This window comes from Thermodesulfobium sp., from assembly GCF_053498235.1.
In genome coordinates this window covers 1-55,431 of the sequence record NZ_JBRCUV010000034.1, presented here as the reverse complement: position 1 = coordinate 55,431, position 55,431 = coordinate 1, and the positions used below count along the sequence as shown (strand labels likewise).

53 protein-coding genes are annotated in these 55,431 nt (G+C 36.6%); 47 read left to right on the top strand and 6 right to left on the bottom strand.

Features of this window, described 5'->3' with window-relative positions; translation table 11 throughout:
• Window positions 1-680 precede the first annotated feature (680 nt).
• Window positions 681-1,220, top strand: a complete 540-nt coding sequence (locus tag ACWIUX_RS04600) for an HNH endonuclease (RefSeq protein ID WP_448589549.1) — start codon at window positions 681-683, stop codon at window positions 1,218-1,220.
• A 2-nt stretch (window positions 1,221-1,222) separates the two neighbouring features.
• Here ACWIUX_RS04600 and ACWIUX_RS04595 read toward each other — a convergent pair whose 3' ends face one another.
• The gene (locus ACWIUX_RS04595) at window positions 1,223-1,678 is read right to left on the bottom strand and encodes a tRNA (cytidine(34)-2'-O)-methyltransferase (protein WP_448589551.1); all 456 of its coding nucleotides are present in this window, start codon (window positions 1,676-1,678) and stop codon (window positions 1,223-1,225) included.
• 106 nt (window positions 1,679-1,784) lie between these two features.
• On the opposite strand from ACWIUX_RS04595, the gene ACWIUX_RS04590 reads away from it, so the two are divergent.
• From ACWIUX_RS04590 to cysC, 18 genes are all read left to right on the top strand, one after another.
• Window positions 1,785-2,123 (top strand): P-II family nitrogen regulator, encoded by a 339-nt coding sequence (locus tag ACWIUX_RS04590; RefSeq protein WP_013755527.1) that lies wholly within the window; start codon window positions 1,785-1,787, stop codon window positions 2,121-2,123.
• Window positions 2,120-3,403: a diaminopimelate decarboxylase gene (lysA, locus tag ACWIUX_RS04585; RefSeq protein WP_448589548.1), complete on the top strand. Its 1,284-nt coding sequence runs from the start codon at window positions 2,120-2,122 to the stop codon at window positions 3,401-3,403. Before ACWIUX_RS04590 ends, lysA begins: the two co-directional genes overlap by 4 nt.
• Before the next feature lie 47 nt (window positions 3,404-3,450).
• A complete protein-coding gene (locus tag ACWIUX_RS04580) occupies window positions 3,451-4,521 on the top strand; it encodes a polysaccharide deacetylase family protein (protein ID WP_448589547.1) in 1,071 nt (356 codons plus the stop codon).
• A gap of 21 nt (window positions 4,522-4,542) precedes the next feature.
• Window positions 4,543-5,856 (top strand): phosphoglucosamine mutase, encoded by a 1,314-nt coding sequence (locus tag ACWIUX_RS04575; RefSeq protein ID WP_448589546.1) that lies wholly within the window; start codon window positions 4,543-4,545, stop codon window positions 5,854-5,856.
• A 60-nt stretch (window positions 5,857-5,916) separates the two neighbouring features.
• Window positions 5,917-6,948 carry a recombinase RecA gene (recA, locus tag ACWIUX_RS04570; RefSeq protein ID WP_448589545.1) on the top strand — a complete coding sequence of 344 codons (1,032 nt, stop codon included), beginning with the start codon at window positions 5,917-5,919 and terminating at the stop codon, window positions 6,946-6,948.
• Between the two features lie 61 nt (window positions 6,949-7,009).
• On the top strand, window positions 7,010-8,557 hold the full coding sequence (gene rny / locus ACWIUX_RS04565; RefSeq protein WP_448589544.1) for a ribonuclease Y: 1,548 nt from the start codon (window positions 7,010-7,012) through the stop codon (window positions 8,555-8,557).
• Entirely contained in the window at window positions 8,554-9,351 is a 798-nt protein-coding gene (locus tag ACWIUX_RS04560) for a TIGR00282 family metallophosphoesterase (RefSeq protein ID WP_448589543.1), read from the top strand. The genes rny and ACWIUX_RS04560 overlap by 4 nt, the downstream gene beginning before the upstream one ends.
• A 5-nt stretch (window positions 9,352-9,356) precedes the next feature.
• Window positions 9,357-10,409 (top strand): tRNA guanosine(34) transglycosylase Tgt, encoded by a 1,053-nt coding sequence (tgt, locus tag ACWIUX_RS04555; protein WP_448589542.1) that lies wholly within the window; start codon window positions 9,357-9,359, stop codon window positions 10,407-10,409.
• 49 nt (window positions 10,410-10,458) lie between these two features.
• Window positions 10,459-11,910 carry a protein translocase subunit SecD gene (gene secD / locus ACWIUX_RS04550; RefSeq protein ID WP_448589541.1) on the top strand — a complete coding sequence of 484 codons (1,452 nt, stop codon included), beginning with the start codon at window positions 10,459-10,461 and terminating at the stop codon, window positions 11,908-11,910.
• Window positions 11,910-12,785, top strand: coding sequence for a protein translocase subunit SecF (secF, locus tag ACWIUX_RS04545; RefSeq protein WP_448589540.1), 876 nt, complete (start codon window positions 11,910-11,912; stop codon window positions 12,783-12,785). Before secD ends, secF begins: the two co-directional genes overlap by 1 nt.
• 30 nt (window positions 12,786-12,815) lie before the next feature.
• Complete coding sequence (locus tag ACWIUX_RS04540) at window positions 12,816-13,769, top strand: cation diffusion facilitator family transporter (protein WP_448589539.1); 954 nt, start codon at window positions 12,816-12,818, stop codon at window positions 13,767-13,769.
• Window positions 13,770-13,913: 144 nt separating this feature from the next.
• On the top strand, window positions 13,914-14,570 hold the full coding sequence (locus ACWIUX_RS04535; protein WP_448589538.1) for an MtnX-like HAD-IB family phosphatase: 657 nt from the start codon (window positions 13,914-13,916) through the stop codon (window positions 14,568-14,570).
• 86 nt (window positions 14,571-14,656) lie between these two features.
• Complete coding sequence (locus tag ACWIUX_RS04530) at window positions 14,657-16,021, top strand: aspartate aminotransferase family protein (RefSeq protein ID WP_448589537.1); 1,365 nt, start codon at window positions 14,657-14,659, stop codon at window positions 16,019-16,021.
• 4 nt (window positions 16,022-16,025) lie between these two features.
• Window positions 16,026-16,844, top strand: a complete 819-nt coding sequence (locus tag ACWIUX_RS04525; protein ID WP_448589536.1) for an alpha/beta hydrolase — start codon at window positions 16,026-16,028, stop codon at window positions 16,842-16,844.
• A complete protein-coding gene (locus tag ACWIUX_RS04520) occupies window positions 16,828-18,855 on the top strand; it encodes a DNA translocase FtsK (protein WP_448589535.1) in 2,028 nt (675 codons plus the stop codon). The genes ACWIUX_RS04525 and ACWIUX_RS04520 overlap by 17 nt, the downstream gene beginning before the upstream one ends.
• Window position 18,856: 1 nt before the next feature.
• Entirely contained in the window at window positions 18,857-19,906 is a 1,050-nt protein-coding gene (locus tag ACWIUX_RS04515) for a GNAT family N-acetyltransferase (RefSeq protein ID WP_448589534.1), read from the top strand.
• A 26-nt stretch (window positions 19,907-19,932) separates the two neighbouring features.
• Complete coding sequence (locus tag ACWIUX_RS04510; RefSeq protein WP_448589533.1) at window positions 19,933-20,136, top strand: hypothetical protein; 204 nt, start codon at window positions 19,933-19,935, stop codon at window positions 20,134-20,136.
• Window positions 20,137-20,173: 37 nt separating this feature from the next.
• Window positions 20,174-20,728, top strand: a complete 555-nt coding sequence (cysC, locus tag ACWIUX_RS04505) for an adenylyl-sulfate kinase (protein ID WP_448589532.1) — start codon at window positions 20,174-20,176, stop codon at window positions 20,726-20,728.
• On the opposite strand, the gene ACWIUX_RS04500 is transcribed toward cysC, so the two are convergent.
• A complete protein-coding gene (locus tag ACWIUX_RS04500; protein ID WP_448589531.1) occupies window positions 20,718-21,263 on the bottom strand; it encodes a D-glycero-alpha-D-manno-heptose-1,7-bisphosphate 7-phosphatase in 546 nt (181 codons plus the stop codon). The genes cysC and ACWIUX_RS04500 overlap by 11 nt on opposite strands.
• Window positions 21,264-21,439: 176 nt before the next feature.
• Between ACWIUX_RS04500 and ACWIUX_RS04495 the strand changes: the two genes are divergently transcribed.
• From ACWIUX_RS04495 to ACWIUX_RS04425, 15 genes are all read left to right on the top strand, one after another.
• Window positions 21,440-22,357: a glycosyltransferase family 2 protein gene (locus ACWIUX_RS04495; RefSeq protein WP_448589530.1), complete on the top strand. Its 918-nt coding sequence runs from the start codon at window positions 21,440-21,442 to the stop codon at window positions 22,355-22,357.
• A complete protein-coding gene (locus ACWIUX_RS04490) occupies window positions 22,354-25,680 on the top strand; it encodes a hypothetical protein (protein WP_448589529.1) in 3,327 nt (1,108 codons plus the stop codon). Before ACWIUX_RS04495 ends, ACWIUX_RS04490 begins: the two co-directional genes overlap by 4 nt.
• A 138-nt stretch (window positions 25,681-25,818) precedes the next feature.
• Window positions 25,819-27,489 (top strand): flagellin N-terminal helical domain-containing protein, encoded by a 1,671-nt coding sequence (locus tag ACWIUX_RS04485; RefSeq protein WP_448589528.1) that lies wholly within the window; start codon window positions 25,819-25,821, stop codon window positions 27,487-27,489.
• Window positions 27,490-27,602: 113 nt separating this feature from the next.
• The gene (locus tag ACWIUX_RS04480) at window positions 27,603-28,010 is read left to right on the top strand and encodes a flagellar protein FlaG (RefSeq protein WP_448589527.1); all 408 of its coding nucleotides are present in this window, start codon (window positions 27,603-27,605) and stop codon (window positions 28,008-28,010) included.
• Window positions 28,011-28,013: 3 nt separating this feature from the next.
• Entirely contained in the window at window positions 28,014-29,819 is a 1,806-nt protein-coding gene (gene fliD, locus ACWIUX_RS04475) for a flagellar filament capping protein FliD (RefSeq protein ID WP_448589526.1), read from the top strand.
• A gap of 34 nt (window positions 29,820-29,853) precedes the next feature.
• Entirely contained in the window at window positions 29,854-30,237 is a 384-nt protein-coding gene (gene fliS / locus ACWIUX_RS04470) for a flagellar export chaperone FliS (RefSeq protein ID WP_448589525.1), read from the top strand.
• A complete protein-coding gene (locus ACWIUX_RS04465; RefSeq protein WP_448589524.1) occupies window positions 30,234-30,587 on the top strand; it encodes a hypothetical protein in 354 nt (117 codons plus the stop codon). Before fliS ends, ACWIUX_RS04465 begins: the two co-directional genes overlap by 4 nt.
• Before the next feature lie 214 nt (window positions 30,588-30,801).
• Window positions 30,802-31,920, top strand: coding sequence for an HD-GYP domain-containing protein (locus tag ACWIUX_RS04460; RefSeq protein WP_448589523.1), 1,119 nt, complete (start codon window positions 30,802-30,804; stop codon window positions 31,918-31,920).
• Entirely contained in the window at window positions 31,907-32,146 is a 240-nt protein-coding gene (locus ACWIUX_RS04455; protein WP_448589522.1) for a carbon storage regulator, read from the top strand. Before ACWIUX_RS04460 ends, ACWIUX_RS04455 begins: the two co-directional genes overlap by 14 nt.
• Window positions 32,127-32,795 carry a FliH/SctL family protein gene (locus ACWIUX_RS04450; RefSeq protein ID WP_448589521.1) on the top strand — a complete coding sequence of 223 codons (669 nt, stop codon included), beginning with the start codon at window positions 32,127-32,129 and terminating at the stop codon, window positions 32,793-32,795. Before ACWIUX_RS04455 ends, ACWIUX_RS04450 begins: the two co-directional genes overlap by 20 nt.
• Before the next feature lie 2 nt (window positions 32,796-32,797).
• Window positions 32,798-34,105 (top strand): FliI/YscN family ATPase, encoded by a 1,308-nt coding sequence (locus tag ACWIUX_RS04445; RefSeq protein ID WP_448589520.1) that lies wholly within the window; start codon window positions 32,798-32,800, stop codon window positions 34,103-34,105.
• Window positions 34,102-35,160: an AAA family ATPase gene (locus tag ACWIUX_RS04440; RefSeq protein ID WP_448589519.1), complete on the top strand. Its 1,059-nt coding sequence runs from the start codon at window positions 34,102-34,104 to the stop codon at window positions 35,158-35,160. The genes ACWIUX_RS04445 and ACWIUX_RS04440 overlap by 4 nt, the downstream gene beginning before the upstream one ends.
• A complete protein-coding gene (locus ACWIUX_RS04435) occupies window positions 35,157-36,140 on the top strand; it encodes a MinD/ParA family ATP-binding protein (protein WP_448589518.1) in 984 nt (327 codons plus the stop codon). The genes ACWIUX_RS04440 and ACWIUX_RS04435 overlap by 4 nt, the downstream gene beginning before the upstream one ends.
• Before the next feature lie 84 nt (window positions 36,141-36,224).
• The gene (locus ACWIUX_RS04430; protein WP_448589517.1) at window positions 36,225-36,623 is read left to right on the top strand and encodes a surface-adhesin E family protein; all 399 of its coding nucleotides are present in this window, start codon (window positions 36,225-36,227) and stop codon (window positions 36,621-36,623) included.
• Between the two features lie 14 nt (window positions 36,624-36,637).
• Window positions 36,638-38,959, top strand: coding sequence for a glycosyltransferase (locus ACWIUX_RS04425; RefSeq protein WP_448589516.1), 2,322 nt, complete (start codon window positions 36,638-36,640; stop codon window positions 38,957-38,959).
• A 9-nt stretch (window positions 38,960-38,968) separates the two neighbouring features.
• On the opposite strand, the gene ACWIUX_RS04420 is transcribed toward ACWIUX_RS04425, so the two are convergent.
• A complete protein-coding gene (locus tag ACWIUX_RS04420) occupies window positions 38,969-39,658 on the bottom strand; it encodes a DUF2225 domain-containing protein (RefSeq protein ID WP_448589515.1) in 690 nt (229 codons plus the stop codon).
• A gap of 86 nt (window positions 39,659-39,744) precedes the next feature.
• Between ACWIUX_RS04420 and secG the strand changes: the two genes are divergently transcribed.
• Window positions 39,745-39,975 (top strand): preprotein translocase subunit SecG, encoded by a 231-nt coding sequence (gene secG / locus ACWIUX_RS04415; RefSeq protein ID WP_448589514.1) that lies wholly within the window; start codon window positions 39,745-39,747, stop codon window positions 39,973-39,975.
• A gap of 8 nt (window positions 39,976-39,983) precedes the next feature.
• A complete protein-coding gene (locus ACWIUX_RS04410; protein WP_448589513.1) occupies window positions 39,984-41,330 on the top strand; it encodes a glycosyltransferase in 1,347 nt (448 codons plus the stop codon).
• A 30-nt stretch (window positions 41,331-41,360) separates the two neighbouring features.
• On the opposite strand, the gene ACWIUX_RS04405 is transcribed toward ACWIUX_RS04410, so the two are convergent.
• The gene (locus ACWIUX_RS04405) at window positions 41,361-42,257 is read right to left on the bottom strand and encodes a hypothetical protein (protein WP_448589512.1); all 897 of its coding nucleotides are present in this window, start codon (window positions 42,255-42,257) and stop codon (window positions 41,361-41,363) included.
• A gap of 33 nt (window positions 42,258-42,290) precedes the next feature.
• Here ACWIUX_RS04405 and ACWIUX_RS04400 point away from each other — a divergent pair, with 33 nt between their 5' ends.
• Both ACWIUX_RS04400 and pstS read left to right on the top strand, forming a co-directional pair.
• Window positions 42,291-42,965 (top strand): response regulator transcription factor, encoded by a 675-nt coding sequence (locus ACWIUX_RS04400; RefSeq protein WP_448589511.1) that lies wholly within the window; start codon window positions 42,291-42,293, stop codon window positions 42,963-42,965.
• A gap of 89 nt (window positions 42,966-43,054) precedes the next feature.
• On the top strand, window positions 43,055-44,134 hold the full coding sequence (gene pstS, locus ACWIUX_RS04395; RefSeq protein WP_448589510.1) for a phosphate ABC transporter substrate-binding protein PstS: 1,080 nt from the start codon (window positions 43,055-43,057) through the stop codon (window positions 44,132-44,134).
• 80 nt (window positions 44,135-44,214) lie between these two features.
• Here pstS and ACWIUX_RS04390 read toward each other — a convergent pair whose 3' ends face one another.
• Together ACWIUX_RS04390 and ACWIUX_RS04385 are read right to left on the bottom strand one after the other, a co-directional pair.
• Entirely contained in the window at window positions 44,215-44,937 is a 723-nt protein-coding gene (locus ACWIUX_RS04390) for an SIR2 family NAD-dependent protein deacylase (RefSeq protein ID WP_448589509.1), read from the bottom strand.
• A gap of 3 nt (window positions 44,938-44,940) precedes the next feature.
• Window positions 44,941-45,798, bottom strand: coding sequence for an MBL fold metallo-hydrolase (locus ACWIUX_RS04385; protein WP_448589508.1), 858 nt, complete (start codon window positions 45,796-45,798; stop codon window positions 44,941-44,943).
• A gap of 407 nt (window positions 45,799-46,205) precedes the next feature.
• Between ACWIUX_RS04385 and ACWIUX_RS04380 the strand changes: the two genes are divergently transcribed.
• The 9 genes from ACWIUX_RS04380 to lepA all read left to right on the top strand — a co-directional run.
• Entirely contained in the window at window positions 46,206-47,435 is a 1,230-nt protein-coding gene (locus ACWIUX_RS04380; RefSeq protein WP_448589507.1) for an NAD(P)-dependent malic enzyme, read from the top strand.
• A gap of 8 nt (window positions 47,436-47,443) precedes the next feature.
• The gene (locus tag ACWIUX_RS04375) at window positions 47,444-47,830 is read left to right on the top strand and encodes a hypothetical protein (protein WP_448589506.1); all 387 of its coding nucleotides are present in this window, start codon (window positions 47,444-47,446) and stop codon (window positions 47,828-47,830) included.
• Between the two features lie 9 nt (window positions 47,831-47,839).
• Window positions 47,840-48,139 carry a hypothetical protein gene (locus tag ACWIUX_RS04370; protein WP_448589505.1) on the top strand — a complete coding sequence of 100 codons (300 nt, stop codon included), beginning with the start codon at window positions 47,840-47,842 and terminating at the stop codon, window positions 48,137-48,139.
• Between the two features lie 34 nt (window positions 48,140-48,173).
• Window positions 48,174-49,958, top strand: a complete 1,785-nt coding sequence (gene sdhA / locus ACWIUX_RS04365) for a succinate dehydrogenase flavoprotein subunit (RefSeq protein ID WP_448589504.1) — start codon at window positions 48,174-48,176, stop codon at window positions 49,956-49,958.
• 10 nt (window positions 49,959-49,968) lie between these two features.
• The gene (locus tag ACWIUX_RS04360) at window positions 49,969-50,676 is read left to right on the top strand and encodes a succinate dehydrogenase iron-sulfur subunit (RefSeq protein ID WP_448589503.1); all 708 of its coding nucleotides are present in this window, start codon (window positions 49,969-49,971) and stop codon (window positions 50,674-50,676) included.
• 143 nt (window positions 50,677-50,819) lie between these two features.
• The gene (locus ACWIUX_RS04355) at window positions 50,820-52,169 is read left to right on the top strand and encodes an FAD-dependent oxidoreductase (protein WP_448589502.1); all 1,350 of its coding nucleotides are present in this window, start codon (window positions 50,820-50,822) and stop codon (window positions 52,167-52,169) included.
• Between the two features lie 58 nt (window positions 52,170-52,227).
• Window positions 52,228-53,067 (top strand): fumarate hydratase, encoded by an 840-nt coding sequence (locus tag ACWIUX_RS04350; protein WP_448589550.1) that lies wholly within the window; start codon window positions 52,228-52,230, stop codon window positions 53,065-53,067.
• 41 nt (window positions 53,068-53,108) lie between these two features.
• Window positions 53,109-53,579: an ImmA/IrrE family metallo-endopeptidase gene (locus ACWIUX_RS04345; RefSeq protein ID WP_448589501.1), complete on the top strand. Its 471-nt coding sequence runs from the start codon at window positions 53,109-53,111 to the stop codon at window positions 53,577-53,579.
• Window positions 53,580-53,712: 133 nt separating this feature from the next.
• Window positions 53,713-55,431 (top strand): translation elongation factor 4 (gene lepA, locus ACWIUX_RS04340; RefSeq protein WP_448589500.1); only part of this gene is annotated, 1,719 nt, incomplete at its 3' end.

Here is a 55,431-nt window from a genome sequence, read left to right as displayed (position 1 = left end):
ACATCAGAAAATGGTCCTGCCATGGCTGGAACTGCAAGGGCGACGAGAAGTGATGCAACTACAAAAAGCATAGATAATTTTTTCACCTTTGCATTTCCCCCTTTTTAGGAATTTAGATTTCTTTTCGTTTCTTTTGATTTTTTATACAAGCCTTTTGCAGATACCCTTGCGTGCACTCGGGGGAATACACCTCCTTTTTTTGCTGATTGCAAGTTTCTGCATTTGGCTCTTTGAAGGCTTGCGCCCTTCAAAGCTTTGGGAGAAGCAAAATCATATTTAGTTGTCAAGGTATCCAAATACTATCTTACTGATTTATATTATACACCTTTTGTAAGTGCCAATCACTTCACCATTTCTATATTATATATATTATTATATCATATAAACATATAATTACACATGTATAGCAAAAAATCTATACCCTTTTACTCCATATAATGCATTTTTAATCTTAGTTTGCTAAAAGCTGATATAATTTAATCTATGTTAAACAACTATAAGAAAAGGATATTGAATATTATATCTACTACCTCAAACATGTTTCGAATATCGATAGCGCTTCTTTTTCTATATATTATTTTCTCTCAAGGTTCAAAAAGACGATCTAAAGATTAACCTAATGTTAACATTATACTGTGCTATAATCATTAGAGTTGTATTAGAAATACATAAATTTAGGGGTGATAGTTTTCCTTACAAAAAAGGGGCTTTCTGATGAGAAAGTTTTAGTTTTGAACGCCTCATTTTATCCTTTGGGCGTAAGTTCCTGGAAAAAGGGCGTATTGCTTGTATGGAAGAAAAAGGCAGAGATAATAGAGTACAACGGGCATTTCTTAAGAGAAGATATTAGGCTTCCCTGCGTAATAAGGTTAAATAGAAATATTTTTTTGCCTTACAAGGAAGTTGCGTTAACAAGAAAAAACGTAATAGCAAGGGATCAAAATACCTGCCAATATTGTGGCAAAAAATCCTCAAATCTAACCGTAGATCACGTGATTCCAAAATCTAGAGGTGGAGAGCTTGTCTGGGAAAATGTAGTGGCTGCCTGTCAATCGTGTAACCTAAAGAAGGGCAATAGAACACCAGATGAGGCAAATATGAAGTTATTAAGGCCTCCAAGAAAACCAAAGGTTCCCTCTAACTTCCTTGAAGTTATTAGGTGTGCAAAAAATCAATACCAGGAATGGTTGAAATACATACCTAAGAAGTACTTTTCATAAAACTACCACTTTTCTGTTTGTCTTAATGCTTCATATAGAACTATTGCTACGCTGTTTGCCAGATTTAGCGATCGAGCCTCTTTCCTCATTGGAATGAAGTAGGTTTTGTTTTCAAATTCTTTGAGCAACATTTTATCTAAACCTGTACTCTCCTTTCCAAATACAAGAAGGCTTTCTTTAGAGTAGTTGCCCTGAGTATAAATTGTTTTGCCGGATGGGGAAAAGAGAAATAGGTTTTCTTTGTCAAAATTAGGCCATGCTTCTTCAAAAGTTGGATAAAAAGTAAAATCAAGGTATTTCCAATAATCCATTCCGGATCTCTTAAGTCTTTTGTCGTTTATTATAAATCCTGTAGGGCCTACTATCACAAGAGAGGCTCCTGCTGCCACACAAAGTCTGCCTATGTTACCAGTGTTTTGTGGGATTTCTGGCTCAACTAAAACTACCTTCAATCTAATGTCACACCTCTTATTTTTCATTTTTGATTCTTTATATTATTCTATATAATATAGTAAAATATTAAGATCTTTAATATAAGGAGGTGAGCCCGAGCCGGGCCATAAAATGAAAAAGATAGAAGCAATTATTAGACCCTATAAACTTGATGAAGTAAAGGCTGCTCTTACTGAAATGGGAGTAATGGGCATGACAATTACAGAAGTAAAGGGTTATGGGCGTCAAAGAGGACATACTGAAAGATATAGAGGTTCTGAATATGTGGTTGACCTTTTATCAAAAATAAAGATTGAGGTAGTAATTCCAGAAGACGAAGTAGAAGGCGTAGTTCAAACTATTATAGATTCTGCAAGAACAGGTGAAGTCGGAGATGGAAAGATATTTATAAGCTCGGTAGATGAAGTTATAAGAATTAGAACAGAGGAGAGAGGGGAGGCCGCTGTTTGAAGTTATATCCCCAAACGTTTGAGAGAAGAGATAAGTCCTGCTATATTGGCGGTATCCGTATAAAGGATTTGGTGCAAAGGTATTCTACACCTTTATATATAATTTGTGCGCAGACTGTAAAGTCTAGAATTAACCTCTTTAAAGAAAGCTTTAAGAAATATCTTCCATTTGAGTCTAGGATAGCTTTTGCTGGAAAATCTCTTTGTGTGACTGGCTTTTTAAGAAAGTTAAATGAGATGGATATGTGGCTTGACGTGGTTTCTGGAGGAGAATTATATACAGCAATTAAGGCGGGTTTTGATACAAAAAGGATATACTTTCACGGTAACAACAAATCCCTTGAAGAATTGGAGTTTGCTATTAGAACAGGGGTTGGCAATATAGTTGTTGACGGCTTTTCTGAGATAGATAAGATTAAAGAGTTATCGATTAAATATAGTTATATACCTTGTATGATAAGGGTTTCTCCTGGTATAGAGGCCCACACACATGAGTTTATCAAAACAGGCAAAATAGACTCGAAGTTTGGCTTTCCAGTTGGAGAAAATGCCCTATCTGCTGTAAGAGAGCTCATTAGCATCAATGGTGTTGAGTTCAAGGGTATTCACGCTCACATCGGTTCACAGATCTTTGATCCCAAGCCATATAAAGAGTTGGTAGACATAATGTTTGACTTTACAAAGAAGTTAAGAGATGAGGGTATTCTTGTAAAAAATATAAATCTTGGTGGAGGTTTTGGAATAATGTATACAGAAGATGACACCCCTGCCTCCATTGAAGAGTTTGTAAGAGAGATTTCTTCTGAGATAAATAAGAATATGGATAAATATAATTTTAAAGATATAGCCTTTACTGTTGAACCAGGAAGATCTATTGTAGGTCCGTCTGGAATAACGTTATATAAGGTTGGTTCCATTAAAAAGATCGAGGATTTCTTGCCTTATGTGGCCGTTGATGGTGGTATGGCGGATAATCCTAGATATGCCCTATATAAAGCAAAATATCATGCTGAGCTTGATGAAAAAACCGATTTATTTCAAGAAGTGAGAATAGTAGGTAGATTTTGCGAATCTGGGGATATGCTTATTGAAAAGATATCCTTGCCAGAGGTAAAGGTAGGAGACATACTAATAGTTTTTGCAACCGGTGCATACAATTACTCTATGGCAAGCAACTATAATAGATTTGGACGTCCAGCTATGATTATGGTAGAGGACGGCAAAGATACTCTTCTTGTAAGAAGGGAAACCTACGAGGATATCGTTGCCCTCGATATGTAAGGTTTGGTTTGTATATTTGATAATTATGTTCTTAGAAGGGAGTTTGCATGAAACTTTTAAATATAAAGGTTGTCGTACCTGCTATTTTGATACTTATTGTTGCAGGTGTTTTGATATGGCACTTTTCACATAGGGTTGAGCACTTATCCTTTGCTCAAGTCGATAAGTTAAATACAGATAATATTACAAACCAGATAAGATCAAAGTTAACTGGCGACGTCCTTGACGTAAAGTCAGCGTCCAATGGCTACATTACTGGCGCATGGGTTGCCTTGAAGGTAAACCCAGAAAGTAATGCGTGGTTCGAAGCTGAATCAAAAAAGATCTTTTCTTCCTTGTTTGATATACCAGGTCTTGATTTTGTCGAAATAAGCTTTATAGAGAGGCCTGCTCCATATAAATATGGTTATGGAGAGCTATTTACTGCGCTTTCTACCAAAGATTCCTTCAACAATAGTAAACCTCTCGAAGACTGTGGTTATTTTTGGTCATGGAACAATGGTAAGCCTTATTACAAGGGAAAAGATCCCTTTAAAAAGGTTGAACAACCTCCTTTGAATCAGAATGAGAAAAAGGTATATTTGACCTTTGACGACGGGCCATTTCCCTTATATTCGCTTCTGCTTGCTGATCTAATAAGGCATTACGGTCATGCTACATTTTTTTTAGTTGGAAAGATGCTTGAGGTTAGGCCATATATCGGAAAAATCTTGCAGGACTGGGGAATTGAAATAGGATATCATTCAGAGGATCACTATAACTTTAACAAGTTGGATACTGCTATGGCCAAGGATGAAATTACTTTAGAAACTGCTACATTTAAGGCCGCAGGTCTTAACCTGTCGGATATTAAATGGTTTAGACCCCCTGGCGGTGATCTTAACAGCGAGAAGGAAAAGCTTGTTGAGGACTTGGGTTTAAAGGTAGCTTGGTGGAATGTTAATACTGCAGATTATAGAAAAGAAACTACAAGAGAGCAGATTGCAAATTCATATCTTTCAGGTTTGAAGAATGGGAATGTTTTTCTCGGCCATCAGGGTCTTTTGAAAACTATTCAGGCTCTTGAAGTAGTTTTACCTATTATGAAATCAAAAGGATATGCTTTTGAAAGTTTATGAAAATTTTTAGGAGGATTTAATTTGGCACTTTTTGGCACGGATGGTATAAGAGGAAAAATTGGTTCGGAGTTAAGCGCCAAGCTTTGTTTTGATGTTGGCAGGGCATTTGGCTTATATCTTAGAAAAAACCTACCCGGTTTGCCAGTTCTGTTAGGGAAGGACACAAGGTTTTCGTCGGATATGATTGAATCAGCTGTTTCTGCTGGACTCAGTTCTCAGGGGGTTGAGGTTATAAAATTGGGCGTTATAACCACTCCAGGACTTCAGTACCTGTGCGCTTATAGAGAATATGCTGGCATAATGATAACTGCCTCTCATAATTTAGCTTATGACAACGGTATAAAGCTTTTCTCAAAGGGTGGTCTAAAGTTAAATCCTGATGAAGAGCTTTGTGTAGAGAATTTTATGAATTCTGATTTAACAGAAGAACCGCCTGCGAAGATTTATGAGGATGAAAAGCTAACTGAAGTTTACTTGAATTACCTAAAAGAGCGATCAAAAGGAATAATTGTTAAGGGAATTGTGTTGGATTGTGCAAATGGGTCTACTACTAGGTATGCGCCTAAACTCTTTAACTTTTTACACCCGGATTTCTTATACACCGCAGGTTGCTATCCTGATGGTTATAACATTAACCTAAATTGTGGCAGTACTCACCCCAAGGTTATTTGTGATCTGAGTAGAGGTTTGAACAAACCTTCGACAACTGGTTTTTCCTTTGACGGAGATGGCGATAGAGTGATAGCCTGTGATGACAAAGGGAATGTTGTAGATGGAGATGATTTTCTTGCCGTTCTTTCATTGTGGTTAAAGGTGGTAATGGGCAAAAGGAATTTTTCTGTGGTGGGAACAGTCATGACGAATATGGGGCTCGAAGAATTTCTTAAAAGGGAAAATATTATTTTTTATAGGTCAAACGTTGGCGACAAGAACGTATATAGCATGATGAAGGAGAAAAATGCTCTTCTTGGCGCAGAGACTAGCGGACACGTAATTATAAACGGTGAATTATGTGGTGATGGTATGTTGGCAGCTTTGTACATGTTAAGGAGTATTCACGAACTTGGCCTTAAAAAGTTAAATCTGTTTAAGAAATATCATCAAGTTATGAATAGCATAAAGCTACAAACAAGGATCTCATCTTTGAGTCAAGATTTGGTAGAAAAGATCGAAAAATTTAGAGAAGGTTTTGACGGTAGGATAGTAGTTAGACCATCTGGAACAGAACCAATCGTAAGGGTTATGGTGGAATCGAAAAATTTAGAGAAGGCAAAATTGGCTTGTATGGATATTTGTAATATGATAGAAAAAAAAGAATTTAAAACTGTTAGCTAGAACAAAGGTTGTTTTTTGTATGTTGATCTTTAGGAATATTATTCAGGAGGAAAGTTAAAAATGTCAGATAAGACAGAACAAGAAAGAAGTATTGATTCTGCTATATCTCAAATAGAGCGTCGATTTGGCAAGGGTTCAATAATGAGATTGGGTGAGGCCGAACCTCCAAAAGTTGATGTTATTAGCTCTGGTTCTATGGCTATTGATATTATTTCAGGAATTGGAGGGCTTCCCAGAGGGAGAATTATTGAAATATACGGTCCTGAAGGCTCAGGAAAAACAACTGTTGCACTGCATGCTATAGCGGAAGCACAAAAAGCTGGTGGAATTGCGGCCTTTATTGATGCCGAACATGCTTTAGACGTTTACTATGCTGAGAGAATTGGAGTAAATCTTAAGAATCTTCTCATATCGCAGCCTACAACCGGCGAAGAGGCTCTTGAGATAGCGGATACACTTGTGAGAAGCAATGCTGTTGCTATTGTTGTTATTGATTCAGTTGCTGCCCTTATACCTAAGTCTGAGCTAGAAGGAGAGATGGGAGACGTTACAATTGCCTTGCAAGCAAGGTTGATGTCGCAGGCCTTAAGAAAATTGACTGGAACAGTTAACAAATCAAAAACTGCATGTATTTTTATAAATCAATTAAGGGAAAAGGTAAGTACTGGTTATACCTCTGGGCCAGTAGAGGTTACCCCTGGCGGTAGAGCTTTGAAGTTTTACTCTTCTATGAGAATTGAGGTAAGAAGGGGAGAAGCCATAAAAAGTTCTGTTGGAGAAATCATTGGTGCAAAGATGAGAGTAAAGATTGTGAAGAACAAACTAGCTCCACCTTTTAAAGAGACTGAACTGATTTTGATTTATGGGCAGGGGATAGATAAAACAACTGATCTGTTCGAAACAGCGATTAATCTTGGATTTATAACAAGAAGCGGCAGTTTTTATTACTTTAAAGATCTGAGACTTGGGCAGGGAAAGGATGCTTCAAGGGCATTGCTTGATGAGAACTTAGACCTTAGGAATGAGTTGATGCAAGCAGTAAAAACTTATTTCGAGCCTGAGGCAAAGTCTGTGACAGATGAGAAGCACTAATAACTAAAAATCTACTCATATTCATTAAAGAAAAGACGAAGCGAAAGGGGTGATGCCTTAAGTGGAACGTAATTTTTTAACGCTAATTTTAGTTTTGCTGATAATAATTGGTGTTGCTGTTATATTTTACTTATATAAAAAGATCAAAGAATTAAGATTAGAGGCTGAAAGGCTTAGCAGGGAAGCTAAGGAAGTTCTTCAGAACAATATAAAAGAAGCTGAAAGTAAGAAAAAGGAAATACTACTCGAGGCAAAGGATGAGGCTATAAGGCTTAAATCTGAGGCAGAGAGAGAGATAAAAGAAAGAAGAATTGAAATAAACAGGCTTGAACAAAGGTTGCTGCGCAAGGAGGAAAACCTTGAAAGAAAGCTTGAAAACCTTGAGAAAAAGGAAGAGCAGATAGATCAAAAAAGACTTCAAGTAGAAGAACTAAAGGCAAAACTTGAAAGCCTTGTACAAGAAAAGATGATTGAAATTGAAAGGATATCAGGCCTTACTGCTGAAGAGGCGAGAAATATATTATTGGCAGAGGTAGAGAAAGAACTAGATGTGGAGATAGCGAACAAGGTCAAAGAGGCTCAAATGAAGATTAAAGAGGAGGCGGAAAAGAAATCAAGAGAGATACTCTCGCTTGCAATCCAAAGGTGTGCAGTTGACCATACAATGGAAACGACTGTTTCTGTTATAACGTTGCCAAACGATGATATGAAAGGGAGAATTATCGGACGAGAGGGTAGAAATATTCGTTCTTTTGAGGCTGAGACGGGAGTAGAGCTAATTATTGATGATACCCCTGAAGCAGTCACAATATCAAGTTTTGACCCTATTAGGAGAGAGATTGCCAAAAGATCCTTAGAGAAGCTTATATTGGATGGTAGGATACATCCTGGAAGAATTGAGGAAATGGTTGAAAAAACAAGAAAGGAATTGGAACAGGAAATAAAGGAATATGGCGAAGCAGTTTGTCTAGAGATGGGTATAGCAAACTTTCATCCAGAAATTGTAAAGCTAATAGGAAGATTAAAATTTAGAACTAGTTATGGCCAAAATATATATCAGCACTCTATAGAGGTGGCGCACCTTGCAGGTATAATGGCGTCAGAGCTTGGGCTTGATGCAACTTTAGCTAAAAGAGGCGGGTTATTACACGACATTGGTAAGGCTCTAGATTTTGAAATGGAGGGCTCTCACGCTATAATTGGCGCAGATATTGCAAAAAGATATAAAGAAAATCCTGTTGTAGTTAACATGATTGCGGCTCACCATGGTGAGGTAGAGCCGATAAGTCTTGAGGCGATTCTTGTTCAGGCTGCTGATGCCGTTTCTGCGTCAAGACCTGGTGCTAGAAGGGAGTCTTTGGAGACCTATATAAAAAGACTTGAAAATCTTGAAAAGATTGCACTTTCATTTGATGGAGTTGATAAATGCTTTGCTATACAGGCGGGTAGAGAGGTAAGGGTTATAGTAAAACCCGATCAGGTAGACGACGTTATGACGCAAAAGCTAGCAAGGGATATGGCAAAAAAGATAGAGGAATCTTTAGATTACCCTGGCGAAATTAAGGTTTGTGTGGTGAGAGAAATTAGATCGGTTGAATATGCCAAATGAAGATCTTGTTTATTGGCGATATTGTAGGTAGGGCTGGAAGAGGAATACTTAAAGATGCCTTTAGATATCTTAATTTGAGATCAAAATATGACTTTATAATTGCAAATGCGGAAAATGCTGCAGGTGGCTTTGGTATTACGAATAAGGTACTAGACGAGTTACTCCAATTACAAATTGACTGTTTTACCATGGGCAATCATACCTTTGACAAAAAGGAGGCAGAGCAGGTTTTGTTGAATGACAGAGTCATAAGACCAGCTAATCTGCCTCCAGGCGTAGTTGGTGCAGGTTATGGAATTTTTAATTCAAGATCAGGAAAGGTAGCCGTGGTAAATTTGCTTGGGAGAATATTTATGCAACCTGTTGATTGCCCATTTAGATCTTTTGATTCTTTGTATAATCTAATGAAAAGGGAATCAAATGTTATAATTGTTGATTTTCACGCAGAAGCTACATCTGAAAAAAACGCCCTTGGATATTACTTGGACGGAAGGGCTAGCGCTGTGATCGGAACGCACACTCACGTGCCTACTGATGACTGTAAGATCCTTCCAAATAAAACTGCCTACGTTACGGATGTAGGTATGACAGGGTCAAGCGCGGGGATTATAGGTTTTAAGAAGGATTCTATAATACAAAAATTTTTAACATGTATACCAAAGAAATTTGAGGTTGATTTTGAAGAGCCTCAACTTCAAGCTGTTGCTGTTGAGATAGACGAGGCAACAGGTATGGCAAGATCAATTGAACGGGTTTTTTATCCTGGCAAAAATTGTTGCGAGAAAGAAAGTTAAAGTGAATGGATAAATTTAACCTTCCCTTCCAACTTTTTCTTGATAGTAAAAGCGGCATAAGAAGGGGGAAGTTGTACATTAGAGGTAAGAGCGCTAAAACGCCCCTTTTTATGCCTGTTGCTACAAGAGGAACGGTACGCGCTCTTACGCCATCACAGCTTAAAGAGATAGGTTTTGAAATGATACTTTCAAATACATATCATCTTCATGAAAGACCGGGCGAGGAAATTATAAACAAATTAGGAGGCCTCCACAAGTTCATGAATTGGGATGGCCTAATACTCACAGATTCTGGAGGATATCAGGTTTTTAGCCTTTCTAGCTATAGAAAGGTTACTGATGATGGAGTAGTTTTTAGATCTATTTTAGATGGAAATGAGATCTTATTAACACCCGAAAAGGTTTTAGAAATCCAAAAAAAACTAAATTCTGATATAGCAATATTTTTAGATGAGTGTCCAGAATATCCTTGCACTGCAAAAAGAGAAGAGGAGTCTGTCAAGAGAACCTTGAAATTTGCTGAGCGCTCTATCAAAGTAGAAAGAAATCCTGGTCAGCTTTTTTTTGGTGTAGTTCAGGGCGGTATGAACTTTAAACTCAGACAGGAATGCGCCTTAGCCCTTTTATCGCTTGGTGTGGATGGATTTGCTATTGGTGGGCTATCAGTTGGAGAGGAAGCAACGTTAACGAAGGAAGTTCTTGCTGCTACGCTTGAGGTGATTCCAGATGATAAACCCAGGTATCTAATGGGAGTTGGTTCAGACATATTAACGTATGTAAAGATGGGAATTGATATGTTTGATTCAGTATTTCCGACCAGAATTGCAAGACACGGTACTGCAATTTTGTATAATAAAGGGAGGATAAATATATCTAACAAGAGATTTAAAGATGATGAATCTCCTTTAGATGTAGATTGTGACTGTTATACCTGTAGAAACTTTTCAAGGGCATATCTAAGACATCTGTTTGTTTGTAATGAATTACTTGGCAAGACCTTGCTTAGTATTCATAATTTGTCTGTTTTATATAAGATCGTAAACGCCCTAAATTCATGAAACGCTTTTTATTAAAAGCGAAAATTAGTTTGAAAGGAGTTGGAAGGATTTGAAATTTAGAGGATTAAGATGGGGCGTCATCCTTATAGTTGTTGCCGTTGCAATTGCTATAAACTACTTGATGCCCCTCAAAGAGGGTTTAGATCTGCAGGGTGGGATGGAAGTGGTGCTTGAAGCTCAGAATACTCCAAACATTACTGTTAACAAAGAGGTAATGCAGGGAGTCAAGGCAGTTATTGAGAACAGGGTAAACGGGCTTGGTGTTTCAGAACCCCTTATACAGTTAAAGGGTAGTAATTCTATTCTCGTGCAACTGCCCGGCATTAAGGATTATCAGCATGCCTTAAACGTTATAGGAAAGACTGCTTTTCTCGAATTCAAAGAACCGATTTATGATACTGCAACAGGTCAAATTACTGGTTGGAAAACTGTATTGACAGGCGCTGATTTGCAGGATGCAAAGGTTGGATATGATTCGAACAGCAGACCTGTAGTGGACATAACTTTTACTTCTGAAGGTGCAAAAAAATTTGCTGAGGTTACAGCTAATAACATAGGTAAGCCTCTGGCTATATTTCTCGATAATAAGGAGATATCTGCCCCTGTAGTAAAGGAGGCTATCACGGGCGGAAAGGCTCAGATATCTGGTAATTTTACGCTACAAAGTGCAAAGGAACTTGCAATACAAATAAAGGCAGGTGCCTTACCTGTTCCTGTGAAATTAGTAGAGCAAAGGGTAGTTGGTCCTACTATTGGCAAAGACGCAGTTGATTCTGGCTGGAGAGCTGGTTTTATAGGACTTTTGCTTGTTGCTATATTTATGATTTTGTATTATAGATTACCTGGATTAGTTGCAGATTTGGCGCTTGTTTTATACGGAATTATCGTGCTTGCTATATTTAAGTTTATACCTGTAACCTTAACTTTGCCAGGTATTGCCGGTTTTATACTCTCTATTGGTATGGCAGTGGATGCAAATATATTGATATTTGAAAGATTAAAGGAGGAGCTTAGAAAGGGTATTCCACTAATATCTGCAATGGATATGGGCTTCAAAAGGGCCTTGCCGGCGATTATTGATTCTAATGCCAGCACCCTTATTACAACTGCAGTGCTCTTTACGTGGGGTTCTAGTATAATAAAGGGATTTGCAGTAACTCTTGCTATTGGTGTTATTATAAGTTTTTTTACTGCTGTGATAATTTCGAGGGCATTGATGGACTTTGTTGTTCGTATTGATTTTTTCAAAAAATTAGTTTTCTATGGTGCAAGAGTTGGCATAAACGCATCAATTACGGATGAGGTGCCTAATGAACCCTTACTTTCTGTAGATGAACCAAAGTCTAAAACGAAGGCGCAACCTCTTTTAAATCAAGAATCTGATAAAAATGTAAAAGCAAAGGGCTCTGATGAAGCTTTTCCTTTAGGAGAAAAGGAAAGAAAACAAGATAAGACCTCTTTCTCCCGAAAGGATAGAAGAGCTAAAAGGAGGAAGAAATAATGAATATAATCGGACTTAGAAAGTGGTTTTATGGTTTATCCTTACTAATAATTCTTCCAGGGATAGCTTCTCTTATTATGTTCGGTTTAAGACCATCAATTGATTTTACTGGTGGTACTATGATCCAAATGAGACCAGCGAATCAAATTACTATAAATAAACTAAGGGCTGTATTAGAATCAAACAATTTAAGAGATACAATGATTCAACAATCAGGAAATTCCTTTATTATTAGGACAAAGCCCTTAAGCATTGAGGAACAAAGATCTCTGGTCTCAAGTCTTGAATCCCAATTAGGAAAAATTACCTTTGACAAAATAGATATGGTAGGCCCTACGGTTTCAGCTGAACTTGTTAGACAGGCGATAATATTAGTTGTTGTAGCATCTCTCTTAATAATTCTATACCTTTCTTTAAGATACAAGCCTGTTTTTGCTATTTGTGGAGTAATAGCCCTTTTACACGATGTTTTGGTCATAACGGGACTTTTCTCGATATTTGGTGTGCTTTTTCATGCAGAAGTTGATTCACTTTTTGTTACTGCTGTTTTGAGTACTATAGGTTATTCTATGCATGATTCTATAATTATTTTTGATAGGATAAGGGAAAATATGAAGTTTATAAAAAAGCACAGCTTTGAGGAGATTGCCAATTTCAGTACACTTCAAACAATTTCAAGGTCTATTAACACATCATTTACTGTTGTGTTAGTTCTATTATCTTTGCTTATATTTGGAAGTCCTGTTATAAAATGGTTTATCATAGCCCTGCTAATAGGTATAATTAGTGGAACTTACTCATCTATATTTAATGCTACTGCTCTAGTTGTAGATTGGACAAATTTCAGAAAAAGAATGAAAGAAAAGTCCAAATAAAATAAATACTTAAAATAAAGGCAAAAATTTGTGTTGTTAAAAAATGAAGAATACTTTGCATACGTAGCGGCTTTCCTTGCTCTTGTAGGTGCTTTTATAAGAATATACGCTGGTTTTTTGACATCGTCGCTTGCTATTACCGCAGAAGGATTTCACGCCTTTACTGATGTTGCCCTTAGTTTTGCAGCTGGGATTGCCTGCATAGGTGCAAGAAAGCCTGCTGACAAAACTCATCCTTATGGCCATGGAAGAATAGAGGATCTGTTTGTATTGCTAGAGGCCATTGTTCTTTTAACTCTTGCAGGGTTTATTCTCCTTGAGGCAGTTTCAAGAATAAATAAACCTACTTTTAAGATGGAAACTGTATCTATGATTTTCTACGGTTCTACCCTGATTCTTGTATTGTTTGGATCATTTTTTGAAAGATATGGTGCAAAGCGTTTTAATTCTGCCGTTTTAAGAGCTGACTCTATTCATCTTATGGCCGATGTATTTGTTGGTTTTGCAGTTATGATAGGCCTGTTTTTGCAAGAGGCATTTTCTTTGTACTTTTTAGATGTTCTAATGTCGATCCTGATTGCTCTGTGGATATTAAAAACCTCATTGCTTTTAGGTTACAGATCTATATCTTCAATAATGGAAACAAGAGTTGCAGAAGTGGAGTCATATTTACAGTCTCAGTGCACAAAAATTCCAGGTTTATTATCAGTTCATGCAATAAGAACTAGGAAATCAGGAAATAAAACATACCTTGACTTGCATCTAGTTTTTCCGGCTTGTTTTACGCTTTATGAGGCAAACAAGTATGCAGAAAGTTTGGTGTCTTGCTTAAAGAATAGATTTGAAAATCTTGATATAGTCTTTAGATTAGATGCCTGTATTGAGAAGGGTGCAAAGTGTAATGAGAATTGTAAAAGATATCGCGATCATTGTTCATTGGATACTAAAATAAGCGAAAATGGTAAGTGCCCTATGCTAAAGTAATCTCTTTTCAAAATTTGGCCTGATTGTAACAAAAATCATAAAAGTGAGGTATAAATTATGTTAAAGTGTCTAAAAAATCTTATTATAGAGCTTATATATTGTTTTTTAATTATATTTTAATCAATTTTACATAAGCTAATAACTATGGAAAAGATTATATTTTGTGATTTTGATGGAACTATAACAAAAAATGATACGGTGGACGAATTTTTAGATAAATTCGCTACTCAAGAGTGGGTCAAAATAGAATCTCTTTGGCAAAATGGGGAGATTGGATCCGATGAATGCCTAAAAAGGCAGATCGATTGCGTAAAGGATGTTACTATTGAAGAGATATATGATTTTCTTGACGGTGTAGAAATAGACAATAGTTTTGTTAATTTTTGCGATTTTATAAAACACAAAGGAATAGACTTGATAGTGTTAAGTGATGGATTTGACTTGTTTATAGATTATATATTTAAAAAACTAAAGTTAAATTTAAGATTTTTTTCAAATTCTCTGGTTTATAAGCAAGGCAAGTTGTATTTGGATTTTCCTTATAAAGAAAGTACATGTCTGGTTTCATCGGGCATGTGCAAGTGTAAAATTGTAGAGCAGTATTCGAATAAAAAATTTATATATTACATTGGCAACGGTAGGTCTGATTTTTGCCCTGTGAGGTTAGCGGACTTTATATTTTCAAAGGGCGAATTAAGTAAATTTTCTTTTGAAAAGGGTTATAATTTTTATAATTTTAATAGCTTTTCTGAAATTAGAGATTTTATTTATGAACACTTATTAAATGGATGTTTTGTATAAAAATTTTTACTCGCTTTTGAAATATTTATTAAATTAAAAATATTATTTACCTTATTGTGTATTAAATTGTTTAGGAGGCAAAGTTAATGACAGATCAAGAACTTTATAGATTAGAAAGAGAATTTTGTTCGTTTGGAGATACAGTTCATTACGTAAAAGAACCGAAAATATTTCGCAGTTCAGAAGGTTCTTTCGTGTTTGATTCCTCAAATACCCCATTTTTGGATCTTCAGATGTGGTATAGCGCGTGCAACTTTGGGTATAAAAACAAAAAACTTAACGATGCCTTAATAGATCAGATTAATACCCTTGGGCAGCTTGCTTCTCAATATCTAAGTGAACCTAAGATTCTTTTGTCAAAGGAGATATCCCTTTCTATTCAAAATAGCTTTAACAAGAAGGGTAGGGTTCACTTTAATGTTGGTGGTTCTCAAGCAATTGAAGATGCATTGAAACTTGTGAGAAACTATACAGGTAAAAACTTGATGTTCGCATTTATGGGCGGTTATCACGGTAGGACGCTTGGGGCATCATCTATCACCTCAAGTTATAGATATAGAAGAAGATTCGGACATTTTTCAGATAGGGCTTACTTTCATCCATATCCATATTGTTTTAGATGTTTTTATGGGAAGAAGCTTGATAATTGTGATTTTTATTGTCTTAAAATGTTCGAGAGGCTCTTTGATACAGAGTATAATGGCGTGTGGGATCCAAAGACTTCAGAATGCGAGTATGCAGCATTCTTTATTGAACCGATTCAGGGCACTGGGGGCTATGTTATTCCTCCAAAAGGCTATTTTGAAAAGCTTTGTAAAATTGTGAAGGAGAGGAAGATATTATTAGTAGATGACGAAATTCAAATGGGATTCTTTAGAACAGGAAAAATGTGGGCGGCAGAGCATTTTGGCATCTCTCCAGATATATTAACCTTTGGCAAGTCCTTAACAAATGGTTTGAATCCGCTTTCTGGGGTTTGGGCAAGAGAGGATATCATAAATCCTGATATATTTCCTCCTGGTTCTACCCATTCGACGTTTGCTTCAAATATATTGGGTGCAAGGGTTGGCCTTGAGGTTATGAATCTTGTAAAGGAAGAAAATTTTGAAAAAGAGGTGAATAGGAAGGGTAAGCTTTTCCTTGAAGGTTTGGAATATTTAAAGAAAAAGTACAAAACCATAGGGCATGTTGAGGGACTTGGACTTGCTTTAAGAATTGAGGTATGTGAGGATGATTCGTTTACCCCAAATAAAGCGCTTACTGATGCTATTCTTGAAGAAGGCTTAAGGGGTAACCTTGAATATAAAGGGAAAAAATACGGTCTTGTACTTGATGTTGGAGGCTATTATAAAAATGTATTTACTCTTGCACCATCACTGTATATTACTGATGATGAAATAGATCTTGCCATAAAACTTTTAGATAAGCTTTTCTCAAAATTATCGGTTTAAAAAGTTGATTAGGGACATAGAATTAAAATCGGGCAATAAAAGAGCGGTAATCTTATTTCATGGCCTGACGGGGACTCCTTTTGAGCTTTCAAGGTTTGCAAAGTATCTGTTTTCTTTGAAATTCGACGTATTTGTGCCCTGTTTGCCCGGTCATTGTACTAAACCGTCTGCTCTTGACAAAATTATATGGCAGGATTGGTCTTATTTTGCGCAGGATAAATATAAAACAATATCAAATGGGTATAATGAGGTATTTATAAGTGGAATATGTCTTGGAGCTTTGCTTTGTCTTGAAATTAGTCGTAATTTTCCTGTAAGAGCACAGGCTTTACTTTCTCCAACACTTGCAATAGATGGATGGAATCTTCCCTGGTATAAGTTTTTGCTTCCGCTTGCTTTTATACCACCCTTTATTTGGTTTTATTCTTATAAAGAATCTGACCCGTATGGGATAAAGAATGAATCCGTTAGACGTCAGGTTTTAAGGATTATGCAAAATAAATCTTCTGGTGTCTATGAGAGCTATAGTGCAATTGCAATTAGAGAACTTTTAAGATTTTCTAAGAACGTAAAACTTTATTTAAATCAGATCAAGACTCCAACGCTTGTTATACACTCTAAACAGGATGATCTTTGCAATATAAAAAATGCCAGAGAACTTTATAATAAAATATCATCAAAGGATAAAAAGTTTGTTGAACTTCACGACTCGTATCATATGATAACACTTGACAACGAAAGGGATATGGTGTTTAAAGAATGTAGTGATTTCTTTATAAAATACTCTGGATGTGCTGAGGAGATTGATGAAGAGTCTGGCTAAGTTTGATACCAAATACTTTCGAATTTTTGTACTTTTAGCTTACATCTTCATCGTCATTTTTGGTTTTTTGCCTGACAGCGGTCAATTTGGGAAATATTTAAGGATAATGTCAGAGCAGTTTGGAATTGCACTTTTCCTATGTTTGACGCTTTTAGTGGTCGATCTTAGGTTTAGCTACAGTTTAAAAAACTTTTTTATAGAGTTTTGCTTGTCTTTGTTGGTATCGTTATGCTCAGTTTTTTTGCTTGGCTTATATGAAATACCTTTCACACTGTGGCCTATAAATACAGCTCCAATTCCAAAAATTTCTGTTAAGTTTGTGCCCCTTTTGAAATTCTTCTTTGGTTTACAGGGTGCAACGACCTTTTTAATACTTTTTTTATCCTTTTTTATTTTACTTAAGGCTTACTATTATAATGAAAAATGGCCTACTCTTAAATCTTTTTTGCCAGCATTCTTAAAAAAAAATTTTCAAATAGATAAAAAAAAAGACCTAAATAGAAAATCTTTTGATGCAAAAGCTGGCTCCTTATCTAGATTTGAAGTTGCAAAGCCTTTACCAGATTCGGCAAAAAGAGATGATGAGTTGATCTTAAAAAAAGAGGGCGATAATAAAAATAACTTAAGCCTTAATGATAAATCTTATGTATTACCTGATATATCTCTTCTTAAACCTCCAATTCAGGTTAGATCAAATCTTGACCATTCAAAGGTTAAGGAAAAGTTAGTAAAGATTTTTGCTGATTTTGGTATAGATGTCAAAGTAACAAGCTTTTATGAAGGTCCTACTTTGCTTTTTTACGAGATTTCTCTTCCTCCTGGCACAAAATTACAAAAGGTTATATCCCTTGCTGATGAGGTTGCGCTTGGTTTAGCTACCGGGTCTGTTAGGATTGACGGCCCTATTCCTGGGAGGGGTACTCTTGGTGTAGAAATTCCTAAAAGCAAGCGAATTCCAGTAAGGTTATCAGAGATTTTAACTGATAAAGCTGTGAAAGAAAATCCTTCAAAGTTGTTGGTAGCACTTGGTAAGGATGTTTTGGGAAATAGCGTAATAGCAGATATATTCGATCTATCCCATACGCTTATTGCGGGCGCAACTGGTGCAGGCAAATCGGTTTGTGTGAATTCAATATTACTTAGCCTTCTTGCAAGGAACACGCCAAAGGATCTTGAACTTCTTTTAATAGATCCCAAAAGGGTAGAACTGTCTTTGTATGAGGGGATGCCCCATCTCAGGACGCCCATTATTGTAAACGCAAAAGATGCAGCCAAACTTCTTAAGGTGTATGCCTTGAACGAGATGGAAAAGAGATACGATCTTTTTGCAAGAAGATCAGTAAGGAATCTTCAGACTTTTAATGAAAGGTTTCCTCATGAAAGAATGCCATATATTATAATAGTAATTGATGAATTTGCGGATCTTATGAAACTTGCTTCTCAAGAGGTGGAAGAAGTAGTTTTTCGTCTGGCTCAGATGGCAAGAGCTACTGGAATATACCTGATACTTGCTACCCAAAGACCCTCAGTAGACGTAATAACAGGTACTATTAAGGCGAATATACCATCAAGAATCGCTTTTGCAGTTTCAAGTTCTGTGGATTCAAGAACAATTCTTGATTTTGGTGGGGCTGAAAAATTATTGGGGAGAGGGGATATGTTGTACTACCCTCAAGGCGTTCTTAAGCCAATTAGAGTGCAGGGATGTTTGGTAGACGATGAAGAAATAAACGCTATAGTAAGACATTGGAGACAATACCCCTCTTTACACAAGACTCCTCTCGAGATAAAGAACGGTCAAGAGGTAGATGAACTTGAGCTTGATGAATTATACGATGAAGCAAAAGAGATTGTTATTTCTACTAGAAGGGCGTCTACTACCTATCTTCAGACAAGATTAAAAATTGGGTTTTCAAGAGCAGCTAGGATAATGGATCAACTCGAAAAAAGAGGGGTTGTATCGGCTCCAAAGGGAAGTTCTGGAACAAGGGATGTAATTGTAGACAAGTAATATGTTAAATCAACTTGAACCATCTGAACTTATTGAATTATTTGTGAGATTCCCACCGTATAATTTTAACGTTAGAAAAAATAACGACTTGATACTCTTTGAAACTATTTTTGACATCCTTACGACCGCTGATGAATCTATTGCAAAGAAGTTAGGTTTTTTGGAAAAAATTCCAGGATTAAATCGCTTTTTCAAACCAAACGCTACCTTTGTGGGCACTACTGTGACAGAATATCTTGTATTGCCAGAAATAGACGAAAAGCAATTTGTCGATTCTATATTTGAGAATTGGAATACTGAATACTTAATTGTGAAGGATATACCCAAAGATTCTTTGCTTCTTTCAGATAAAGAAAATGCATACTCCGAAAGTTTGATAAGATTCCTTAAAGAAAGGGGTTTTATTATATTAACTGGACAGGCTTTGGCTTATAGGCTTATCGATTTTGAAAGCATTGATGAGTATCTTATGAAGTTTTCTCAAAAGAGAAGGTATGATTTTAGGAGGAAATTAAAGAAAAAGAGTGATTTGAAGCTTGAGATAGAGAATTCTGGAAATTCTTTTGATGAGGTAAGGGCAGCTGAGTATTATCAGATGTATGAGAATGTCTACAATAAAAGTTACATTCACTTTGATAAACTAACGCCTGATTTTTTCAAAGGTCTTTTGCAGAGTGACACCTTAGGGGCTAAGATCTTCTCATACTATACTAAGACCACAGGCGAATTAATAGGATATAAAATATGTTTTCAAAGCGAAGACATTTTAATAGACAAGTTTGCTGGATTTAAGTATCCTCAAGCGCTTGATTTTAGTGTGTATTTTGTAAGCTGGTTTGACAACCTTCAATATTGCATTGATAATAAGATTAAAAAGTTTGTAATAGGTTGGACAAACCCTGAGGTAAAGGCGTATTTAGGAGCTGATTTCAATTTTACGTTTCATGGGGTATATCCCAGAAATAAACTGATTAGAAAGGCTTTAAGGTACCTTGCCAGATACTTTGAATCTGATAAGAACGAGCTCGAAAGATTTCTAAATAAGAAGTAAGTTTACAAAAACGCTTCGATGAGGAGATGGTAAAAATTAATAAAAAGAGACTAAAATTAAAGAGACTTATTGATAATCTTGAAGAATCTGACATAGAAAAGGCAGAGAGCTATCTAACTTTTTTGTTGTACAAGAGCAGCCTTCTGAGAGATGATTTTGTAAAATCCTTTGATGATTCAAATTACACAAAAGAAGACTCTATTATTGACGATCTGCTCGATCAAAAGTGATTTTTTTGCTTGAAGGCACAATTTTAGGAGAATGAATTTGAAGGAGACATTTTGTTTACTATTAACAGGGCTTCCGTGCTCAGGGAAGACTACTTTGGGAAAGAGGCTATATGAAAGCCTTATTCAAAAGGGCATAAGGGTTGAACTCTTTGATGGGGATAAAGTTAGGAGCTCCTTTTGTGTAGATTTGGATTTTTCAAGGGATTCAAGGATAGAGAATATAGTTAGAGTAGCGAAAAGATCTAGAACTCTTATGGACGAGGGTATAAGCTGTATACTTTCAATGGTAGCGCCCTATTCTGAAGCAAGAGCTAGGGCAAAAGAGATCGTAGGAAGTGGCTTTGTTGTTGCCTTTCTTGATGTAGGGCTTGAGGTTTGCGAGAAAAGGGATACAAAGGGAATGTACAAAAGAGCAAGAAATGGTGAGATAAAAAGTTTTACAGGTATTGATGACGTATATGAGAAGCCTGTTGACCCAGATCTCATAATTAGAACCGACATTTTGACTATAAATGAGTGTGTAGAAAAATTAGAGGGTTTTTTGGTAAAAAATTTTTTGGCAGCAGTACAAGTAGCCGGTATTAGCCTTTAACTAGATACCTAGCAGCGGCGAGTAAATTTTTAAATTCACTGTCTAGCCCTATTTTTAGACCTATAATACCTGCATTTTTTGCTGTTTGCATATCGCTATCGGTGTCTCCGATAAAGTACTTTGGCACGTTTATATTTACCCCGTCCCTCTCTAATTCATTTAGCGCTTTAAATATCAAACCCGCTCTTGGTTTCCTACAATCACAATTATCTAAGATATCGTGTGGGCAGTAAAATATCATGTCAATCTTAGCACCTAATTGCGCAAGTTCATTCTGCATAAAGCTGTGAATCTCCTCAAGGTCATTTTCGGTCATCAAGCCTTTTGCTATGCCTCTTTGGTTGGTAATTAGAACTGTGATAAAACCCTCATCATTGAGCAATTTTATTGCCCTTTTTGCATCTTTTATGAACTTGAAGGCAAGTTTATTTGTGACGTATCCGTCTATAATTCTTTCGTTTATCGTGCCATCCCTATCTAGGAATACTATACCTCTTGGATTTTTTAAAATCTTACTAACCTCCCATAATACCACACGCTATAGTAACACGAGCATCCTGCTCGCGAAATATAGTAACACGAGCATCTTGCTCGTGAAATATAGTAACACGAGCATCTTGCTCGTGAAATGTTTTCAAATTTTCTTTTAGAGTGTCGATATATATAATGATTATACTATTTCATCAAAGATATATTTAAGGGGAGAATTGCATGGAAAAATCTCTTGTAACTGTGGCAATGCCTGCCTACAATCACGAAAAATATGTGCAGCAAGCTATAAAAAGCGTTATAGATCAAGATTATGAGAACATTGAACTTATTATTATAAATGACTGTTCGAAAGACAACACGCATGAAAAGATATGTGAGATGATAGATAAGTGCAAAAGTAGGTTTGTTAGATTTGAATACATCAACTCGGATAAAAATAATGGCATAACAAAGACATTAAACAAGTGCCTAAAGTGGGCTGAAGGGAAATACTTTTCTCTTTTAGCTTCAGATGATATCTTTTTTCCAGAAAAGATAAGATTGCTCGTTAATGAAATTGAGAAATTGCCTGATAACTATGCAATTGTTTTTGGAGATGCGACCTATATAAACGAATACGGACAAACTGTTTTAATGAGAATGGGTTCTGTTGAGTCAAACAGGGTAATAGTTGCACTTGCTTCTGGAAGGGATGACTTTAATTACCTAAATGAAGATGAGTTTGGGACATATAAGACTCTTTTTAGAGGATATTTACCAACAGCATCCTGGCTTGCTAAAACCAGGTGTATCTTGGAGGTTGGTGGATTTAATGAATCCTTTTTTGTAGAAGATATGCCCCTTTGGATAACGCTCTCAAAAAGATATAGGTTTAAGTTTTTTGATCAATCGGTTGCAGGCTATAGGATCCATTCTCACAATACCTCTTCTTCGCATCATACTGCGATGCTTATAAGCTTGCTTATGTTTTTGGAAAACGAAAGAGAATACTGTATAGAGAACAACCTATATGATTTTTGGAAGAAGATGATGCTTATTTGGTCAAAAGAAATTTTAAAAAGAAAGAACATATCCCTTGGGGAGAAAAAGTATGTGATAAGCGTTTTAAAAAAAATTAAAGAGGAGCAAAAAGTATGATAAAAATTTTAGGTGTTGTAAGCGATCATTCGGGTTGTCCTTATTACAGAATGAAGCTTCCATCTAAGTTTGTCGAGAGGTACTTTTCCGACTTGGTAGAGTTTAACGTTACCGATGAGATGAACGAGAGTTTAATGAAAGAACATGACTTTATAATAGTTCAAAAGACACCGTATCCTGAAAGATTAGAAGAGTTTAGATATATAAAGAAACTTAGAAAGAAACTTTTACTTGAGTTCGATGACTTTTATCATGACGTTCCAGCTTTTAACCTTGCAAGAGACTATTGGCTTAACAGATATAAATATTACAAGAAAAGGCCACTTGACTTTTTTGAGGATATGCTTATGACTGTGGACAGGATTATCGTTTCAACCAAGTTTTTAAAGGAATTTTACAAAAACTTTAATGATAATATTGTAGTTAGCCCAAATAACCTTGACCCTGATATATTTTTGAAGATCAAGCCTGCAAGGCAATTGGGCGTTGAAAATATAAACATATGTTGGTTTGGTTCCTCTTCTCATGTAGGAGATTTCGACATAGTTGGCGAAGTCTTGGGAGAGATTGCACTTAGGTATGAAAATGTGCTAATTCATATTGGAGGGGACATACAAACCTTTATAAACTTAAAGGTTGATGAAACCAAAAAGATATATCATCACTGGCTTCCATTTGACGTCTATCCTTTTCAGTATTCGGACTTTCAAATTGCTGTAGCTCCCATACTTGATCTTCCTTTTAATAGAGCGAGGTCTCCTCTGAAATATTATGAGTATGGTTGTTCAAATCTTGCAGGAGTTTACGATAGACTTGATCCCTATGAACTTGAAGTAGAAAATGGAAAGTGTGGTATTCTGGCTAAAGGAAAGGAAGAGTGGTTTAATGCAATATGCATGCTTATTGAAAATGAGGATCTGAGAGCAAACATAGCAAAAAATGCTCGAGAAGATGTACTAAAAAATCACATATGGAACAAAGAAAAGGCTAAATTTTACCTTACACAGGTGATAGGTATTGATGAAGAGGATATCTTACATCCAAAAAGAATTTTTGAAAAGAAAGGGTTTACCTTAAAGAGCGATGAAATTTTGAGCATCTTTTACTTTTTTTACCCCGTAGATGAAAATTTAATCCAAGATGAAATAAAGATCCTAGAAGAATTTACTAAAAATCTAAATGCTGAATTGAATATATTAAAAATGCCAGAAAAGATTGAAAACGTCTACTCCTTTATTGAGAAAAATATAAAGGGAGAGCACTTTGCTATTGTTACCCCAATTTTTCTACCAGATAAATCTGATTTTGATATATTTATCAAGCTCATAAAAGAGTTGGAAGAAAATGAACTGGATATCATTTCCCCCACCTTAATTGATATGAGCGGTAAAATATTGTCCTGTGGAATTGCCTTTAAAGAGATGGATCCTTTAAAAGGTCCTGTTGCACCTGGATATTTCCTTGCCGAATCAGTACCAAATTTTTCAGATGATGAAGTTCAGGTTATGAATGCGCTGCCGTTCAAATTTCTTGTGGGTAAGAAAAGCTTTATTGAAAAGGTAAAGGATATTAAAACTGCAGATTATGAAAACTGCGAGTACGCATTTATTGAAAGTCTTCTTAAAGCAAGAGATAGCATATGGGCTGGAGTTTCAAAAAAATGTAAAGTTATTTATGCCTTTTCCGAAAAAATTTCGCAACAACTTCATGTCTATCGATTGGGAATGGAAAAGGACGATCAAAAAAGGCTCTTTTCAAGAGTTGAAATCCTACCAGATTTTTACATTCATACCAAGTGGTATGCCCCTAATCACTATGATACAAGGATATATAAATACGGCTTGACAAATAAAGATAGAATCTTAGAGATGAGCAGTTTTGAAAGGGGGAAGAAAATCAGGACACCGTATTACAGCGACAATTATCAACCTGATTTTATTGCTGTAGCAGTTCCAAAAGAGGAGGGCTCTGATTTAAAGGAGTACTATCAAACTTTGAATACACAACAGTTTGGACTATTTAAAGAAATTGAGTTTCACGATTTGCAATTTTTATTGGATGCTCTGAGATCATCAAAGGAAGAGTATATTGTAGTTTCCGATAAGGATGCAAGGTTTCATCCGTGGTTTTTGTCTTACGTGTACGGAGTAGCAAAGGAATATTCGCCTCAGCTAATTACTGTAGATTATATCCTTGAAGGTGAACCTATCTGTACGCCTACACTCTCAGTCGAATTCTTAGAGAGCTATAACTATATAGGCAAGACTTTTGTGGTCGAAAAGAGTCTCCTGATAGAGGTTTTGGAGGAGATGATCTCAGAGCTGCCAGATCTGGATAGCTTATTTGATGAGCTCTTAGAGTCAGATGTCCAAGAGATAGAAGATGAGATAGTAGAGAAACTTTGTAGTACATCAGCTGATTTCCACTATGATCTCTTGTTTAGAATTTCTGAAAGAAACCCTAAAACTTTTAGAATCCCAATGCACCTAATAAGGACTAAGAAAACTAGGAACATTGAAGAGGAAAGGCTTGCTTTAAAAAATCACCTTGAAAGGATTGGATTTAATTTTGAGAAGATTGAATCAAAGGATGGCTATTTTATAATTCATCCTGAAAAGACCAAGGATTCTATTGAGGTGTTTTTTGTTGGGGAAAGATTTAATGAAAGGATTATAGAAGAGATTTCAAGGGATTTTAAAGTAACAAGAGTTGCCAATTTCAAGGAATTATTTGAAAAGTCAAAGGAGTCAAATTCTGAAACTATATTGGTAGTTAAGAGCACTATAAGAAATATTGATAGATCGGCTATTTTTGGACTGTGTTCCTATTTGTCGAAAAAGGACGTAGGACTTACTTCTCTAAAGGCTTTATATCACCAGAATAATCTGGTAATCGGTACGGGAGTAGTAATATCCAAAAATAGAGCCTTTTACGCAATGAATCTTTCCAGGGCTGATGAAGAAGGGCTTACTAAAAGAGGGATTGTGGCAAGCAATTTTATTTCTCCAATAAAGGAAATATTTGCTGTGAAGAGGGAAACTTTGTTAAATTTAGGACCTATTGACGATATCCCATTTTCCCAGCTTGAGTTTTCTTTAAAATTACTTGAGATGGGTAAGAGAACAGTTATATTGCCCTACTTTATTGCAACTTTTGAAGAACCTATTACTCCTGTTGAAACTGATTCTCATAAGGCAAAAAGGGATTTAACGAGTAAAGAACTTTCAAGAATCCTCACAAAATATAAGGGGTTTATAGTAAACGATGCTGATTTGTTCTTCAATCCTACCTTAAACTTTTCTCTTAACGATTTTGAATATTAAATTTTTTTAAAGATTTTACCGATATACCTCTTAGAATTTGAAATCTACCTTAAAGGAGGTGAAAAAGAGGTTATTTAAATAAGTAAGGTTTTATTTAGCAGGGAAGAGAAAATTTAAAACAGGGAGGTTTTAAAGAAGATGGCGCTTTATATTAACACTAATGTGTCTGCAATGCAGGCAAATTTTAACTTGTCTCAGACAAGTAACGCGATGGCATCAAGCCTTGAGAAGCTATCAACAGGTTTGAGAATTAACAGTGCTGCAGATGACCCCGCAGGTTTAACTATCTCAAATACCCTTCAGGCTGAGATTAAGGGTTTGGGTCAGGCAATTCAGAATTCAAATGACGGTATAAATATGATCCAAACTGCGGCTGGTGCTTTGACTGAGGTTACAAACCTTATTCAGTCAATGAGAACTCTTGCAGTAAGCGCATCAAACACAGCTGTGAACGATGTGGCATCAAGACAAGCCGATCAATATCAGATTAACTCAGCAATTCAGTCATTGAAAAATATTGCTGCAACTACAGCTTTTGGTAATGTCAAACTATTAAACGGTAATTTTGGATATCAGGCGCAGATTACCACTCCAAACGATATTAATGGAATGGGCGTAGCCGCAAGTGCTACAAATCTTAACTACATTGGTAATATTTCAATGCAAATTGCGCAGCAAGCCACTCAGGCTTACATGACAGGCGCATTTAATACGAGTGCTCTTACTTCTGCCAATAATGCTGGAGGAACGGTTACATTTTCTATTAATACCCTTGATTCGGCAGGCAATATTATAAACACGCAGGCTATTACAGCAACTATTGCAAGTACCGATACAAGTGCTCAGGCAGCAGCGGATATTGCAAACGCAATTAACCAATTTAGCGGTACGACACAAGTATTTGCTGCTATTGGTCCTAGCGGAAATGTAGATTTAGGATCAGTTCAATATGGGAGTCAGTTTAGCTTTTCGGTATCTCCAGTTACGTTAAGTAGTGGTGTTAGTGCAGCAATCGGTGGTGCAGTAGGAACAGCAGGATTAACTGCAACAGCTGGTCAGAATCTTAAAGTGTATGTGAATATAGGTAATGGTGTAGCAAGTGCAGGCGATCTACTTACTGCTAAGTATATTGCTGGTAATAGTAGCGGTACATCTGGTCAGTTTGTAATAGCTGATACTGCCTCGACAAATAAATTTAACGGTTTTTATGCAAATCTTGCAGTAACTCAGTCAGGTAGTGGTACAGGTACAAGTGGAACGGTTGCTGTAGCTAGTGCTGCTAGTGGCGAATTATCAGCATCTTTTGCGAGTACTGCAAATCCGAACTGGACTACTGCACAAGGAGTGCTTAATACTACATTGGGCGTAAACGTAGGAGTTCTCTCAAAGAATGCTGCTACCTTCCAAATAGGCGCAAATGCAGGTCAGTTAGTTAGCATGGTAATAAACAATCTTACGCCTGATGCGCTTGGATTTAGTGCAGGACTTGGAGAAAGCGTATCACAGGTAAACGTCGAGACGCTTTCTGGTGCACAGAATGCAATACAGGTATTAGACGCTGCCAACACGGAGGTTTCAGTTATAGCTTCCAGTCTTGGTGCATTCCAGACAAATACATTGCAGTCAAACGTTAACTCCCTATCTATTGCGCAGACAAATCTCTCGGCTTCTAATGCTGCAATTCAAGATACGAATATGGCAGCTGAGATGACTAACTTTACTAGACTTCAAATATTAATGAAGTCTGGTATAGCAATGCTCTCACAGGCAAACCAGATCCCATCAGCTCTGTTAACCCTTTTGCAATAATATTTTTTGCCCGGGGTCTCTCCCGGGCATTTGTTATTTTTTGTGTTTAAACAATTTAGAAATTTAAATAATAAATACAAAAAATAACAAAAAGGCCTTTAAGGAGGGTAAAGGTGATTGCTAGCAATAAAGGTGATTCAAATCTGACTGCTTTAATTCGGCCTGAACTATTGGCTATTAAGCAATCTCAATTAGCAATTGACTCTCGCTTAGCAGGCATATCTGGAATATCAAAAGTTGGTAATACAACAAGTGATGAAATTCAAAGTGTAGAAAATAATAACAATAAAGTAAACATAAAAACTCTTAAGAGCATTATAGAAAGTTTAAATGCTAAACTTGAAAGCCAAAATATAAAGAGCAAATTCGAAGTATACGAAAAAATAAATGGAGCTTATTATATTAGATTCTATAATGCAGAAACTAACGAAACTATAAGCGAGTTTCCTCCGAAGAAATATCTTGATATGATAGCCAGTTTTATAAATGGTTCTGGAACTCTAATAAACAGGAAGGTGTGAAAAATGTCGACTGTAAATCCTACTTCTTCATCAAGCGCAAGTTCGCTTTTGAATAACGTAAGTCTTGGGAATGCATCAATAGTTGGTTTAGCATCAGGAATAGATACAACGGCTCTTGTAAATGCTATGACTCAACAAGACTCAGGTACCTTAAATCAATTGGAGGCAGAGCAGAACACGCTTCAAGCAAAGATATCAGCCTGGAATAACTTTCAGGGCCTTTTAACGAAGCTTCAAAGCGATGCCTCTTCTCTTGCAAATCAGAACAACGTACTTTCAGCTACTGCTACCAGCTCAAATACCAGTGTCCTAACGGCTACTTCGTCAGGAGCAACACAACCGGGTTCATATGTTCTAAATGTTACCCAGCTTGCTACAGCTCAGAGTTCGAGATCTCAAAGCTTTTCATCGGCAAGCGCTGTAATTGGTCAAGGTACCTTTACTATTACGTCAAATAACGGTTCTACACTTACTATAAACATTACTTCTTCCAATAACACTCTTCAAGGCTTGGCTGATGCAATAAACAGCGCATCTGGTTCTCCTGTTACAGCAAATATTATAAGTAATTCTAATGGCACCTTTTTGATTCTGACTTCTAATCAAACAGGCGTATCAAATGGCTTCACTGTTATGGATAACGTGACAAACGGTGGAACGGTGGTAAGTTTCTCGGGGGCATCAAGCTCTACTGACTATACCAATGGTACTACTCTTACTGCTGCTCAGGATGCTCAGGTACAACTTGGCACTACGAACCCTATTACGATTGACAGCAGTTCTAATAATATTAATAATATTGTTCCGGGTCTTACAATAAACCTTGTAGGAGTTGGCCAATCAACTTTAAATGTAAGTTATAACGATTCGAATGCAAAAACTTTGATAAATAACTTCATTACTGATTACAACAACATAATAGCTTTTAGAAACCAATATGCCTCTTATAATCCCAATACAGAGCAAGCCGGCATTTTATTCTCAGATCCAAGCTTTAATAACTTTATGAACCAATTAACAAACGCTATCTCTTCTGCCGCTACAGGAAATATTTCTCAAGGGAGTCCAGCTTCAATTGCAGATTTAGGAATTACAATTTCTACCGATCCATCTACTATGGGACAACTAAGTTTTAATTCATCAACCTTTGACCAAGCATTTAGCACAAATCCTCAGGCAGTAGCAAATGCTATTGTTGGTTTAGGGACAACAAATAATCCCAATGCGACTGTAATAGGTTTTGCGCCACAAACAAAAGGAGGAGTATACACTGTTAACGTTACTGGTTGGGATCCTAATGGAAACGTTCTTGCTACCATAAACGGTCAGAGCGTAACCGGACAGGGTAACGTAATAAATGGTTTAACGGGTACGCCAGCTGACGGTTTGAGCATAAGCGTTACATCTGGTTTTACAGGTAGTTTTCAGGTAACTATGAATAAAGGAATATTTCAACAAGTTTTAGATGCTCTAACTCCTATTACTCAACCATTTGGTCAGCTTTCTTCTGTAATCACAAATCTTACAAATACTAATACTGCTTTGCAAAACCAGATAAATCAGCAAACGGCCTTTGTCCAAGAGAGAAGAAACCTCTATCTTCAACAGTTTGCTCAAATGGAGGCTACGCTTTCAACTCTTGATTTGCAAAATATGTGGCTAGGATATCAAACAGCTTCGCTTTCAGGAACAAGTGCACTATCAGGTACTCTATCTTCAGCAGGCGGTTTAAGCTCTGTAACGGGATCTGGCTCTGGTTCAAGTTCAAGTTCGAGTTCTGGTTCAAGTTCATCAAGTTCATCCATATAATTTTTCATAGTTTTACTTGAAGGAGGAAAAAATAGTGTCTTATGGTTCACAGGTTTATAAAACAAATGAATTAGAGACATCGCCACCTTGGAAAATTGTCATTATGTCCTATGAAGCCATTATTAAAAATTTGAAAATTGCTAAAGAATCTATTAAGAATAAAGATCTTTTTACAAAAAGCAAAAGCATCTCGAAAGCTCAGATGATAATATTTACTTTGATATCTATGCTTGATCAAAATCAAGACAAGGAAATTGTTGGTTCTCTTAGCTCTTTATACTTCTATTACGTAAAGGAGTTAACATTAGCGAACGCAGAGAATTCTGTTGAAAGAATAGATAATATAATTAGTCTTGTAAAAGCTTTAAAAGAGAGCTGGGAAGAGGCATTTTTAAAGATGGGGCTTTTAGTAAAGTGAGTGAAGAAGAACTCCTTAAAAAGTTCAAAGAGTTGCTCTTTCAGGAAAGAAAGCTTTTAAAAGAGAAGAAGTTTGCTGAAATTGACAACGTTGTAAAGGAAAAAAGCCTAATTATTAGGGAGCTTGACGATATAAAGTCTAAATTTGGCCAATTTAAACCAGAATCTTTAGAGATACTTGCTGAATTAAAAAGGATTCAGGGGGAAAATATAGAAATATTGAATAAAGAAATTGAGAAAATCAAGAAAGATCTTAAAGAATTAAGATTTGATGAGGATTCGAAAAGGGAGTACCTTCAAACAAATTTAGTCCCCGAAAAGGGAAAAAAGCTTTTAGATCAAGAAACTTAGTTAAATAAAGTTTCTATTGGGTATCCAGCACCCATGCTGATTAGCTTTTAAGAACAAAAAATACCGCGAGCAAGATGCTCGCGTTACTATGTAGGGTTTTTCCGCGAGCAAGATGCTCGCGTTACTATAAGATGCTCTTGTAACTATATGATATAATAGCGAATAAAAGCGAAGAGCAACTTTTTGCTCAAATTTTCGTTGGGAGTTTATTCTAATGATAAGAACTAGAGTCGAAAACCTTAAAGAAGGTGATGTATTAGCCTATCCAGTAATTGATGAAGCAGGACGGGTTCTTATTGGGGCAGGTATACCGCTTAAAGGTATAGTTATAAGACGCTTGAGGGAGTTAGGTTTTAACTATGTATACGTTGAGGCTCCAGGTTTTGAAGACGTTGAAAGGCTAGAGCTTATATCCCAAAATACCGAGCTTGAAATAGTAAAAACTTCAAAGGAAGTTTTTGGTAAGATAAAAAGAACTCAAGAATTAGATCCTCAAAAGATTCAGCACCTTGCTGTAACCGTTTTAAATGAAATATTGAGTAAAAAGAACATTGCTATAGTAATTGATGACCTTATGGTAACATCTGACTATCTTTTTAGGCATCTTGCAAGAACAATGTTATTCTCTTCTGTATTGGGGATAAATCTTGGATATTCAGAAAACAAACTGAGAGAACTCGCAAAAGCCGCATTTTTACACGATATAGGGTTTGCGTTCATAGATGAAAGTATTAGGAATAAAAAGAGGAAGCTTAGCCCTGAGGAAATGGAAATTATTAAACAACATCCAAAACTTGCAGACTCTATTCTTGTAAAAAATAAGTTCTCTTCATCAGTTAGAAAAGCAGTGTTGCAACATCACGAGAGATTTGATGGCAGTGGATATCCTGCGGGGCTAAAGGGGGATGAGATATTTGAACTTGCAAGGGTAATCGCTGTAATTGATGTGTTTGAAGCTATGACATCAGATACCCCATACAGAAGGGCGCTTTTTCCTGGAGAGGTATATGAATACGTTATGTCTCAATCTGGAAGGCTTTTTGATCCGGATATAGTTAAGGTTTTTTCGAAGAAGATAATAATTTATCCGACTGGCACATCTGTAATTTTGTCAAATAATTTTATTGGAGTCGTAAAATCAATTAATATTTCTTATCCTCTAAGGCCAATTGTAAAGGTTTTTGCAAAGATGATGGATGATGGTTCTGTTAATTATCTTGACACTGATTTTGAGATAGATTTATTAAGAACACTTGATGTAGTGATAGTTGGCTCTACTGACTTGTCGGGAAATATTATTGATTACGAGAGAGACTTTAGTGCTCGTTATTAGTAGAAAGGTTGGACAGAGTTTTGTTATAAGCGACAGTATAGTGGTGACGATTGTCTCTGTTGATAGAGATGTAGTAAAAATTGGCATCGATGCTTCAAAGGACATTAAGGTCTTAAGAAGTGAGTTGGTTGACAAAATAAAGAACTCGATGAAAAATTCTGTTTTTAAAGAGAATGATATGAACAGTTTACTGAGAGTATTGAAAGATGAAAATAAAAAGTACTAGAGTGTTAAAGAATGTGTGCTTACTGAGAGAGTACTTTGTTGTCCCAATAAGACAACAGCCTGTGAGCGAAGAAAGCGACGCCTTGCCTGAAGTTACTAGCGAAAAGGAGGAGACTTTCGACAAGCAAGAACTAATAAAACAGGCAATGGATGAAATCGAAAAGATAAAGGAACAGGCAAAAAAGGATGGTTTTGAATTGGGGTACAAGGAAGGTCTTAAAAGGGCAGAAGAAGAGGCTGAGATGAGAGAAAAAGAGAGAGCACAGATACTAAAGGATAATCTGTCAAGGCTTAATAGAGAAAATAAAGAATATCTTGAAAGAATAGAAAACAGACTTGAAGAAGAAGCTTTTAATATAGTGGTTAAATCAATAAGCCAGATCTTGCGCTCGAATAAAGTAAAGGACATAGATCTATTAAAAGAACGAATAAGAAGCTTTTTGAGAGAAATTCCACCTAATGTCGAGATAAAAATACGAGTTTCGGGAGCCGATGTTGATAAATTTGAAGATTTTGAAATGCCACTTGAAGTTGACTATACATTAAAGAGCGGTGATTTTATAATTAAAACGGATTTGGGTTTTCTAGATGGGAGAATAAAATCTTTGGAAGATAATTTTCTAAAAGAATTAAAGAGGGTCTTTGAGTAGTTGTGAGAAAACTTAAATTGCTAAAGGATTTCATAGAGGATTACAACTATCTCCCCTGGCATGGGACAATCGATAAAATCAGCGGCTATGTGATAGAATCAAATGGGCCAAAGGTCTCAATTGGTGAGATAGTATATATTGATTCTGGAAGGTATCAAATTCCCTGTCTTGTAATTGGGTTTTCATCAAACAAGGTTTTTCTTACACCTTTTGATGCCATAGAGGGAATAGAGCCAGGTTCAATAGTTAAAAAGACAGGTAAGCAGTTAGGATTATGGGTTGGAAAACACCTTATAGGACATGTGCTAGATGGTCTTGGAAGGCCTTTATCAGCTGAGTATATAGAAAGAGATAATCTGTCAGAGTATAGATCTATTGAAAACAGATCTCCACACCCGCTTAAGAGGGGGAGGATAAAGGAGCCAATATCAACGGGTATTAGGGCAATCGACGGTCTTCTGACATTGGGCAAGGGGCAAAGAGTGGGAATTTTTGCTGGTTCTGGAATCGGAAAGACTACGCTTCTTGGTATGATATCCAGATTTTGTAACGCTCAAGTGAATATTATTGCTCTAGTTGGAGAAAGAGGGCGTGAGGTAAGAGAATTTTTGGAAGAGAGTTTGGGAGAAGATGGCCTTTCAAAGTCTGTTGTGATAGTGTCCACCTCAGACAACCCGCCTTCGCAAAGGGTGCTTTCTGCATTTACTGCCACTGTTATTGCGGAATATTTTAGGGATTTAGGCATGGACGTGCTTATGGTTATGGATTCTCTGACAAGAGTTTGTATGGCACAAAGAGAGCTGGGTTTGTCTATTGGTGAACCGCCTACTACAAGAGGATACCCGCCATCTGTTTTTACAATGATGGCAAGACTCCTGGAAAGAGCAGGAACTTCTGATAGAGGATCAATAACGGGTATATATACTGTTCTCGTGGAAGGGGATGACCTTGCAGAACCAATAGCCGATCACGCAAGAAGCATACTTGATGGCCACATAGTTTTATCAAGAGATCTGGCAGAAAGGGGACATTATCCGCCAATTGACATCTCGCAGAGTGTAAGCAGGCTTATGAATTCTATTGTAGGCAGGGATCATCTGAATATCAGTTACAAAATAAGAGAGCTAGTAGCCTCATATAGGGAGGCATATGATCTTATTAACATTGGGGCTTATCAAAAAGGGGCTAATTCGAAAATTGACGAGAGTATAGATAAGATATCAAAAATAGAAGAATTTTTAAAACAAGATGCAGATGACGTTTCAAGCTTTGAAGATACTTGTAGGCTAATGGGTGAAATATTGCTGTGAATATAAAGAGATACGTGGCAAAAAGCATTCCCGAAGCGATCTTGATGATCAGGAAAGATTTAGGGGACGATGCCCTTATACTTTATTCGAGGTCTATTAACATTGCTCCACGATGGATGATTTGGAAGAGACAGGAAGCTGTTGAGGTAGTGGCCACAGTTAATCAAGATAATAAAAGGCTGGATGAACTGGCAAAGGAGATTGAGGAGTTTAAAAGGGAGTTAGACTTTTTAAAGAAAAGTCAAGAAGAATTATCTCAAATTAAAAGACTTGATAAGAGTGAAGAACTTGAGATACCGTTTTTGAAATTTCATAACTTCCAGGAAACGACTAAAGAAAGCTCGATTCTTATAAGTACCAGTGGTGAATTTGATGCTAGTTCAAGATATTTCTTTAAAGGTCTTAATTTTTATCCATTTTTTGATGAAAGGGCATATCCTACTGCCTTGGCCTTTTTGGGACCTACAGGGGTAGGAAAGACTACGACAATTGCTAAGATAGCAGCTCGTATGTCTTTGTTGATGAAGAAAAGGGTATGCCTTATAACCCTTGATACCTTTAGGATAGCAGCCTTAGATCAATTGAAGGCTTATGCGGATATTATGGACCTTCCATTTTTCGTAGCTCATTCTCCTAAAGAATTAAAAGATGTTATAAAAAAGGAAAAAAATTCACTTGATATCTTTTTAATAGATACTATGGGTTTTTCTCCCCTTCAAGACAATAAGTTTAAAGAAGTTTCAGCTTTTTTGTCCCTTGAGATTAAGACAGAGAACCATTTGGTTCTTTGCGCTAATTATAGATTTAAAGAATTGGATATGTATATTAACAAATTTAAAATTTTAAAACCGGTTAGCATCATATGGACCAAAATCGATGAAGTAATATCACTTGGACATATTATTGACTTATCAATAAGAAACAATTTGCCAATATCGCTTTTTGGCACCGGACAAAGTGTTCCAGATAATTTGGAGGTGGCAAATGATGAATTTCTTTCAAATCAATTGAACTCAAAATATAAGGATTTTTGTGCTGAAGGCTATAAAGTATGAGCGATCAAGCACAAGAATTGAGAAGATTGAGGGAAAAACTTAGCAATGCGCTTTACTCTCATTCCAACCGGCAACCGTTTAAAAATAAGCTTTCAATCTCTTTTGCAGGCGGTAAAGGTGGGACGGGCAAAACTGCGCTTAGCGTAAACATCGCAATCTCTTTTGCTAGGAAGGGGATAAAAACTGTTTTGTTGGATGCCGATGTTGGTTTAGCAAATGCCAATATTATATTGGGGGTAAAACCTAAAAAGAACTGGGCTGATTTCCTATATAATAAAGCCTCGTTTGAGGATATATTATATTTCTACGATAATGATTTAATACTAATTCCAGGCGCATCTGGTATTTCTGACGCTGCAAATCTTCCTTCTTATAAACAAGAGGAGCTCTTTTTATCTCTGGATACGCTTGAGTCTCATACAGACGTTTTAATAATTGATGTAGGAGCCGGTATTCAGGAAAACATCATAAACTTTTCCATAGCGTCAAATAATATAGTTGTTGTTACCAATCCAGATCCAACAGCTTTAACTGACGCATACAGCTTTATAAAAGTTATTTCAAACAAGCTCTATAACCATAAAGTATATTTGCTTATTAATATGGCTAGGACGTTTGAAGAGGTAAAGAGAATTTACGAACTATTTGTTCCAATGGTTAAATCAAGACTAAACGTCGATCTTGAAATACTTGGAAGTATTTCGTATTCTGAGGAAATGGTATTATCGGTAAAGCAGAGTAAGCCTCTTGTGATAAACTATCCTAGATCGGAAGCATCAAGGCAAATAGAGATCATCACAACCAAGCTTTTAGGGAATCTTTATAGACAAAACCAAGTATTAAATGCTAAACAAGAAGGTTATGTTAAAAAGGCTAACTCGACTAAGACGTATGTTACAGATGATGCGCGATCCGTAGACGCTGGCAACAAGGATTCCTTTGTGTCTAGATTTTGTAAGTTTTTTGGATTAAAGAAGTAGGTTTTGCTTTATAGCTTAGCAATTAATTACATTTGGACTTATAAAGTTCGGTTAGTAAATTAAAAAAATACAGGAGTGAAAACAATGGAAGAAAGATGGTTTTTAGGTGTTGCAACAGAAGATGAAGACTATTTTATAGATACACATTCAATTCAGAAGCAAGATGACTTTTTAGAGGTAATAATTAAAGAAACCTTAAAGAGCGAATCTGCAAGAAAGCGAGAAGATGAATTTATAAGATCCAAAATAAATAGAGAAATTAATTCCCATCACTCTCTCTGGAAGTGGAGATTTAACTTGAAAAATATGACGTACACCATTCTTTCGATAGGTTTTTTTGATTCGAATGGCAAGCTTCTTCTTAATATGAAAAGCGATGAAGACGACCTGTACTGGGAAGAGATAGAGCCAGAGACGGTTGCAGAAAATATTTTTGAGGCAGTAAAAGACGTAATGCAAAATAAGCCGAAAGATGACTTATAGAGTTAAATATGCCTATGGAGGTCTTTTTTTCAGAAGAATATAACAGATATCAGCTATATGATTCTTTGGAAGGTCTAAATTGGGAGCTTGCCGTTGTAAACGTGCACGTAATAAAGGGGCAAGTTTTTTTTGATATTGTGTTGTTTAACAAGTTAAAAAACAAAATTGCTCCTGTTTTTCTAAATACCTTTAAAGAAAACAAGCTGTTAATACCAAGCCTTTTAAAAAACATTGATAGGGAAAACTTATCAAAGATTTTTGAGCAATCCTTTACAATAATTTCATCTTACAAAGACAAAATAAGACCGCCTAACTTTGTAATATTTACTGAAAATTATAATTATATAAATTCATTAGATAGCGGTATTAACCCGCACAGAAGATCTTTTATGGGTATCGGAAATGCATCTTATTTAAAGTTTATTTTATTTTACAAACACATTTCAGAGATTATTAGATCCAGAAACAAGAAAGAAAAGACTCTCAATATCTTAGATTGTTCCTGCGCTAGCGGTTACGGTTCAATTATACTTGGGTCTATTGAGAAGTCGACTGTTCGTGGGGCAGATATGGACGCAGGTGCAGTTAATTTAGCCAATATGTTAAACGTTGAGCGGGGAAACGTAAGCTTTGTAAATTCATCAATGGAAGATTTGAATAAATTTGGTTTAAAATACGACTATGTTGTAAGTCTTGAAACTATTGAGCATGTAAATAATCCAGAGACCTTTTTAAACAGTGCAATAGACCTTCTTGAAAAGGATGGTACTTTGATATTAAGCGTGCCCCATTGGCGATATCACGGCAGCGATCTTAATTCCGATCACCTAAGTAATTGGACACCTGAGAGAGTAAAAAGATTTTTTGATAGGTTTTTTAACAGGGTGGAGGTTTATTTCACAGAAGTAGTTAATTTAGAAGAAGTTCTAAACCAGGACTTTAGCTTTAAAGAAGAAATGAATAAAAAATTTATTGAGAATATCTTTGTAATAGCAAGGTCAAAAGACAGAAGAGACCCTTTAGCCTTCTATATTAGAAAGAAGCCAAAAAGGGTTTTGTTTGTAAACCATTCTATCCCTCCCTACGAATATACCGGTACACCTTTAGCTACATATTCTCAGATGCAAAGTATTCGATCGCTTGGATATGAGACAGCTGTAATGATAACTCATCCTGATGCAACAACGGAGTTTAAGAAAGAAGTTGTTTTAAATGGTACAAAGGTTTACAAAATTCCCTTTCTCAATTGGCAAAAGACCTTTCTTGATGACCCCTTTTCTGGATATGACTTGAGGGACTATCTTGGTTTGGTAGAAGACGTAATAGACGATTTTAAACCTGATGTCATTCATTTAGGTGACTATGTGGGAATGACTTCAAAGATTGTTGAATTATTTGAGGCAAAGGGTATTCCTATCTGTAAGGAGGTTCACGCTATAGAGGAGTTGTGTTTGAAAGTCAGGCCTTCTGGAGGTAGCAGAGACGGTCTGTGCAAGGGACCTGATTCGCCAGAAAGTTGTGCGAGCTGTGCACTTATTGGGAACTACGAAGTCAACGAGCCCTTTCTAATTAGACAAATGTCTAACCTTATAGGGAAGCTTTTTGCAAGATTTAAATACATCAACTATCTTTATTCAAAATTCGATGCTGTTGTATTTCCATCTTCTAGCTGGATGAAATATATGATGAATTATTTAGAGATAGGTAGAGATAAGACATATGTGGTGCCAATTGGTATAGACTTCAAGTGTTCTAGAAAAAATCTTGCAAAAGAAAGTGCTTTAGATAAAGAAAGACTTAATTTTGCTTATTTTGGTACTGTTGCAACGGGGAAAGGGCTTGGTATTCTTGAAAAGTTATTTCAATATAAAGAGCTACTTGATAAGGACTTTAATTTTTATATATACGGAAGATGTCAGGATACCGAATCAGAGATAAAAGTAAAAAACCTTGAGAAGATTACTTGCGGCAAGGTGCTCTATATGGGAGAATATAAAAGGGATAATTTGTCAGAAATCCTCTCTTCTGTAGATATGGGGATTTTGCCGTATTTGTATGAGTCATATTCTATAGTTACGCGAGAACTATTATATTTCGGTATTCCTGTTATCTCGTTTAATACCTATGGTATAGACGAAATAATAAAAGACAACTACAACGGCTTTCTTGTTGAAGTGGGCGATGTAGAAAGTTTGAAAGAAAGAATAATTTACATATTAAACGACAAAGAATTAACAGACAAACTAAAGAGTGGAGCTCTTAATACCCCTATTGCTACCCCCCAGGATGAAGCGCGAATGCTTGATGAGATATATAAGAAAATAGCGCGAAAGTAAATTGTGTTGTTATTTTTTTATTTTGTTTTTTACACTCATCCATAATTCTTTTATCATTGCGTAGGCTTTAGGATCAGTTAACCCTTTCGGATCCCTCGAAATAGAAAAATTTAGCCAATAAATTGCCTGTTCTAATTTGTTAAGCTTGAAGTACATCGATGCGATCATATATTCTACAAGGGTTTGGCTCATCTTACCGCCCAAAGGAAACTCTTCGTGATCGTATGCCTTTTCATAATATTCTACAGCCTTCAATCTATACTCGTCTTCCTTTGGCGAGCCAAAACTTTTAGCAAGACAGGTCATCCTAAAATATATTCCCGCAAGAAGGCTTGAGTTTTGTCCTGCAACGCTAGCGCAGTAAATTGCCTGTTCGTAGGCTTCTATAGCGCTTTCATAGTTTCTTTCTCCCGTAAGATCTTTTTTGTAGGCCTTTGACTTTGGAAGCTCTTTTTGCATTAAGCTTATTACCACGTCTGAAAGCTTATTTTGAAAACTATGGTCAAGATTTGCGTAGCCACACTCAGGACATACAATAGAACTATAAATGTTTGGGTTTATACCTTCATATATATTGCAAAGATCTATATCCCTGGTTTTTATTCTAAAAGCATTACTCTTTAGTTTTAATTGTTTAAACTTTGTTTTGCAAACTGGACAAATAAGGTCTGTTTCATAGAATTTGCTTTTGTCGAACAAGCTTTCACCTTCTTAATTTTTTTTATATGTGATATTATATATAAATTAGCAAGAAATGTATAATTTTAGGAGGAATTGCTCAACACATGATTGATTTTTTTAAAGGAACTATATTGCTTTTTGAAGTGGGAGTAGCGATTTTGCTTATCGCTTTAGTTTTATTGCATGGACCGAAGGGAGAGGGCCTTGGTTCTATTGGCGGTGAAGCAAGGCTATTCACATCTCCTCAAGGTTCTACTTCTGGTTTGACAAAATTTACCGCTTACGTAGCGGTAGTTTTTATAGTGCTCGCATTACTAATGGGAATTTTTTGGTAGGTTGAGATATGTCAAAACTTGCTAAGATAACCCTCCCGATATTTAGCTCGCTATTGTTTTTTGCCTTTTTGCAAGGTATTGCTACTCATACCTTTGAATGGCTTCAGTGGTTGATGATGTTTTTTATCTTGTATGGAACTGTAATATTGGGGGGATTTATAATAAAGCAGTTTGAGGAAGAAAGGGTAGATTTGAAATATAAGCCCTTTGTTAGTATACTAATACCTGCGCACAACGAAGAAAACGTTATAGAGAGCACTGTTCTTGATGCTCTAAATCAGGATTACAGGGATGAAAGTGGCAAAAGGTTATTTGAAGTAATTGTTATAGACAACGTTTCAAGCGATAATACACCCATTATCTTGAAAAAGATGCAAGGTGAACATCCTGATTTAAAGGTAGTATATCAAGGCCAGGATGCAAAGAGAGGAAAGCCTGCTGCCTTAATGGCTGGCTTAAGGGAGTCACAGGGAGAAGTAATTGCTGTATTTGACTCTGACACGAGAATTCCTGCTGACTTTATAAGAAGGTGCATTCCTTATTTGTCCGATCCGAAAGTTGGAGGAGTTCAATCCTTGGTCAGGATGTACAATGCCCAGAAATCTTTTCTCACAAAGGCACAGGATGACGAGTTTGCCATATTTACAAGAATTTACCAAGAAGGCAGGGACTTTTTGGATGGTGCTCCTACCCTTGGAGGAAACGGCCAGATTACGAAGAAGGAAGCAATTTTAGCTGTTGGTGGGTGGAACGAGCACGCCCTTACCGAGGATCTTGAACTTTCGCTAAGGCTTTATGAAGCGGGATATAACATTCGATTTTGCCCTGAGGTATCTGTTTATCAAGAAGGGGTAGAAAATTTTGATGCTCTTGTAAAGCAGAGAACTAGGTGGGCGCTTGGATATCTACAGTGTCTTATGGAACACACTCCAAAGATCTTTCTTTCAAAGATGGCTTTTAATAAAAAGCTTGATTTAAGTCTTACTCTATTTTCTATCTTTTTACCCTATTTAACTCTAGTTGGATACGTATATCTTTTACTTGAGATTACAGGAATATTTATGTTTTACACTACTTTACCATCGTTTATCTTGAACTTCTTAGCCTTTGCATTTATTGTTAATGCAAGCGTTGGTGCAAGGGTTTTGAGGCTGCCTAGAAAATCATTGTTGTATGTGCCATTAAGGTACTGGCTTTTCTCCCTGCACTGGCTTATTGCTTATGTGCAGGCTATGTGGAAGATGTGGATTATGTGGGTAAACGACGAGCTCCCTTTTTGGGACAAAACTCATCACAAGGGATTGGAAGAAGAAACGTCAAAGGGTGTCTCTACAGCTTTCCAGACTATTAAATAATCTAACGCTGCCCAAAAATTTTTTGGGCAGCTAAAATTTAAGTTCTACCTTAGCCCCGTTTTCATTTGAAAATGTAGTTTGAATGTTAGATAACCTTGCAAGGCTCTTAATAATAGCTGTTCCAAGGCCAATTCCTGAACTATTTTCCCTACTTAGCTCCTTTAGCTCGCCTTCTTTAAATCCCTCACCGCTGTCTCTTATAATTAGTTTATTATCGTAAAAGTCAACAAATATTGGTTCTTTTCCGTGAATTAGTGAATTAAGAAATATGTTTTTTGTTATAGTTTTAAGTATATATGGGTTTGATTCAACAACTATTTTCTTTTCTACGTTTAATTTTATATTTGAATGCAATACTTCTGGTAAAGAATTATTTATTAAATCTTCTAGAAATGATAAGAGGTTAATTTTAGTTTTTTGCGAGTTTATAAGGCCTAATTGAATCTTTGTTATTATTATGGCGTTGTCAAGCGCAAAATCTAGTCTCTTTATATTATTGAGCAACTTTCTTGAGAAGATAGAATCTATCTTGCCTGTAGCTTCTCCTGTTTCAACAATTGAACTTATAACTGTAATTGGAGTCTTTAACTCATGTGAGATTTGGCCAAGAAGCTTTTTTTTAAGATCTGAGGTTGCTTTACTTTCTCCAGGTTTCAATGCAATAAACTTTAAATCTCCTATTGATTTGATGAGAAATGTGTATTTGGTAGCATCTGTGCCCAGAGATATTTCTTTTTCATAATATTCTACTTTATTATCCTTTAATACCTCATGAGCCTCAGAAAACCGTAATATTTCAAAGTAATATCTTCCCTTTAAATCCTTTATCCATGAAAAATCTTTGAATTTTGTGTTGTAGTAAATAACTTGTCCGCTTTTATCAATAATTAAAACTGGATATTCAATTAACTCAATAATATCTTTCAAAATTTCCATATTATTTGATATTATAGTATAAATATGAGTAACGCAATTCTTTTAGTTGAAGACGATATAGACATATCAGAGAATATCAAAACCTACCTGAACATAAACGGTTTTGATGTCTTTCAGGCTTATAGTGCTGATGAGGCCTTTAATCTTCTTGATGAGAAAGAGATCTCTTTGGTAATACTTGATCTGATGCTTCCAGACATGTTTGGTGCTGAAGTACTTAAGGTTTTAAGGGCAAGGGGCTCAAAAGTTCCTGTTTTGGTTCTGTCAGCGCTTTCAGAAGAGCACAATAAGGTGAGTTTGCTAGACTTAGGAGCTGATGATTATTTAACCAAACCATGTGGTATGAGAGAACTACTTGCAAGGGTAAAAAGCCTTATAAGAAGAAATAGGGATTTTAATGTGATACTTGAAAAGGGACCCTTTAAGGTAGACCTCGAAAAAAGTCAGATTTATTTTCAGGGTAAACTGATGAACCTTACAGCTACCGAGTATAAACTGTTGCTTTTCCTTCTTGAAAATGCTGGTAAGACTTATTCAAGAGAAAAGCTCGTTGATAATGTTTGGGGAGAGGGATATTTTGTAGAAGCTAGAATGGTTGACGTGTATATCAGGAGATTAAGAGAAAAGATTGAAATTGATCCCTCTAATCCAAACATACTCAAAACCAGACGCGGTTTTGGGTATGTTTTAGATCTTTAGCGTTAACTTTAAATTAACATACGATTAACGTGTTATTAACATTCAAACTCTATTCTGTTATAGATGTAAATTTAAGAGGAGGTTAATTGATGAAAAAAATTCTGTTTTCTTTGTTAGGTGTCTTTTTGCTTGTGGCTGCAGTTTTTTATGTATCAGGATGTTCTGGCTCAAATGCTCCTCAGTCGTCATCTCAGGTAAAACAGCTTACCGGAGCTGGCTCTAGTTTCGTATACCCTTTGTTTTCAAAGATGTTTGAGGAGTATAAGAAGGAGAAGGGAGTAGAGATAAATTACCAATCAATAGGTTCTGGTGGCGGAATAAACGCTCTTAAAGATGGTACCACAGATTTTTCTGCAAGTGATGCCTATATGTCAAACGAAGAGGAAAAAGCAGTGCCTGGTGGTGTGGTTACTATAGCAGATGCTGCAGGTGCGGTATCTATAGCCTATAATATACCAGGGGTTAACGATCTTATCTTAGATGGCAAAGCTTTAGCCGATATTTATCTTGGAAAAATTAAGAAGTGGAACGATCCTTACCTGGTGAAACTTAATCCTACAGCAAATCTTCCAGATAAACCTATAGTTGTAGCTCACAGATCCGATGGTTCTGGAACGACCTTTATATTTACAAATTATCTTTCTCTTATGAGCCCTGAATGGAAAGACTCTATTGGAGCTGGTACGTCTGTCAAGTGGCCTGTGGGTCTTGGCGGTAAAGGAAGTGAAGGGGTTACTGCAATTATTAAACAAAATCCATATTCAATAGGTTATGTTGAATTGACATATTCGATCCAAAATCATATTACAACTGCAAAGATGAAGAATAAAGCAGGAAATGTTATTGCTCCAACTCTTGAAAGCGCTAAAAAGGCATTCGAAGGCCTAAAGCTTCCTTCTGATATGAAGGCTCTTGCGCTTGATACTTCAAATCCTGAAGGATATCCAATTTGCGGATTTACATTTATACTTCTGCACAAAGAGATGCATTATCCTGGTAATACTTTAGAAAAAGCAAAGGCTGTCCTCGATCTAGTAAAGTGGATAATAACGGACGGGCAAAAGTACTGTGAATCTCTTGACTACGTGCCGCTTTCTAAAGAGGCTGTTGATAATGATATGAAGCTTCTAGAGTCAATTACCTGGGATGGAAAGCCCATTCTGAAATAATTTTAGCGATATAATAGAAACAAAATCCGCAGGCACTAATGCCTGCGGAGCCCCCTTCTCAACAAGACTCAGATTGCGCTTTAATTTAAATTTTTATAAATCTCTCCTAGTGCTACTGTTGAACTTTCGTGAAATACTGCATCAGCAAATCCATCTAAATGAGTTTTCGTTTTATTAATTATAATCAGCTTTGCATTGAACTTTAAAGCAGTTTCGGGGATTGCTGCGGCTGGGTAAACGCTTAAGCTTGAACCTATCACGATACACGTTTTAGCCCTTTTAATAACTTCCATTGCGTCGTTAAAGCTTTCTGGCATAGCCTCTCCGAATAACACAACGTTTGGCCCAATTGCTCCGCCGCAATTTGGGCACATTTCAACCTCATCTAAAATCTTCGAGTCAAATATAGACTTGCAGGTTCTGCAATAGGCCTCATCTAAATTGCCGTGTATTTCAATAACCCTTTTCGATCCTGCTTTTTGATGCAATCTATCAATGTTTTGAGTTATTACGTGTGTCACAAGACTTATCTTTTCAAGTTTTGCAACTATCTCATGTGAGGCGTTCGGTTTTGCAAGCTTTATTTTTGACAGCCTTTCTCTGTAGAACTTTATAAACTCGCTTCTTTTCTCGTACAGTGCATCTACAGATGCAAGTGAAATAAAATTTTCTTGATTCCACAAACCTGTAGGAGATCTAAAATCTGGTATTCCAGATTCTGTGGAAATACCAGCTCCAGAAAATACAACAACCCCTCCTTCTCGAATAATATCGGCTGCCTTTTTGTAGTCGCCCTTTAACATCTCTTACACCTCAAAAGTTGATCCAACGCCTGAAAATATAAATTTATCTTTTAGTTCGCTTGCACACCTTGATATCATCTGAAGTCCTGTACAATGAACAAAGGCAACCCTTTCTGGATCTAAAGCTTTTAAAGCTTCAATCGTTTTGTCTTGCTGCTCCTTGGGTGCTGGCCCAAGGTGTGATCCACCAATGATAGCATCTAATTTACTACTCCCAGTTAACTTCTTGCCTTGTTCAATAATATTTATTATCCCTTTGTGTGCACATCCTGTTAAGACAGATAACAAATCGTTGTTCTTAAAATATATACTCATGTCTTCCTCAAACGTGTCTGGAACGAGATTGCCATCTTTCTCCAACTTTAAAAGTTTTTGATCGGTTATTTCAAAATCATTTGATGTCTCTATTTGATAAGACAGAAAGATGTTTTCTTTAATTTTAGTTTGGGAGTCTAAAAATACAAAATTTGCCCCAAGAGACTCAAGCATTTCTTTGGCAAAAGGGATACATATAAAGGTAGTTTTTTTAGTTTTTGAGGAAAAGGTTTTCTTAAAGATATTGTGGTGAGCATATATTTTTATATCCCTTCTCATATAGTCAAGAAGGGTAAGAAGTCCTCCTGTGTGGTCACTGTGGTTGTGGGAAAGAATTATCGCATCAATTTTTTTTAGGTCCTTTTTTAATCTATGCGCATTATTTAAAAGAGCAAAGCCGCTTGAACCTGTGTCGTACAAAAAGGTCTCTTTTCCAGTTTCAATTAATGCGCTAAATCCATGTTCTGCAATAAGGTTTGCAGGGCTAGATGAAAGGACTGTATTGTCAACGAGAATTGTTATTTGAATGCCTGCTTTTCGTGACATATTTTGCCTCCTTAAATTTTTTAAGACTTATCTTAGATTTTAAAAAATAAAACCTTTAAGAGTCCTTTAAGTGAAAGGATTTGTATAAATCTCCTCTTTTGTCAAGTTATGTGTAAGAACTTTAATGTATACTATATATTATAAGCATATATAATTTTTATTTCATCGCATTTGTAAAATAAATAACTTTTATTTTACTAAAGGATGCTATCTATTATACAATTTTAAGTTGTAAACTTTAATTCCTGTGTAGTTTAATGTTAGGCTGTGCTTTATATAGAGTATTGTAAATTATATTGTTTAATTTTGTGTGTAAGGAGGGTGGTGGTTTTTGCGTATTTTTGCCAAGTACGTTATAAAGTTTTTTTCTAATCAAAGTTGAGCTAATTTCAAGGAGGTAGTAAGAATTGTCTTTAAAAGAAGAAGCATTAATTTTTCACAGAAAGACGAAAGGGAAAATAAGCGTTGAAAGTAAATCAGTTATTGAGAACGTTCACGATCTCTCTTTGGCTTATAGCCCGGGTGTGGCTGAGCCAGTAAAAGAGATAGCCTTCGATCCAGAGATGGCTTACTATTACACCTCAAAGTGGAACATGGTTGCTGTTGTTACAGATGGAAGCGCTATCCTGGGGTTGGGAAATCTCGGAGCATTGGCATCGTTACCTGTTATGGAAGGTAAGGCAGTACTTTTTAAAAAGTTTGGTGGTGTTGATGCCTTTCCAATTTGTTTGAACACAAAGGATTCAGAAAAAATAATTGAAACAGTTAAGCTTTTAGAGCCTGTCTTCGGGGGAGTAAACTTAGAGGATATTGGAGCGCCTAGATGCTTTGAGATTGAAAGGAGGCTTAGAGAAGAACTTTCGATTCCAGTTTTCCACGACGATCAACACGGCACGGCTATAGTTACACTTGCAGGATTATATAATGCTTTAAAGGTTGTAGGTAAAAAGATAGAAAATATAAAGGTAGTAATAAATGGAGCGGGAGCGGCAGGAATTTCTATAGCGAAACTTCTAATTCACATGGGAACAAAAAACATAATACTCTGTGACACAAAGGGTACCATATACAAAGATAGGCAGCAAGGTATGAACCCATATAAAGATGAGATCGCAGAGGTTACCAATCCTGAAATGATAAAAGGAACTCTTGCAGATGCAATGAAAGGAGCGGATGTTTTTATAGGGGTTTCTGTAAGAGACGTGGTCAATCAAAAGATGGTGAAATCTATGGCTAAAGATCCGATAGTTTTTGCTTGTGCAAATCCAGATCCCGAAATTAATCCAAATGCTGCAAAAGAAGCAGGGGCAGTTGTAGTTGCTACGGGCAGGTCTGACTTTCCCAATCAAATAAACAACGTTTTAGGCTTTCCAGGATTGTTTAGAGGAGTTCTTGATGTAAGGGCGAGAATTATAAACGAGGAAATGAACGTGGCAGCGGCAATTGCAATTGCTGAATCAGTAGATGAAAGCAAACTTACTCCTGATCACATTGTTCCTTCCCCACTTGATCTTGAAATATATCCACGAGTAGCGGCAGCTGTCGCACGTGCTGCTATGAAGTCTGGTGTAGCTAGATTTGCAGTCTTGCCTATCGATGTTGAACTTAATGCGCGTAGAATTCTTGGGCTAAGTTAGGAGGGGCTATGTTAAGAAATGTTCCAGAACTAAAATCATATAAATTATTTCCGGGAAGTTTTCTCTTTTATTTACACAGGATTACAGGCTTACTACTTGGGCTATACCTTTTGTTTCATATATTCTACCTGTACGGCATAAGGTTTGCTGATCCATCACTGATACCATTTTTTGAATCTATGCATGCCTTTCATGAGAGCCTTAAGATAATAATCAATCCAGGAGTTGCCTTTATTGCAGCATTCCACGTGATGAATGGGTTAAGAATTATTGTTTTTGAGTTTGAACCTAATCTTGCTATAAGAGAAAGACAAGCTGGATGGTTCTATTGGGTTATAGGAGTTACTTTAATAGCGTTTCTCGTAAAGATAGCCCAATCGATAATATTTGGTTAGGAGGTTAATGTGAACTACACTCGTTCTCTTATGCGCGCAAACGCAAGAAATATGTGGTTTTGGCAACGCGTTAGCGCTGTTGCACTTATAATTTTATTGGTGTTGCACGTTTTTAAGTTTGCGCTATTTTTCCCTGTTCATGTAGCTTTTGCTGCTTTTGTTTGTATCCATTTGTATATTGGAATGGTTACTATTACAAGGGAATATATAAAAAAGGCAACTCTTAACACATTTCTAAATATGGTATATATAGTACTTTTCCTGGTTATATTTTTTGCTGCTGTCAGAATCGCAGAGGTTACTTTTTAAACCTTATAATCTTGTTTGTTGAAAGGAGTCTGAAGTGAAGGATTCAAAAGTTTTATCCGAGAAGGTAGTGGATGTACCGTTAAGGAATGTGCACCAACACGATGTTGTTATAATTGGAACTGGGCTTGCTGGTCTTTGGGCTGCCATAAAGTGTAAGAGTGCAGGCCTTGATACAGCATGTATGACAAAGCTTTCTATGCCTCAAAGATCTCATTCAATTGCTGCTCAGGGGGGGACTGCCGCAAGTTTAGGGAATCTTGAAGAAGATTATTGGGAATGGCATATGTTTGATACTGTAAAGGGATCTGATTTTTTGGCGGATCAGGATGCTGCTGAAATAATGGTAAAGGATGCGGTTACAGTTATTAGGGAATACGAACATATGGGGACTCCATTTTCTAGAACTTTAGATGGGCTTATTGCTCAGAGAAAATTTGGCGGTCACGTAAAGGATTTTGGAAGAGGGGGTCCTGTTCTAAGAGCTTGTTATGCTGCTGATCGAACTGGGCACGTTTTGCTTCACACGCTTTGGCAGAAGGCTCTGGAATTAGGGATAAGGTTTTATACCGAAATGTTTGCAATAAGTCTTATAGCAGATGGTCCAAAATGCGCAGGCGTAGTTACTTGGGATATAAAAAATGGTGGCTTACACGCCTTTAAAGCGAAGGCAACTCTTATTGCTACAGGGGGATATGGTAGAGCCTGGAAAATAACTGCTACATCTTACTCATACACTGCTGATGGCCAATATATGGCTCTGAGGGCAGGTGTGCCTCTTGAAGATATGGAGTTTTTCCAATTTCATCCAACTGGTTTGTTTGATAGGGGCATTCTAATGACAGAAGGTTGTAGAGGTGAAGGGGGATATTTGATAAATGACTTAGGAGAAAGGTTTATGAAGAAATATGCTCCTGAAAAGATGGAGCTTGCACCAAGAGATATTGTAAGTAGGGCTATCACAAGCGAGATAGAAGCGGGGAGAGGGATAAAGGGTGGTCCATACGTATATCTTGACATTAGACATCTTGGAGCTGAGATAATAAACACAAGACTTCCGCAAATAAGGGAGATCTCTATAAAGTTTGCAGGAGTTGATCCAATACATGAACCTATACCAATAGTTCCTACTGCCCATTATTCTATGGGCGGCATACCTACGGATGTTGACGGGAGAGTTTTATTTGATGGTAAAACTCAAATATTCTCCGGTCTTTACGCTGCAGGTGAGTGTGCCTGTGTGAGCGTTCACGGTGCAAATAGATTGGGTTGTAACTCTACCCTAGATGCATCGGTATTTGGCAGACGTTGTGGATTGGCAATTGTTAAGGATTTACCGAACCTTGAGCACCTTTCTCTTGAAGAGGACAGCGCAAAGATGGCGAAGGAAGAGATAGAATTTATTTTAAACCAAAAAGGTTCTATAAAGCCAGAAGAAATACGAAATGAATTACAAACTGGAATGCAAAACTACGTTGCTGTCTTTAGAGATGAAGAAGGGCTTTCGAAGATGGTTTCTATATTTGATGATATTCATAAAAAATTATCTCAGATGTATATCAGCGATAAAACTCTTCAATATAACACTACCTTGATGGAGGCTATGGAGTTAAGACACCTAATAGCTGCAGCAGAGGCGGTAACATATGGTGCGTTGAACAGGACAGAGTCAAGAGGAGCTCAAGCAAGACGAGATTATCCAAAGAGAGATGATGAAAACTGGCTCAAACATACTCTTTATTTCAAAGACGAATCTGGTTTTAGATTTGATTATAAAGAAGTAAAGATTACTAGATTTGTCCCAGAAGAAAGAAAGTATTAAGGAGGTAGCCGTGGGTGACTTATATAAACTAACGATTTTTAGATACAATCCAGAATTAAAAGAGACATATACTAGTAAATATGAAGTGGAGGTTACCGAAAGTCATTGGACATTGCTTGATGTTTTCAGGTACATTAAGAGCAATCTTGATGATACGCTGACTTTTAGGTATTCATGTGGTCAGGGAATTTGCGGTTCATGTGCTGTGACTGTAAACGGGAAAAGCACTCTTGCCTGTGAAACTCAAATGAAGTTTTTGGATAGCTTCGACCTTGTAGTAGAACCTCTTAGAGGATTTCCTGTAATTAGGGATCTAGTTGTGGATCATAGCGTACTTGACGAAAAGGTTAGAAGCGTAATGCCGTGGCTAATTTGTAAAAAAGACCCAGAATCAGATAAAGAAAGAATTCAATCCATTGAAGACAGGGCTAAGCTTGATGGCTTATATGAGTGTATAGTTTGTGGTGCGTGCGTTGCAGCCTGTCCAACATTTTGGAAAAATAAAACATTTTTAGGTCCTCAAGCCCTTTTGTATGCCTGCAGGTTTATGTTGGATTCTAGGGATGAAGGCAAGAACGAGAGATTTGAGGTGCTTGCTGACAAAGACGGCATATATGGATGCCATACCATATTCAATTGTATGGAGGTTTGTCCAAAAGAATTAAATCCCGGTAAAGCAATACTTGAATTGAGAAAGATGTTTATGAACCTAGAGTAATCGTAAGTGAAGAATATGTTGTTATTTTGTTTTGAATGAGGGTGACAGGTTGTCATCCTCATTTTATTTTCTTCTGATTTATTTTATAAAATATTCAAAATTATATTTATAATAATCTATATAAATTACTTTTTGGAGGGACTATGCCTATTCAAGAGAGGGTAAAACTTAGAGAACTTGCACCAAAGGATAGGATTTATAACTACAATGAAATAGCTTTAGGATTAAGTGAAGAGGAGCTAGAATATGAGGCAAATAGATGTCTTCAATGTAAAAAACCAAGTTGTATAAAAGGTTGTCCTGCAGGTTTGAATATACCAAGATTTATAAAGCTTGCTAGGGAAAAAAGATTTAACGAAGCCCTTTCTGAGATACTTGAACTTAATCCATTTAGTGCAACCTGCGCCAGGGTTTGCCCATATGGATTTCAGTGTGAGGGAAGTTGTGTTTTGAATAAGACTGGAAGACCTATAGCAATAGGGGCTATTCACAGATTTATATCTGATTACGGCGAATATCAAATGAAAATGGTTAGTGAAAGTGAAAGGGTAAAGGGTAAAGTGGCAATTATTGGAGGTGGAACTGCTGGTTTAAGCGCTGCCTTTGAACTCTCAAGACACGGAGTGGACGTTGATATATACGAGTCAAGACCAGTAATAGGAGGCCTTGCACGCGCATGTATTCCTCCGTATAGGTTGGCTAGAGAAGTCTTGGATAGAGAAATAGTTTATATTCTCTCACATGGAGCTAAAATCAAGAACAACATAACGGTAGGCAAAGATATTTCACTTAAAGACTTTTTAGATCTTTATGAATACGTTATTCTTGCAGTAGGGGCAAGCAAATGCTGGTCTTTGAGATTGCCGTCAAATGGTGGAGAGGATTTTTTTGCCTATTCAGCGATAGAGTTTATTGAAAACTATATGTTCAGAAAAAAGGTTTTTGAGAGGGGTTTAAAAATTCTTATTATTGGTGGCGGAAACACTGCGATTGATGTTGGTAGGATATCAATAAGAGAAGGCCTTCACCCAGTGGTTGTCTATAGGAGAGGAAGAGAACAAATGCCCGCGCTCCCCAAAGAAATAGAAGAGGCTGAAGAGGAGGGTGTAAAATTCAAGTTTTTTGAGGTTCCAAAAAGGGCTATTCTTGAAAATGGCAAGTTTAAAGGCATTGAAGCACTTCAGGCGAGGCTGGGTGCGCCGGATAAAAGTGGTAGGCCAAGCTTTGAGGCTATTGAGGGAAGCGAACACTTTATTGAAGGCGATGTTCTAGTTTCTGCAATAGGTCAGGAAGTTGATCCAGAAATTTTAACTGGTTGCGACATTAATTTAGAAAGAGGTTTATTGCCATATGATTTTGGAGAAGAATTTGAACATAAAGTTTTCTCTTGTGGAGATGCAGTTACAGGCCCATCTGTTGTTGTAAAAGCTATGAGAAGTGGGCTTGAAGTTGCAAGAAAGGTGATCGAAAAGCTTAAAAACAGCAGCTTTTAAGATAGTTTGCTCAAATTTACTCTAAATTTAATTGAAAAACAATTAGGAGGAAGGCTTGATGAGGGAGTTATCCGTAGAGGTTTTAGAAGATGCTATTAAAGAATTGGTTATGGTTGCGAATTACAATGCACCTGAGGATGTTAAAAGGGCTTTTGATCTGGCTCTTGAGAAAGAAGAATCTGAAGTTGGGAAAAAGATACTTTTGGAATTTAAAGAAAATCATAAATTAGCGTCAGAAGAGAAACTTGGAATATGTCAGGATACAGGTCTTGCTGTGATATTTTTGTTCCTTGGTCAGGATGTACACCTTGTTGGCGGCGATATATACGAAGCTATAAATAGAGGAGTTGAGAAAGGTTATACTGAGGGTTACCTAAGAAAATCAACATGTGATCCATTAACTAGGAAAAATTTGGGCACGAATACGCCAGCAATTGTACACATAAAATTTATACCAGGAGATAAGGTAAAAGTTGTGGTTATGCCAAAGGGTGGTGGAGCTGAAAACATGAGTGCTTTAAGGATGTTCCCCCCATCGGCAGGGTTAGAGGGAGCAATGGATTTTGTAGTTGAGACTGTTAGAAAGGCAGGACCTAACCCTTGTCCCCCCACTATAGTAGGGGTAGGAATAGGTGGAAACTTTGAGCGTGTAGCCTTTTTGGCAAAAAGGGCTCTTCTTAGGCCTATTGGTTCAAAAAATACAGATGAAAGATTGGCTCATATAGAAGAGGAGTTACTTGAAAGAATAAATAAACTGGGAATTGGTCCAATGGGGCTTGGAGGTAGGATAACCTCTCTTGCTGTTCATGTGGAGCTAGAACCCTGTCACATAGCTTCCTTCCCTGTAGCGGTGAACATAGAATGTAATGCCCACAGGCACAAGAGTATAGAACTATGATTGTTTAATAAATATTTACCAGTTTTTAAGATAAAAACGTTGTGAATAAAGAAGATTATTACAAAATATACCCGCCTGTCTTGCCCTTGCTTGAAAGGTTTCCTGATTTAATTGATTTGGTGAAGCCTATTGAAGCGATCCTTGAAGAAAATGGTATTGAAGTGGGACCAATAGATTTTCCCTCTATTATGGGGCTGTGTGTCAAAAAGGGAACAAGGTCGTTTATTGGTTACAAAGAAGGTGTAGCTTCTCACATTAAAGAGGAGATATTGTTGCATGAGCTTACCCATTTGGTATTACATAAAGAAAACACGCTCTGCCTTATAGGTGATATAGTTAGCAAACTGGAAGTTGAGGCTTGGAAGGTTACAGCCGTAATATTGATTCCAAAGAAGTATAAATTTGAAAGCACTAAGGATGAAGATTTTTATATAGAAAATTATTTAACTTCTGAAGAAGGTGCAGCAAGATCCCCAATGCTTATAAATATTAGAAATTCTATGAGTTTATAAAAGCAAATATCCCCAATAGTACCGCAAGCATCTTGCTCGTGGAGTGTTCTTCTCCTACTAAGCTTCTTGCTATAATCATATTAAATCTGTTTTTATATCTAATAATTTGATTATAAAAAAAGGAGTATGAGATTTGGATAACATAAGGAACTTTTCAATTATAGCTCATGTAGATCACGGCAAATCTACTCTTGCGGATAAGATACTAATCAAATCAAAAATAGTTAGCGAAAGAAAGCTCGTGCCACAGATGCTTGACAATATGGATATTGAGAGGGAAAGAGGCATAACAATAAAAGCAAGGGCTGTCAGACTTGATATCAACTGGAATGGTAAGGACTATATCTTAAACCTTATAGATACGCCGGGACACGTTGACTTTTCTTATGAAGTTTCTAGATCGCTTGCTGCTTGTGAGGGTGCAATTTTACTCGTTGATGCTACTCAAGGAATAGAAGCTCAAACGCTAGCACATGGACTTCTCGCTATAGATCAGAATCTCATTTTAATACCAGTAATAAACAAAGTAGATCTTCCTACTGCCGATGTCGAGCGAACGAAAAAGGAGATAATAGATGTTTTTGGTTTTAGTGAGGAAGAGATCATACTAGCAAGCGCAAAAGAGGGCAAAGGGATAGACGAGATAATCTCTGCTGTTATTGAGAGAATTCCTGCACCTAAAGGAGATATAGGCGAACCTTTATCTGCTCTGATCTTTGATTCCCATTATGATTCTTATAGAGGCGTTGTTGTATATGTAAGAATTTTTGAAGGTGAAGTAAGAAGTGGAATGAACATAAAGCTTCATTCGACCGGTAGAACTTTTGAGGTTCAAGAAGTTGGGTTTTTCAGAATAGAACCTGAGAAGGCTAACTTCTTAAGGGCAGGGGAAGTGGGATACATTGCTGCAAATATAAAAAATATAGAAGATGCACGAGTGGGAGATACTATTGAAGAAGAAAAAAGACCTGCCAAGAAAATCTTAAAGGGGTTTAAGCCTCCTCTTTCAATGGTTTTCTGTGGGCTTTATCCCATAAACACTGATGAGTATAACATTTTAAAAGACGCTATTATGAAGTTAAAATTAAACGATGCATCACTTGTTTTCGAACCAGAAACCTCTGCTGCTCTTGGATTTGGTTTTAGATGTGGCTTTTTAGGAATGCTTCATATGGAAGTTACTATTGAGAGACTTAAAAGGGAATTTGGCATTGATCTCATTATTACTCCCCCCTCGGTTGTTTTTGAAGCTGTGAAGTCAAACAAAGAGATAGTGAAGATACATAATCCTTTGAAGATGCCAGATCCTGGCACGATAATATCTTTGAGAGAGCCCTATGTTAAGGTATCCATTTTTTCACCCTCAGAGTATATAGGTGCAATTATGGAACTTTGTTCTAATAAGAGAGGAAACTATATAGACATGGAATACCTTGATACAAAAAGGGTAATAATAAGATTTGAGATGCCGCTATCAGAAATAATTTTGGATTTTTTCTCTTTATTGAAAACCAAAACAAAAGGGTATGCTTCTCTTGATTATGACTTTATTGGCTATAGAGAATCGGATCTTGTTAGATTGGATATTTTGGTAAATAAAGAAAAGGTAGATGCGCTTTCTTCAATTGTTCACCGAAGCAAGGCACAGGAAATTGGGTCAAAGATCGTCTCCTCTCTTAAGAGGTTAATACCTAGACATATGTTTGAGATACCTATTCAAGCTGCGGTGGGTTCAAAAATTTTGGCAAGAGAAAACATTGCTGCAATGAAAAAGAATGTTTTACAAAAGTGTTATGGAGGAGATATTACTCGTAAGAGAAAATTATTAGAGAAACAAAAAGAGGGAAAGAAG

Coding starts and splice junctions, on each gene's coding strand:
- ACWIUX_RS04520 (WP_448589535.1), top strand. CDS start 16,828: ATGAAGAGTCTGGCTAAGTTTGATACCAAATACTTTCGAATTTTTGTA.
- ACWIUX_RS04490 (WP_448589529.1), top strand. CDS start 22,354: ATGATAAAAATTTTAGGTGTTGTAAGCGATCATTCGGGTTGTCCTTAT.
- tgt (WP_448589542.1), top strand. CDS start 9,357: ATGGATAAATTTAACCTTCCCTTCCAACTTTTTCTTGATAGTAAAAGC.
- ACWIUX_RS04530 (WP_448589537.1), top strand. CDS start 14,657: ATGACAGATCAAGAACTTTATAGATTAGAAAGAGAATTTTGTTCGTTT.
- secG (WP_448589514.1), top strand. CDS start 39,745: ATGATTGATTTTTTTAAAGGAACTATATTGCTTTTTGAAGTGGGAGTA.
- ACWIUX_RS04385 (WP_448589508.1), bottom strand. CDS start 45,798: ATGTCACGAAAAGCAGGCATTCAAATAACAATTCTCGTTGACAATACA.
- ACWIUX_RS04390 (WP_448589509.1), bottom strand. CDS start 44,937: ATGTTAAAGGGCGACTACAAAAAGGCAGCCGATATTATTCGAGAAGGA.
- ACWIUX_RS04350 (WP_448589550.1), top strand. CDS start 52,228: ATGAGGGAGTTATCCGTAGAGGTTTTAGAAGATGCTATTAAAGAATTG.
- ACWIUX_RS04355 (WP_448589502.1), top strand. CDS start 50,820: ATGCCTATTCAAGAGAGGGTAAAACTTAGAGAACTTGCACCAAAGGAT.
- ACWIUX_RS04560 (WP_448589543.1), top strand. CDS start 8,554: ATGAAGATCTTGTTTATTGGCGATATTGTAGGTAGGGCTGGAAGAGGA.
- ACWIUX_RS04535 (WP_448589538.1), top strand. CDS start 13,914: ATGGAAAAGATTATATTTTGTGATTTTGATGGAACTATAACAAAAAAT.
- ACWIUX_RS04580 (WP_448589547.1), top strand. CDS start 3,451: ATGAAACTTTTAAATATAAAGGTTGTCGTACCTGCTATTTTGATACTT.
- ACWIUX_RS04515 (WP_448589534.1), top strand. CDS start 18,857: ATGTTAAATCAACTTGAACCATCTGAACTTATTGAATTATTTGTGAGA.
- ACWIUX_RS04400 (WP_448589511.1), top strand. CDS start 42,291: ATGAGTAACGCAATTCTTTTAGTTGAAGACGATATAGACATATCAGAG.
- ACWIUX_RS04430 (WP_448589517.1), top strand. CDS start 36,225: ATGGAAGAAAGATGGTTTTTAGGTGTTGCAACAGAAGATGAAGACTAT.
- ACWIUX_RS04410 (WP_448589513.1), top strand. CDS start 39,984: ATGTCAAAACTTGCTAAGATAACCCTCCCGATATTTAGCTCGCTATTG.
- ACWIUX_RS04510 (WP_448589533.1), top strand. CDS start 19,933: ATGGTAAAAATTAATAAAAAGAGACTAAAATTAAAGAGACTTATTGAT.
- fliD (WP_448589526.1), top strand. CDS start 28,014: ATGTCGACTGTAAATCCTACTTCTTCATCAAGCGCAAGTTCGCTTTTG.
- ACWIUX_RS04485 (WP_448589528.1), top strand. CDS start 25,819: ATGGCGCTTTATATTAACACTAATGTGTCTGCAATGCAGGCAAATTTT.
- ACWIUX_RS04495 (WP_448589530.1), top strand. CDS start 21,440: ATGGAAAAATCTCTTGTAACTGTGGCAATGCCTGCCTACAATCACGAA.
- ACWIUX_RS04375 (WP_448589506.1), top strand. CDS start 47,444: ATGTTAAGAAATGTTCCAGAACTAAAATCATATAAATTATTTCCGGGA.
- ACWIUX_RS04450 (WP_448589521.1), top strand. CDS start 32,127: ATGAAAATAAAAAGTACTAGAGTGTTAAAGAATGTGTGCTTACTGAGA.
- secF (WP_448589540.1), top strand. CDS start 11,910: ATGAATATAATCGGACTTAGAAAGTGGTTTTATGGTTTATCCTTACTA.
- recA (WP_448589545.1), top strand. CDS start 5,917: ATGTCAGATAAGACAGAACAAGAAAGAAGTATTGATTCTGCTATATCT.
- ACWIUX_RS04435 (WP_448589518.1), top strand. CDS start 35,157: ATGAGCGATCAAGCACAAGAATTGAGAAGATTGAGGGAAAAACTTAGC.
- ACWIUX_RS04460 (WP_448589523.1), top strand. CDS start 30,802: ATGATAAGAACTAGAGTCGAAAACCTTAAAGAAGGTGATGTATTAGCC.
- pstS (WP_448589510.1), top strand. CDS start 43,055: ATGAAAAAAATTCTGTTTTCTTTGTTAGGTGTCTTTTTGCTTGTGGCT.
- ACWIUX_RS04590 (WP_013755527.1), top strand. CDS start 1,785: ATGAAAAAGATAGAAGCAATTATTAGACCCTATAAACTTGATGAAGTA.
- ACWIUX_RS04425 (WP_448589516.1), top strand. CDS start 36,638: ATGGAGGTCTTTTTTTCAGAAGAATATAACAGATATCAGCTATATGAT.